General features: G+C 57.2%; 42 protein-coding genes and 1 pseudogene (1 of these 43 cut by a window edge). 24 read left to right on the top strand and 19 right to left on the bottom strand.

The annotated features are described in order from the left end of the window. From ID864_RS21505 to ID864_RS21535, 7 genes are all read right to left on the bottom strand, one after another. On the bottom strand, window positions 1-512 hold the beginning of the coding sequence (locus tag ID864_RS21505; protein ID WP_191150338.1) for an ABC transporter substrate-binding protein. 1,066 nt of this gene lie to the left of the window's left edge; the window shows 512 of its 1,578 coding nt (coding positions 1-512); it begins with the start codon at window positions 510-512; its stop codon lies off the left edge, out of view. A 145-nt stretch (window positions 513-657) separates the two neighbouring features. Continuing rightward, window positions 658-1,323 carry an ABC transporter ATP-binding protein gene (locus ID864_RS21510; RefSeq protein WP_048917019.1) on the bottom strand — a complete coding sequence of 222 codons (666 nt, stop codon included), beginning with the start codon at window positions 1,321-1,323 and terminating at the stop codon, window positions 658-660. Next, the gene (locus tag ID864_RS21515) at window positions 1,316-2,164 is read right to left on the bottom strand and encodes an ABC transporter ATP-binding protein (RefSeq protein WP_187499549.1); all 849 of its coding nucleotides are present in this window, start codon (window positions 2,162-2,164) and stop codon (window positions 1,316-1,318) included. Before ID864_RS21515 ends, ID864_RS21510 begins: the two co-directional genes overlap by 8 nt. After that, window positions 2,154-3,014 carry an ABC transporter permease gene (locus tag ID864_RS21520; RefSeq protein ID WP_191150339.1) on the bottom strand — a complete coding sequence of 287 codons (861 nt, stop codon included), beginning with the start codon at window positions 3,012-3,014 and terminating at the stop codon, window positions 2,154-2,156. Before ID864_RS21520 ends, ID864_RS21515 begins: the two co-directional genes overlap by 11 nt. Then, entirely contained in the window at window positions 3,011-4,066 is a 1,056-nt protein-coding gene (locus ID864_RS21525) for an ABC transporter permease (protein WP_048917016.1), read from the bottom strand. Before ID864_RS21525 ends, ID864_RS21520 begins: the two co-directional genes overlap by 4 nt. Continuing rightward, window positions 4,066-5,634 (bottom strand): ABC transporter substrate-binding protein, encoded by a 1,569-nt coding sequence (locus ID864_RS21530; protein ID WP_048917015.1) that lies wholly within the window; start codon window positions 5,632-5,634, stop codon window positions 4,066-4,068. The genes ID864_RS21525 and ID864_RS21530 overlap by 1 nt, the downstream gene beginning before the upstream one ends. 129 nt (window positions 5,635-5,763) lie before the next feature. Continuing rightward, entirely contained in the window at window positions 5,764-6,420 is a 657-nt protein-coding gene (locus ID864_RS21535) for a CPBP family intramembrane glutamic endopeptidase (protein WP_099753607.1), read from the bottom strand. 231 nt (window positions 6,421-6,651) lie between these two features. Here ID864_RS21535 and ID864_RS21540 point away from each other — a divergent pair, with 231 nt between their 5' ends. Both ID864_RS21540 and ID864_RS21545 read left to right on the top strand, forming a co-directional pair. Beyond that, on the top strand, window positions 6,652-9,237 hold the full coding sequence (locus tag ID864_RS21540) for a bifunctional diguanylate cyclase/phosphodiesterase (protein ID WP_224750584.1): 2,586 nt from the start codon (window positions 6,652-6,654) through the stop codon (window positions 9,235-9,237). A 290-nt stretch (window positions 9,238-9,527) separates the two neighbouring features. Further along, on the top strand, window positions 9,528-9,827 hold the full coding sequence (locus tag ID864_RS21545; RefSeq protein WP_048917012.1) for an I78 family peptidase inhibitor: 300 nt from the start codon (window positions 9,528-9,530) through the stop codon (window positions 9,825-9,827). 56 nt (window positions 9,828-9,883) lie between these two features. Here the strand turns inward: ID864_RS21545 and ID864_RS21550 are convergent, their stop codons facing one another. The 3 genes from ID864_RS21550 to ID864_RS21560 form a co-directional block, all read right to left on the bottom strand. Beyond that, entirely contained in the window at window positions 9,884-10,417 is a 534-nt protein-coding gene (locus ID864_RS21550) for a thioredoxin domain-containing protein (RefSeq protein WP_099753606.1), read from the bottom strand. 92 nt (window positions 10,418-10,509) lie between these two features. Continuing rightward, window positions 10,510-10,755 (bottom strand): biofilm development regulator YmgB/AriR family protein, encoded by a 246-nt coding sequence (locus ID864_RS21555; RefSeq protein WP_048917011.1) that lies wholly within the window; start codon window positions 10,753-10,755, stop codon window positions 10,510-10,512. Window positions 10,756-10,961: 206 nt separating this feature from the next. Then, window positions 10,962-11,633, bottom strand: coding sequence for a MarC family NAAT transporter (locus ID864_RS21560; protein ID WP_048917010.1), 672 nt, complete (start codon window positions 11,631-11,633; stop codon window positions 10,962-10,964). A 432-nt stretch (window positions 11,634-12,065) separates the two neighbouring features. Between ID864_RS21560 and cspE the strand changes: the two genes are divergently transcribed. Then, on the top strand, window positions 12,066-12,272 hold the full coding sequence (gene cspE, locus ID864_RS21565) for a transcription antiterminator/RNA stability regulator CspE (protein ID WP_048917009.1): 207 nt from the start codon (window positions 12,066-12,068) through the stop codon (window positions 12,270-12,272). 210 nt (window positions 12,273-12,482) lie between these two features. Next, window positions 12,483-13,700 (top strand): multidrug efflux MFS transporter, encoded by a 1,218-nt coding sequence (locus ID864_RS21570; protein ID WP_048917008.1) that lies wholly within the window; start codon window positions 12,483-12,485, stop codon window positions 13,698-13,700. On the opposite strand, the gene ID864_RS21575 is transcribed toward ID864_RS21570, so the two are convergent. Beyond that, entirely contained in the window at window positions 13,697-16,780 is a 3,084-nt protein-coding gene (locus tag ID864_RS21575) for a beta-galactosidase (protein WP_191150340.1), read from the bottom strand. The genes ID864_RS21570 and ID864_RS21575 overlap by 4 nt on opposite strands. A gap of 284 nt (window positions 16,781-17,064) precedes the next feature. Between ID864_RS21575 and ID864_RS21580 the strand changes: the two genes are divergently transcribed. The 5 genes from ID864_RS21580 to ID864_RS21600 all read left to right on the top strand — a co-directional run bounded on the left by ID864_RS21580 (window position 17,065) and on the right by ID864_RS21600 (window position 20,991). After that, window positions 17,065-17,220 carry a hypothetical protein gene (locus ID864_RS21580; RefSeq protein ID WP_191150341.1) on the top strand — a complete coding sequence of 52 codons (156 nt, stop codon included), beginning with the start codon at window positions 17,065-17,067 and terminating at the stop codon, window positions 17,218-17,220. A 206-nt stretch (window positions 17,221-17,426) separates the two neighbouring features. Further along, window positions 17,427-17,690 (top strand): anti-adapter protein IraP, encoded by a 264-nt coding sequence (iraP, locus tag ID864_RS21585; protein ID WP_099753604.1) that lies wholly within the window; start codon window positions 17,427-17,429, stop codon window positions 17,688-17,690. Between the two features lie 170 nt (window positions 17,691-17,860). Further along, the gene (locus ID864_RS21590; RefSeq protein ID WP_133624328.1) at window positions 17,861-18,166 is read left to right on the top strand and encodes a PsiF family protein; all 306 of its coding nucleotides are present in this window, start codon (window positions 17,861-17,863) and stop codon (window positions 18,164-18,166) included. 219 nt (window positions 18,167-18,385) lie between these two features. Then, window positions 18,386-19,297 carry a lipid A hydroxylase LpxO gene (lpxO, locus tag ID864_RS21595; RefSeq protein WP_048917005.1) on the top strand — a complete coding sequence of 304 codons (912 nt, stop codon included), beginning with the start codon at window positions 18,386-18,388 and terminating at the stop codon, window positions 19,295-19,297. Window positions 19,298-19,458: 161 nt separating this feature from the next. After that, window positions 19,459-20,991, top strand: coding sequence for an FAD-dependent oxidoreductase (locus tag ID864_RS21600; protein WP_191150342.1), 1,533 nt, complete (start codon window positions 19,459-19,461; stop codon window positions 20,989-20,991). 39 nt (window positions 20,992-21,030) lie between these two features. Here the strand turns inward: ID864_RS21600 and proC are convergent, their stop codons facing one another. Continuing rightward, complete coding sequence (gene proC, locus ID864_RS21605) at window positions 21,031-21,840, bottom strand: pyrroline-5-carboxylate reductase (RefSeq protein WP_048917003.1); 810 nt, start codon at window positions 21,838-21,840, stop codon at window positions 21,031-21,033. A 140-nt stretch (window positions 21,841-21,980) separates the two neighbouring features. Between proC and ID864_RS21610 the strand changes: the two genes are divergently transcribed. Continuing rightward, a complete protein-coding gene (locus tag ID864_RS21610; RefSeq protein WP_048917002.1) occupies window positions 21,981-22,430 on the top strand; it encodes a YaiI/YqxD family protein in 450 nt (149 codons plus the stop codon). A gap of 42 nt (window positions 22,431-22,472) precedes the next feature. Here ID864_RS21610 and ID864_RS21615 read toward each other — a convergent pair whose 3' ends face one another. Then, on the bottom strand, window positions 22,473-23,162 hold the full coding sequence (locus ID864_RS21615; protein ID WP_191150343.1) for a DUF2076 domain-containing protein: 690 nt from the start codon (window positions 23,160-23,162) through the stop codon (window positions 22,473-22,475). A 302-nt stretch (window positions 23,163-23,464) separates the two neighbouring features. Here ID864_RS21615 and aroL point away from each other — a divergent pair, with 302 nt between their 5' ends. The 7 genes from aroL to ppnP all read left to right on the top strand — a co-directional run bounded on the left by aroL (window position 23,465) and on the right by ppnP (window position 29,202). Further along, window positions 23,465-23,989 carry a shikimate kinase AroL gene (aroL, locus tag ID864_RS21620; protein ID WP_048917000.1) on the top strand — a complete coding sequence of 175 codons (525 nt, stop codon included), beginning with the start codon at window positions 23,465-23,467 and terminating at the stop codon, window positions 23,987-23,989. Between the two features lie 133 nt (window positions 23,990-24,122). Continuing rightward, the gene (locus ID864_RS21625; protein ID WP_048916999.1) at window positions 24,123-24,314 is read left to right on the top strand and encodes a YaiA family protein; all 192 of its coding nucleotides are present in this window, start codon (window positions 24,123-24,125) and stop codon (window positions 24,312-24,314) included. 322 nt (window positions 24,315-24,636) lie between these two features. After that, window positions 24,637-25,422, top strand: a complete 786-nt coding sequence (locus ID864_RS21630; RefSeq protein ID WP_191150344.1) for an IclR family transcriptional regulator — start codon at window positions 24,637-24,639, stop codon at window positions 25,420-25,422. A gap of 204 nt (window positions 25,423-25,626) precedes the next feature. After that, a complete protein-coding gene (locus ID864_RS21635; RefSeq protein ID WP_191150345.1) occupies window positions 25,627-27,186 on the top strand; it encodes an OPT/YSL family transporter in 1,560 nt (519 codons plus the stop codon). 13 nt (window positions 27,187-27,199) lie between these two features. Beyond that, window positions 27,200-28,129 carry a DUF1177 domain-containing protein gene (locus tag ID864_RS21640; RefSeq protein WP_191150346.1) on the top strand — a complete coding sequence of 310 codons (930 nt, stop codon included), beginning with the start codon at window positions 27,200-27,202 and terminating at the stop codon, window positions 28,127-28,129. A 4-nt stretch (window positions 28,130-28,133) separates the two neighbouring features. Then, window positions 28,134-28,811 (top strand): AroM family protein, encoded by a 678-nt coding sequence (locus ID864_RS21645; protein WP_191150347.1) that lies wholly within the window; start codon window positions 28,134-28,136, stop codon window positions 28,809-28,811. Window positions 28,812-28,911: 100 nt separating this feature from the next. Then, entirely contained in the window at window positions 28,912-29,202 is a 291-nt protein-coding gene (gene ppnP / locus ID864_RS21650) for a pyrimidine/purine nucleoside phosphorylase (protein ID WP_048916994.1), read from the top strand. A gap of 69 nt (window positions 29,203-29,271) precedes the next feature. Here ppnP and rdgC read toward each other — a convergent pair whose 3' ends face one another. Then, the gene (gene rdgC / locus ID864_RS21655; protein ID WP_048916993.1) at window positions 29,272-30,183 is read right to left on the bottom strand and encodes a recombination-associated protein RdgC; all 912 of its coding nucleotides are present in this window, start codon (window positions 30,181-30,183) and stop codon (window positions 29,272-29,274) included. A gap of 146 nt (window positions 30,184-30,329) precedes the next feature. Here rdgC and mak point away from each other — a divergent pair, with 146 nt between their 5' ends. Next, window positions 30,330-31,235 carry a fructokinase gene (mak, locus tag ID864_RS21660; RefSeq protein ID WP_048916992.1) on the top strand — a complete coding sequence of 302 codons (906 nt, stop codon included), beginning with the start codon at window positions 30,330-30,332 and terminating at the stop codon, window positions 31,233-31,235. Window positions 31,236-31,318: 83 nt separating this feature from the next. Here mak and eat read toward each other — a convergent pair whose 3' ends face one another. Then, a complete protein-coding gene (gene eat, locus ID864_RS21665; RefSeq protein WP_062818376.1) occupies window positions 31,319-32,683 on the bottom strand; it encodes an ethanolamine permease in 1,365 nt (454 codons plus the stop codon). Between the two features lie 233 nt (window positions 32,684-32,916). Here eat and ID864_RS21670 point away from each other — a divergent pair, with 233 nt between their 5' ends. Together ID864_RS21670 and qhpR are read left to right on the top strand one after the other, a co-directional pair. Next, window positions 32,917-33,921, top strand: coding sequence for a phosphotransferase enzyme family protein (locus tag ID864_RS21670; protein ID WP_191150348.1), 1,005 nt, complete (start codon window positions 32,917-32,919; stop codon window positions 33,919-33,921). Between the two features lie 163 nt (window positions 33,922-34,084). After that, on the top strand, window positions 34,085-35,152 hold the full coding sequence (gene qhpR / locus ID864_RS21675; protein WP_048916989.1) for an AraC-like transcriptional regulator QhpR: 1,068 nt from the start codon (window positions 34,085-34,087) through the stop codon (window positions 35,150-35,152). Here the strand turns inward: qhpR and ID864_RS21680 are convergent. Further along, window positions 35,149-35,472: a cell envelope integrity TolA C-terminal domain-containing protein gene (locus ID864_RS21680; protein WP_099753597.1), complete on the bottom strand. Its 324-nt coding sequence runs from the start codon at window positions 35,470-35,472 to the stop codon at window positions 35,149-35,151. The two genes, qhpR and ID864_RS21680, sit on opposite strands and share 4 nt — an antisense overlap. A 326-nt stretch (window positions 35,473-35,798) precedes the next feature. On the opposite strand from ID864_RS21680, the gene ID864_RS21685 reads away from it, so the two are divergent. The 3 genes from ID864_RS21685 to ID864_RS21695 are packed head-to-tail and all read left to right on the top strand — an operon-like array spanning window position 35,799 to window position 37,487. Beyond that, complete coding sequence (locus tag ID864_RS21685; RefSeq protein WP_099753596.1) at window positions 35,799-36,473, top strand: CsgG/HfaB family protein; 675 nt, start codon at window positions 35,799-35,801, stop codon at window positions 36,471-36,473. 16 nt (window positions 36,474-36,489) lie between these two features. Continuing rightward, the gene (locus ID864_RS21690) at window positions 36,490-36,840 is read left to right on the top strand and encodes a DUF4810 domain-containing protein (RefSeq protein ID WP_099753595.1); all 351 of its coding nucleotides are present in this window, start codon (window positions 36,490-36,492) and stop codon (window positions 36,838-36,840) included. Beyond that, complete coding sequence (locus ID864_RS21695; protein WP_048916985.1) at window positions 36,840-37,487, top strand: DUF799 domain-containing protein; 648 nt, start codon at window positions 36,840-36,842, stop codon at window positions 37,485-37,487. Before ID864_RS21690 ends, ID864_RS21695 begins: the two co-directional genes overlap by 1 nt. 119 nt (window positions 37,488-37,606) lie before the next feature. Here the strand turns inward: ID864_RS21695 and ID864_RS21700 are convergent, their stop codons facing one another. Then, on the bottom strand, window positions 37,607-38,581 hold the full coding sequence (locus ID864_RS21700; protein WP_191150349.1) for a nitrilase family protein: 975 nt from the start codon (window positions 38,579-38,581) through the stop codon (window positions 37,607-37,609). 100 nt (window positions 38,582-38,681) lie between these two features. Between ID864_RS21700 and ID864_RS21705 the strand changes: the two genes are divergently transcribed. Then, window positions 38,682-39,560 (top strand): LysR family transcriptional regulator, encoded by an 879-nt coding sequence (locus ID864_RS21705; protein WP_191150350.1) that lies wholly within the window; start codon window positions 38,682-38,684, stop codon window positions 39,558-39,560. A gap of 61 nt (window positions 39,561-39,621) precedes the next feature. Here the strand turns inward: ID864_RS21705 and ID864_RS23795 are convergent. Then, a pseudogene (locus ID864_RS23795) lies at window positions 39,622-39,997 on the bottom strand (tyrosine-type recombinase/integrase); the annotation flags it as partial. Between the two features lie 426 nt (window positions 39,998-40,423). Continuing rightward, a partial coding sequence (locus tag ID864_RS21710) for a GGDEF domain-containing protein (RefSeq protein WP_191150351.1) occupies window positions 40,424-41,090 on the bottom strand: 667 nt, incomplete at its 5' end.

Here is a 41,090-nt window from a genome sequence, read left to right on the forward strand (position 1 = left end):
ACGGGTGAGGTCAGCAGGCGCAGAGCCAGATCGCGCCCAATTGCCGACTGCCAGCGGATCTCCAGCTGATGGTCGCCGCGCCGGGTAAACTGCGCATCCACATTGTCTGGCGTCCAGCCAAACTCCCCGAGGATAAACACCGGGGTTTTATTCAGCTTCACCGCGCGCGTCAGCGAGTAAATGACATCGTCGGCAGTGACGGGATTGCCGCTGGCAAACTTCGCGTCCGCTTGCAGGGTAATCAGCAGGCTGTGCTCGCTGCTCCCCGGCTGCCAGCTGCTGGCCAGCTGCGGCCTGAGCTGACGAGGGTCGCTGATATCCGGCGTGACCAGCGTTTGGTAGACGTTACGCAGGCTGCTGGTGCTGACGGTTTCAAAACTCTCCGCCGGATCAAAGCTGATAATCCCGTCAAGCGAGATAGCAACGATCAGCGTATCGGCTGGCGTGGCGGCCTGGGAACCGGGGCTGAGCAACAGGGCGGTAGTGAATAACAGCGGCAGTAATTGGCGCATAAAAAAAGTCCTGAATCGGTTGAGATATCAGGACTATAGAGGTTCACTGCGCGCTTCAGAAATGCCGGATCTGACTATGGTTAGTTGTTTACCACAATATCCTTCAGTAGGGGCCGGGCATGCCCGGCCAGTACGTGAGTCGGGGTCAGCCGACAATACGGCCCTGATCCATATGCACTGCGCGATCGCACATGTGGTCGATAACATCCGGATCGTGGCTGACCAGCACCATCGTCAGGTTATCCTGCTGCTTGAGCTGATTAAGCAGATTGAGGATCTCCGCCTGCACCGACATATCCAGCGCCGATGTCGGCTCATCCAGCAGCAGGATCTTCGGCTGCAGCAGCAGAGCGCGTACAATCGCCACGCGCTGGCGCTGGCCGCCGGAGAGCTGATGCGGATAACGATCGGCCATCGCCGGATCCAGCCCGACGTGGCGGAACCCCTGATCGATACGATCGTCAATATTATCGCTTTTCAGCAGCTTCAACGGCTCTGCCAGCGTGCGGCGCAGGCGGTGCCGGGGATGCAGCGAGGCATAGGGATCCTGAAACACCATCTGCACGTCGCGGCGCAGCTGTCCGCTGAAGGCTTTGCCAGGCTGGGCGTGATGCCCGGCCAGCTGCATCTCACCGCGCCAGTGCGGATTCAGCCCGGCCAGCACCCACAGCAGCGACGACTTGCCGCAGCCGGAAGGGCCAACCAGACCAAAACACTCACCCGGCGTGACCGAGAGCGAAACATCATGCACCACGGTGCGCAGTTCGTAGCCCTGCTTATGGGCCACGCTCAGCTGGGATAATTCAATCATGGGAACGCCCCTGCGCCAGCGCGGCGCGATCCAGTACCGGCAGCGGTTTGCCGTGCGTTGACTTATTCGGGCGGCAGGACCACAGCGTGCGGGTGTAGGGATGCGTCGCGTGCGGCAGCTGTGCAGCGGGCAGCGTATCGAGGATCTCACCCTGATACATCACCATCACCCGCTCGCAGTGCTCCGAGACCTGCTGCAGATCGTGGCTGATCAGCAGCAGGCCCATATTGCGCTGCTCGACCAGATTGCGGATCAGCGCCAGCACCTGATCGCGCATCGCGTGATCGAGCGCGGAGGTCGGTTCATCAGCAATCAGAAACTGCGGCTCGGCGATCAGCGCGATCGCCAGCATCACGCGCTGGCCCATGCCGCCGGAAAGCTGATGCGGATAGCGCTTCATCTGCTCGGCAGGCTGCGGCAGCCCCACGGCGGCCAGCATTTCACACACTTTCTCTTTGATCTCAGCGCGGGAAAAACGGCCATGCAGCCTGAGCGGTTCCGCCACCTGCCAGCCAATGGTGCGCATCGGGTTGAGGGCGTATTTGGGGTCCTGCATCACCATGCCGAGGCTGCTGCCGCGCAGCTGGCTCCAGCGGCGCTCGTTTAGCGTCAGGCCATTTTCGCCGGCGATGCTGAGCGTGCGCGCCTGCAATTGCAGGGAAGGGGCCAGCAGCCCCATCAGCGCGCGGGCGGTGAGGGATTTGCCGGAGCCGGATTCGCCGACCAGCGCCACGCGTTCGCGCCCCAGCGTAAAGCTGATGTTTTTCACCAGCTCAGCGCCGCTGGCCGCGCTAATTTTCAGGCTTTCAGCCACGATTTGCGCAGAAGAATCAGTTGCCATTTCGGGTATCCAGTCGGTCACGCAGGCCGTCGCCTGTCAGATTAAAAGCCAGGCTGGCAAACAGGATGGCGCCACCGGGAACGGCGGCGACCCACCACTGGTCAAAAATCACCTTGCTGCCTTCGGCCACCATCGAACCCCATTCGGCGGTAGGCGGCTGAATGCCCATGCCGAGGAAGCCCAGTCCGGCAGCCGAAAGGATAATGCCGCCGAGGCTAAGCGCGGCGCGCACCACGGCAGTGGGCAGGCAGAGCGGCAGGATATGGCCGAACATCAGGCGCAGGCCGTTGATGCCCTGCATCCTTGCGGCGGCCAGATAATCACTGCGGCGCAGGGCCAGGGTTTCGGCACGCGCCTGGCGGGCGAACGGCGGCCAGCTGGTCAGCGCCAGCGCCAGCGCACCGTTCATCAGGCCGGGGCCCATCATCGCCACCAGCGCCAGCGCAATCACCAGATTCGGCAACGAAAGGAAAATATCGGTAATGCGCATCAGCACGCGTTCGCTCCAGCCACCAAGATAGCCAGCGCTAATGCCGATCAGCATCCCCACCGGAATAGTCAGCACCAGGATGAGCGCGACCAGCAGCAGGGTTGGGCGCGCACCGTAGAGCACGCGCGACAGCAGGTCGCGGCCAAAGCCATCGGTGCCGAGCCAGTGGCTGGCGGAAGGCGGCATCAGGCGCACCGCCATCTCCTGCGCGTTCGGGTCGAACGGTGCCAGCAGCGGAGCAAACAGCGCGGCGAAGATCAGCAGGCCAACCAAGCTCAGGCCGACCATGAGCGTAATATTGCGCCGCGTTTTCACTACGCGCGGCTGGACGCTTTCAGCATCGGGAAGAGAGTGCGTCATCGGGTTCTCGGGTCGGTCAGGTAAGTGAGTGCATCCGCCAGCGCATTGATGGCAATAAAACAGCCGCCAATCAGCAGGGTGGAGCCGAGGATAGCCGGGGTATCCGAAGCGAACAGCGCCGTGGTCATATAGCGCCCTACGCCCGGCCAGGCAAACACGGTTTCGGTCAGCACCGACCCTTCCAGCAGCGTGGCATAGGAGAGGGCCAGCACGGTGATCAGCGTGCCGCGCACGTTAGGGAAGATATGCAGCAGCAGAATGCGCGTGCGTCCGGCCCCTTTAGCGCGCGCCAGCGTCACGTACTCTTTGCTGCTCTCTTCCAGCAGCGCGGCGCGCAGCAGGCGGGTAATGGTCGCCATCGACAGCAGGCCAAGCACCACCACCGGCAGCCACAGATGCGCAATCGCATTGCGAAACATTTCCGGGTCGCCGGAGAGCCAGCTATCAATCAGTACCAGCCCGGTTTTCGGTTCGAGGGTGTAGATCCAGATATCGTCCAGCCGCCCCGGCCCGGCTGACCAGTGCAGCACGGCGTAAAACAGCAGCAGTCCGAGCAGGCCGAGCCAGAACACCGGCACCGAATAGCCGAGCAGCGAGATCATGCGGGCAATATTGTCCAGCAGGCTGCCCGGTTTCCACGCCGCCAGCAGTGCCAGCAGGATGCCAAACACGGCACCAAAAATCATCGCGCAGGTCGCCAGCTCAATGGTGGCGGGGAAGGTGCGCAGCAGATCGCTGGCAACCGGCTGATTGGTGATGCTGGAAACGCCGAGATCGCCGCGCAGCAGATGTTCCAGATAGTGCCAGAACTGGACCGGCAGCGGCTGATCCAGGCCGAGACTGGCGCGCACCTGGGCGTAGGTTGACTCGCTGGCGTGATCGCCGGCGATCTGCAGCACCGGGTCAACCGGCGAAAGATGAGACAGGGCAAAGGTAAACACCAGTAGCCCAAGCAGGGTAACCACCAGCGAGAGCAGGGCGCTGAGCACCCCGCCGCTGCGGCGCAACAACAGCCGGGCGGAAGGCCCGGCTTGTGAGACTGATGACGCCATTACTTGGTGACCTGGCTGTAATAAACCATATCCGGGTTAATACCCTGCACGTACCCTTTCAGGTTATCGCGCAGCGCCACCAGATTCTTTGCCTGCATGCCGATGACATACGGTGAGTGCTGCTGCACTTCACGCTGCATGTTCTGGTACAGCTCAACGCGTTTCGCCTTATCGGTTTCCGCGGTGGCGGCCAGCGTCTGCTTGCTCAGCTCAGGAATGTGCCAGTTAGAGCGCCAGGCCAGGGTTTTGCTGCCATCTTCCGGGTTATAGGCAAAGGCGGCAGCGTTGGTGTTTGGATCGAAGTAGTCGGCGCCCCAGGCGTTCAGCGTGGCTTCATACTGATGCGCTTTCACCCGCGTGGCGACTTCTGAACTGATGCCTGGCTGCACGTCCACTTTGATGCCGCCCTTCGCGAAGCTGGCCTGCAGTGCCTGGGCGATATCCAGGTACGGCGGCTGGTTGCTGGTCGACAGCTTGAAGCTGACGTTGCTCAGGCCGGCTTTCTTCAGAATGGCTTTGGCCTTCTCCGGGTCATAGGTAAACGGGTTGTCGTTCAGCGCGCCGAGGAAGCCTTCCGGCAGGAAGGACTGATGCACCGAGAACTGGCCTTTCAGCAGGTCGTTGGCAATGCCCTTGTAATCGAACAGATAGCGCGAAGCTTCCCACAGCGCCGGGTTTTTCAGGACCGGGTTGGCATCGATATTAAACTGGATGTAATAGAGCGAGGCCATCGGTACCGCAAGGGTTTTCACGCCCGCTTTGTCTTTCAGCGCGGCCATCTGATCGGCGCCGAGGTTACGGGCAATATCCGCGTCGCCCTGTTCCAGCAGCAGGCGGCGTGCAGCCGGCTCCGGCACGTTCTTGATCAGCACGTTTTTAAGTTTAGGCGCACCGGCCGGCGAGGTCGGGTTGGCGCTGAACAGCACCACTTCATGCGGGATGACTTTACGGATCTGATACGGACCGCTGCCCGCCGAATGCGTGGCCAGCCATTTGTTGCCGAAATCGCCTTTTTGTTCATTGGCCATCACGGTTTTTTCATCCACGATGGAGGACACCGGCGCGGCCAGCAGGCTTAGTACGTAGGTCGGGCTGACGTCGGCGCTCCAGCTCAGCTGGACGTGGTTATCATCAATTTTCTTCAGCTGAGCGTCGACGTTATCTTTGGTCCAGCCGAGCTGCGACAGAATAAATGACGGGTCGAGGTTCAGTTTGATCACGCGCGACAGCGAGAAGATCACATCTTCCGGGCGCAGTGGGTTGCCGGAGGCGAACTTAGCGCCTTCACGCAGGGTAAAGGTCATGCTGCGGTTATCTTTACCCGGCGTCCAGCTGGTGGCCAGCGTGGGTTTCAGGTCGGTCGGATTTTGCGGGTCGGACTGCACCAGTCGCTGATAGAGGTTAGTAAATGCCTGTACTGAGGTGAGTTCGAAGCCGTCAGCCGGGTCGAAGCTGCTGGCATCATCAATAGACTGCGCAATAACCAGCGTGTCTTTAGGTGTCGCGGCCGCTGCGGCAAAGGACGCCGCCAGGGCCAGAGCGATAACAGAGGGAACTGCAAATTTCATGACGTTTCCTTGCCTTACGTTTTTTCGCGAGTGTAAGTGAACAACCGATAAGAACAATAGTAGATTATTCACTATCGTTATGCGTGAAAGTTATAAGGATGATGAAACGGTTATAAAACTGAACAATGCCTAACGACCGAGCGTGGCCCAAATCCAGGGCGCGACGCCGAGCAGGTTATTCAGCATATGCAGGAAAATCGGCAGCTTCAGGCCAGAGGAGACCAGGCGGGCGGCGCACAGCAGCAGGGATAGTGCAATCAAGGCAATCACCGTTTGCAGATGGGCGTACTGGGTATGCATCGCCGCAAAGATAATGGACGTCAGCAGGGCGCAGGCCAGGCGCTGGCGCGGAGCCCACAGCAGGAAGCCCTGCAGAATAAAACCGCGAAACAGGATCTCCTCAAACACCGGGGCCAGTAAAACCACCGCCAGGGTGAACCACAGCATGCTCAGATTACCCTGGCTTAACTGGCTGGCGGTCCAGCTCTCCTGCTGCATATACAGCGACTGGCTGGCAATAAGAGCCAGCAGCAGCACGGCGAACAGCAGCACTTGGCGCGGCTGAAGTCTGCCGTGCGGGATGTCATGGTAATGGCGGTTATACCAGCGATAAACCGGCACCAGTACGGCAAACTCCAACAGGCACAGCACCGGCATCAGTAGCCCGCGGCTTTTCAGCGCCTGCAGATTGGGGAAGTGAGCGACCAGCAAAGTAATCGCATACCAGAGAATAAACACCCCGGCACACAGCAGGGTGTGAGTGACTCTGTCGGTCGATGATGTCATGAGGGACCTGCTACTGGCACGGATCCCACCATGTTAACAAGCGACTTTTAGGCTGTCGAGCCGCGTGATTATTCACCATTGCATAAAATTTTCTCAATTGTTCAGTGTTACTGCCGATATCCGTTATTGGAACTTTTTGGGAAACAGGCACTGACGTCACACTGACAGCGCCCCAGCAGTAACAAACGGACAGGGAAGCGTTCGTAAGCCGTATTATTAAGGGGCATGACTATGAATCATCCACCGGTACTGACGGGGGAATTAGCGGATGGGCAAAAAGCGGCATCGGCAACGCGGCGCACTCTGATGGCGCTGGCGCTGCTGCTGAGCAGTGCGCTGTTTTTAGCCATGCTGATGGTTGTTGGCGTGGCGTGGCAGCAAAATCAGGAATCGGTCGATCAGGAAGGAGCGCTGCTGCGTGATGCCTGGCAGCAGCAGCGCCAGTCGCTGGAAACTCACCTGCGCGACTACGCTTTCTGGCAGGAAGCCTGGCTGCATATGTACCTGACGATTGATCCTGACTGGGCGTGGAACCAGCAGAACCTTGGCCCCGGCCTGTTTCGCGAACATCAGTATGATGGCGTCTTCGTTATCGACGTGGACGATCGCACACGCTATGCCGTAGTGGATGGCCAGCTCTCCACATTTACGCAGGAACAGTGGCTGGGAACCCAGGCGCAGCCGCTGGTGGAGCAGGCGCGCTTGCAGCAGCGCCACCAGCATGTCATCAGCGAAAGTATCATGATTGGCGATACGCCGGCGCTGGTGGCCGCCGCACCGATCACCCGTGGCAAAATGCCGCATGAGGCCACGCTCTCCGCCACGCCTTCCGTCATGGTGTTTGTTTACCTGTTTACGCCCGATAAGCTAACAGCATTCGGCCATGCGGTTGGGGTCGATAATGCCCGCGTGCCGCAGGATCAGCAGGATCGCTACACCACGCCATTTATCAGCCAGGAGGCTAAAACCGGACCGGCACTGGTTCTGCGCTGGGATCCCAGCCAGCCGGGGCGCAAGCTCCTGATGTATTTGCTGCCGCTGCTCGCCTTTGTTGCGCTGATCCTCGGCGTGGTAACGCGCCGGGTGATCAATAATGCGATGGATAATGCCCTGCTATCGGATACGCGTTTCCTGCAGTTGATGTACAGCCAGCGTGAACTGGCCGCCAGCGAGGCGCGCTTCCGTGACGTGGCGGAAGCGGCCTCAGACTGGATTTGGGAAACCGATGCCGCCGGGCGTCTGACCTATCTGTCAAAGCGCTTCACCGTGGTCACCGGGTTTGGTCTGCTAACCTCCATCGGGCGGCAGCTGGATGAGATCCTCCAGCACGCAGAGCTGCCGGTCAGTACGTGGGTGAAGCAGCAGCAGGCTGGCGGCGCGCGCAGCCAGTTACGCTGCTATCTGCATTCTCAGCATCGCGGGCGACGTATCTGTAGTCTGGTCGCGAAGCCGATCATGCTGCACGGCAAGCTGCTGGGCTATCGCGGCACGGTGTCCGATATCACTCTGGAAGTGGAAGCGCAGGCGCGGGTTCACTATCTCTCGCAGCATGATGTGTTAACCGGCTTACCGAATCGGCTTTTTATGCAGGAGTTTCTGCAGGAGCAGCTGCAGGCGTTGCCGGGGCTGGACTATCCGCTGGTGATGATCAGCCTCGACCTTGACCATTTCAAACCGATCAATGATACCTGGGGACACGCGGCGGGCGACAGCGTGCTGGTGGAGGTGGCCCGCCGTCTGCGCAGCTGCATGAGTGCGGGGGATCTGGTTGCACGGCTTGGCGGCGATGAGTTTATTCTGGCAACCACCGGGCTGCTGACCCGGGCCGAAATTGAGAGCTGCTGCCAGCGCCTGCTCGACTGCCTGCACCAGCCGTTCCACGTTGATTCGCAGGAGCTGTATATCGGCACCAGCCTCGGCATCGCCATGGCGCCGGACGATGCCATGCAGCCGGATGAACTCCTGCGGCTGGCGGATATCGCGCTCTATCAGTCGAAACAGCAGGGGCGTAACCGCTGGGTATTTTATACCGGCGATATGTCGCAGCACCTGGCGCAGCGCAGTGAAATGGAGCGCAATCTGCGCCGGGGCATTGGTGGGGATGAACTGCGCCTGCACTATCAGCCGCGCTATCATCTGCAAAGCGGGCGGCTGGAAGGGGCCGAGGCGCTGGTGCGCTGGCAGCATCAGCCCGGGCAGCTCATCCTGCCGGACAGCTTTATACCTCTGGCAGAAGAGACCGGGCTGATTATGGATATCAGTGACTGGGTGCTGAATCGCGCCTGTCGGGACGCCGCCAGCTGGCCCGGCGAGCTGTGCGTCTCTGTGAACATCTCACCAAAAGAGTTGCGCAACGGCAGCCTGCCGCTGCGCGTCGCGGCGGCGCTTGAGCAGAGCGGCTTAGCGGCAGCGCGGCTGGAGCTGGAAATTACTGAAAATATCACCATGGAGCACCCGGAAAGCGCGCTGGAGATCATGCACCAGCTGAAACGGCTGGGGGTAAAAATTGCCGTGGATGATTTCGGCGCGGGCTTCGCATCGCTCGGCTATCTGAAAAAATTCCCGTTTGACGCCATGAAAATGGACCGTTCGTATCTTGATGGCTACCCGCATTCGCGCCAGGCGCAGTCGATAGTCGAGGGAATTATTGGCCTGGGGCGCGCATTTTCACTGATTGTGACGGCGGAAGGTATTGAAACGGAAGAGCAGCTGGCGCAGCTCAGGCTGATTGACTGTCAGCAGGGGCAGGGATATTTACTGGGTAAGCCGATGGCGCTGGAAGCATTGCGTGGATTGATGGATAAAACCGTCAGCTGACACGCGCCTCTGCGTCAGGGCAGAGGCGCGTGAGGTTTAGCGGACGCGTACCGCAACCAGCGTCATGATGACGGCAAAAGTGACAAAGATAGCCAGTTCCATAAGATTCTCCTCTGTGGGATTAGTCCTAAAATTATAATGTAAGGCTGGCTAAATTATGAACGATTCGTGCGCAATATCACGGTATCACCTGGCAGCTTTATGCCACCACGCACTGCTCATTTGCGTCGCAATCTGTTAATCTTTAAGCAGAAATGCCGGTTATCTAAGCAAAAAGAGGAGCAGAAACAGTGAAATTTTATGGAAAAGTTGCCGTGATAGCAGCGCTGGTTGCGCTGTCGGGATGCCAGTCCGCTGGGCATAAAAGCGCAGATGCAGGTGCGCCTGTAGACCCGGAGATGGATCGCTGTGGTGCATCGCAGTATCAGCAGTATGTCGGTAAACCGCTGTCGGCCATTGAGTCGCTGCGTTTTGAAAATGCGGTGCGCGCCATTCCGTATAATTCAGCGGTGACGATGGACTTTAACCTGAACCGTATCAATTTTATGGGCGATAAAAACGGGACTATCAGCCGCGTTTACTGCGGTTAATTCTTCGCTCCGGGCTGGCCGCCGCGCGCGTCAGCCCTGTTAGCCTGCACCCCGACTCAGTAGTGCCACTTCCTTACCCACCATAAGCGCAGCCAGATGCCCGCCGAGCTGGTCCAGCCGCTGGTGGTGCTTACTACCTGGCCTTTCGCCACGAGGATCAGGGTAGGCGTACTGCTGACCTGCCAGTGCGTTGCCAGCACGCCGCTGCTGTCGTTCACCACCGGCAGCGTCAGATGATGCCCATTGAGATAGCGCACGATGCTGATGTCATTGCCGGAGCGGCTGGCGACGGTCAGCACATTGGTGCGTTTGCCGTTTAGCCACATCATCATCGGGACGGTGTCATGACAGGCGCTGCAGCCGGTGCTCCAGAACCACACCAGCAGAGGTTTCTTCTCGCTTAGCTCGCCAGGCGTCAGGTCGCGGCCGTCAACGGTGTGCAGCAGCTGCTGAGCAAAATCCGCTGGTAGCTCGGGCGCCCGTAAAACATCAATCAGGCGGATGAGCAGGATCAACATCAGTACCGGCAGCAGTATAAACAGGCTGAACTTCTTAAATTTATTGATCAATTTGCTGTGCCAGTTACTCATTGCCGTCTCCGCCTGCATCCGGCGCTTATCTTAACGGGGCGAGAGTGAATGGCAATCGTCTGGCATGTAAACATACGTATAGGGCAAAAAAACTACTCATGGCCTTCCAGTATTTTTGCCAGCAGGTTGCGGTAACCCTGCAAAACGGACTCGTCGGCTTCCCTCTCCAGGCGCGCAATCACATTCGCTATGATGGCTTTATTACTGGGCGATTTTCCGGACTGCATCAGTTCCATCATGATCACTTCCAGCAACTCACTCTCTTTTGGCGCATGAAACGATGGGCTGTTGAAGTAGTCAGTGATGGCGCGCCCGGCGCCGTGTAGCTGATGACTCATGGTAAACCTCCGCAAAAGCGCCATCGGTGGCCGCACGGCCACTGACAGGATCAGGTATTTAAGCGATAGACGTTGATCCGGGCCGCCAGAACAGCGGCCCGCCACTTGCCTGAAAAATAAACAGGTGGAGATTTTTAATACTGTAGATGGCGCAGGCGGGAATGCCAGTAACAAACAGAAATATTTTTACTCATGCTGCGACAAACTCAGGCAGGGTGGTAAGTGCCAATCACTTCGAGAATACCGTTGATCATAAACTGCACCCCCATGCACACCAGCAGGAAGCCCATCAGGCGTGAGATAGCTTCGATGCCGCCTTTACCGACCAGGCGCATGATTGCGCCGGAACTGCGCAGGCATCCCCACAGGATCAGGCTAACGGCGATGAAGGTCAGCACCGGGGCCACCGTGATAATCCATGGCGCAAAGGTGGTGCCGCTGTGGATAGTTGAGGCGGTGCTGATGATCATCGCAATGGTGCCGGGGCCTGCCGTGCTCGGCATTGCCAGCGGCACGAAGGCGATATTAACCACCTTACGTTCGCTCATCTCATCCAGCTTGTGGTCCGCTTCCACCGACGTTCCGGCCTGCTGCTGGGGGAATAGCATGCGGAAACCGATAAAGGCGACAATCAGCCCCCCGGCGATGCGTAAGCCGGGAATGGAGATACCAAAGGTATCCATCACCACGTTACCGGCGTAGTACGCCACGGTCATAATGATAAATACGTAGAGCGAAGCCTGCGCCGACTGGCGGTTGCGCTCCTGGTAGTTCATATCGCCCGCCAGGCCAAGGAACAGCGCCACGGTGGTTAGCGGGTTAGCCAGCGGCAAAATGACCACTAGCCCAAGGCCTATGGCCTTCATCAGTTCAAACATCAGGTGGGATCCTTTGCACACAAAAGAGGCGAAGCCATCATGCCTTAACCTCATGGGGAAGCGAAGAATAACCAGGTCACCAGCGTAAGATTTACCTTAAGATGGGGAATTGACTCACTTAGCGCTAAGACTATTCGTGAGCCTGCAGCGCAGGTTAACAATACGTTAAAATATTTTTTGTTTTAAATTAGAGAGTTAGCATTTTCATGGCTTTTTTATCATGCCGACGCTTGTACTGGGGGCGCGGTTATGAGTAAATGCACCTGTCGGTTTTGATACAGACCCACGTATGCGAGCAATTTTAGTAAAGCAGTCTTCAGTTCAAGCGTTATTTCAAGCTTCTTCCTGACTTCCTTCTGAGTGCCTCATAGTAATCCCTGTTGACGAACCCTGTGCCCACTGTGGCTTACTACAATTTTGAAGGAAAGACCCATGTCCCAGACTGGTTTAGTAAAATGGTTTAACGCTGAGAAAGGTTTCGGCTTCATTTCCCCAACTGACGGCAGCAAAGATGTGTTCGTACACTTCTCTGCAATCCAGGATTCAGGTTTCAAAACCCTGGAAGAAGGCCAGAAAGTTAACTTTACTATCGAAAACGGCCAGAAAGGCCCAGCAGCTGCTAACGTAACTGTTGCCTAAGTCCTCTTTCCGCTCCGGCGGTAACAGAACTTAGTTCGAAGTAAAGAAAACCCGCCCCCGTGGCGGGTTTTTTGCGTTTTGACCCCGCCAATAGAGTCGTTTGCTAACACTATTCTGCTGCTGCCCGCTGGATAAGTGACTGACGCCTGCCGTGAGTGTTGTTACACTTGTGTTTCGCTTCTCGCCACTACAGGTCGTTCACACAGCACGATGGAATCCTGGAAGATTAACCTCATCTCTGTCTGGTTCGGGTGTTTATTTACCGGGCTGGCGATCAGCCAGATTATCCCTTTTCTTCCGCTCTACGTTGAGCAACTTGGCGTCACCGATCCCAGCGCGCTGACGCTGTGGTCCGGCCTGATTTTCAGTATTACCTTCCTCGTTTCTGCCATCGTCTCACCGATGTGGGGCAGCCTTGCCGACCGTAAAGGCCGCAAGCTGATGCTGCTGCGCGCCTCGCTGGGAATGGGTATCGTCATTTTGCTGCAGGCGTTTGTCACCAGTGTCTGGCAGCTGCTGGCGCTGCGAGCGCTGATGGGGTTGACCTCCGGTTACATTCCGAATGCGATGGCGCTGGTGGCGGGGCAGGTGCCGCGTGAGCGCAGCGGCTGGGCGCTCAGCATGGTGACCACGGCACAAATCTGCGGGGTGATAATGGGGCCGCTGATGGGCGGGCTGCTGGCGGACTGGGTGGGTTTGCGCGCAGTGTTCCTGATCACCTCCGCACTGCTGCTGGTGAGTTTCCTGATTACGCTGTTCCTGATTAAAGAGAACGGCCAGCCGCGGGTGAAAAAAGAGAATAAGCTGAGCGGCAGCATGGTATTTCATACCCTCAGCCGTCCCGGGCTGATGATTAGCCTGTTTTTCACCACGCTGGTGATCCAGCTGTGTAACGGTTCAGTTAGCCCAATTCTGACGCTGTTCGTGCGCGAGCTGGAGCCTAACGTGCAGAACATTGCCTTTATCAGCGGGGTTGTTGCGGCTATTCCTGGGGTTTCTGCACTGCTCTCCGCGCCAACGCTCGGCAAGCTGGGGGACCGCATTGGCGCGGAACGCATCCTGTTTGCCGCCCTGATCTTCTCGGTGCTGCTGTTTGTCGCCATGTCCTGGGCGAACAGCGCGGTTGAGCTGGGGATCCTGCGCTTCCTGCTGGGCTTTGCCGATGGTGCCATGATGCCAGCGGTACAGACGCTGCTGCTGCGTTACTCCAGCGACCAGGTGACGGGGCGCATCTTTGGTTATAACCAGTCGTTTATGTATCTTGGCAACGTCGTGGGGCCGCTGATGGGGTCGGGGATCTCGGCGATTGGCGGTTTTCGCTGGGTGTTTGCGGCGACGGCGCTGGTGGTGCTGATAAACAGCGTGCAGCTGATTTGGGTCTATCGCAAATCCGCCCGGCGCAAAATCACGCCGGGCAGTTCGCCTTAGGCCGCGAGTTTAAAACTGACCTGATAGCGATACTGGCGTGCAGACAGCAGGAAGTCCGGGCTGACGCTCGGGCTCCAGGAGTCATCACCGCCGACCCCCATATGGAAACCATCGACAATCAGCCAGCTGCCCGGCTCGTCGCGCAGCAGGTGGCGGTGCGAGGTGTCGCGCAGCTGCTCCATGCTGTGACGGCCGATCGAGAAGTGAAACTCCCCGCTGAGATGCCAGTCGCCGTAGTCCAGCTGCTGCGTACCGCCGCGCAGGCCGTTTTCGCCCGGGAAAACATACGCAGTACTGAGCTGCTCTAACGGCAGCGTCCAGCGTGAGAACTCGGCGGCGAGCCTGCGGTCGGGGTAGTTCTCATGCGGGCCGAGGCCGAGCCAGCTGACGCTCTCCGACACCGTGGCCAGCTGGCAGCGTAAGCCAATGCGCGCTGGCTGCGGCTGCCCGGCGGCGATATCCACTTCTACCTCCACCTGCATCTCTCCCTGAAGGTTAATGCGGTAGCACTTGCGGCTGAGGAAACAGAGTTCCCCGCCAGCCTGCCAGGCGTGCAGCGTGCGGATCTGCACGCCATCGCTCAGGGCATCGACCTGCATCTGCAGGAGCTGGCTCTCCAGCTGATAGTGCCCGGCGCGTTTCCAGCGCTCTACCCATGCATGAGGATCGATGCGCGTCACTTCGCTGATGCCGATATCGTTATCCAGCGGCGCACGCGCGAACAGATCCTGCAGCGGGAAGAGCAGCATAGGCTGGCCGCCGCGCAGCCACTGTAGTAGCTCTCCGCTCTCCTGGCTGAACTGCCAGCGCTGCTCGCCGTGCGTGACTTCCGTCAGCAGCGCATGCTGTTCAACGCGCGGCACTTCACCCGTCACCGGGAGCGGCGGGAGTGTCAGCGCGGCGGGCAGACGCCAGCCGTCCCACGCGACCCGCTGTCCGGCCGGAGACCAGGCAGTGGCGGCCGGCTGGATAACCTCCACCCGCAGCCACAGTTCACCAGCCAGCGGCGGAAGCTCTGCCAGCGTCAGCGTGGTGCTGCCCTCTACGGCCAGGTCGAGGGCCACTTCTCCTTCAGCCACCGCGGTGCCCTGATGCTCAATACGCCAGCGCAGCAGCTCGTTGTCGCTGTGACGGAACAGATATTCGCTGCGAATACCCACGCTCAGCGGGGCCGTGCTCTCCAGCGTGAACTGGAAAAACTGCTGGGCGCGCTGCGCTTCATACAGCGCCGGATGCGGCGTGCGGTCGGCGAAAACCAGCCCGTTCATGCAGAACTGGCGGTCGTTAGGCGTATCGCCAAAATCGCCGCCGTAAGCCTGCCACTGCTGACCGTCGGCATCGGTACGCGTCAGGCTCTGGTCTACCCAGTCCCAGACGAAGCCTCCTTGCAGCCGGGGATACTGACGAAACGCCTGCCAGTAGCGGTCGAAACCACCCAAGCTGTTGCCCATCGCGTGGGCGTATTCGCACAGGATCAGCGGACGCGTCTCTTCCGGCAGGCCGATCCATTTCTTGATCGACCATTTGGGAACGGCATCAAACGGCTGATCCTGATCGACGCGCGCGTACATCGGACAGAGGATATCGGTCGCCGCCGTGTCGGCCCCGCCGCCTTCATACTGCACCGGGCGGCTAGGGTCGTGACTTTTGATCCAGCGGTAGAGCGCGTCGTGCGTGCTGCCGTGGCCCGATTCATTGCCCAGTGACCAGATGATGATGCAGGGGTGATTGCGGTCGCGCTGTACCATGCGCGTGACGCGTTCGCTGAAGGCGTTAAACCAGCTGGGATCGTCAGACAGTCGGTTCATCGGCTGCATGCCGTGCGTTTCGATATTGGCCTCATCAACCACGTAAAGGCCGTAGCGATCGCACAGGCGATACCACAGCGGATGGTTGGGGTAGTGAGAGCAGCGCACCGCGTTGAAGTTGTGCTGCTTCATCAGCAGGATATCCCTGACCATGGTGGCCTCATCCATCACCTGGCCATGCTGCGGATGATGTTCGTGACGGTTGGTGCCGCGGATCAGCAGCGGCTTGCCGTTGAGCTTCAGTAGCCCACCGCTGACTTCCACCTTGCGGAAGCCCACATCGTAAGCTTCGGCTTCCAGCAGCGTACCGCTGGCATCCAGCAGGGCCACCACTGCGCGGTAAAGGTGCGGAGTTTCAGCGCTCCACAGCAGCGGCTGTTCCACCTGCAGTGACAGCCGGGTGCGATCGAGGTAGCGCCCGCGTTCATCAATCACCGCGCTGCCAAACGCCTGCTGCTGCTGCGCAATCAGCTGCTCGCCGCGCCACAGCGTCACCTGGGCCTGACAGGCGCTGGCGTCATTCAACGAAGCGACCGCCAGCACCTGCAGCTGCGCGGATCGGTAGCCGGCGCACAGCTGCGTGTCGATGTGCACGCAGCTGAGCTGTACGGCGGGCTTATGCAGCAGGCTAACGTCGCGGAAAATCCCGCTCATGCGCCACATATCCTGATCTTCAAGGTAGCTTCCGTCACACCAGCGCAGTACCAGCACCGCAAGGCGGTTTTCCCCGGCGTGTAGCGCCCGGCTGAGGTCAAACTCTGCGGGCAGGCGGCTGTCCTGCGAATAACCGATAAACTCACCGTTGCACCACAGGTAGAAAGCAGAATTGACGCCGTCAAAGATGATGCGCGTCTGGCCACCGCTAAGCCACTCAGCAGAGCATTCAAAGGTGGTGGAGTAGCAGCCGGTCGGGTTATCGCGGGGCACAAAAGGCGGATTGACCGCAATCGGATACTGCACATTGGTGTAGATCGGGGCGTCATAGCCAGAGAGCTGCCAGTTGGAGGGAACCTGCTGGCGGTCGGCCGACGGCAGATCGCCGAGCGTCCACTCATCCGGTACCGCCTCAGGGCAGGCAAAATAGCTAAAACACCACTCGCCATTGAGCGACTGCAGCGACGGGCTAACCTCCTCATCACGCGCCGACTCCACGCTGCGCCAGCTGGCAAAAGGCGGATGGGCGGGCAGGCGGTGAAGCTGAGTCACTGCCGGGTTTTCCCAATGGCGCTGCGAAAGCAGCTGTTGCAGAGAGAGCGGGGCGCGTTCTGTCATGAGATTAACCTCTAAAATGTTATGCGCTCACATTGAGGCCGCATAACGATTTTGTAAAGATAAAAGGCGGGGCGATGCGAGAGCGATCGCAAGATTTATCACTGAAGAAAATCCGTTAATGTTGCCACTGATGCAGGGTTGCGGCAGGAAAACCACAGCAAAACGTTAAGTGTAGAAACGCCCTGTTAATAGCGCGTGTAAGCAGAGAATTCTGCATTGTGGCGGGCCTGAGCCGCGCTTACTATCAGCGCAAAAGGTCCTTAACGTCGTATTGAGGTTTGATAATGGTGAGTATTATTAGAGCAGTGAGTATTGTGGCGCTGGTGGCGGCACTGAGTGGATGTCTGTTCCCGCCTCCGGGCGGCGGCGGTGGTGGCGGCTGGGGCGGACCTGGCGGCGGCGGCGGACCTCATGGTGGTTTCAGCGGCCCGCGCGGCTAACTTTATCGGGGGCCTGTTTTGGCCCCCGTTTTTTTAGGGCCAGCAGCCGAAAAATAACGCGTCACAATGAGCGAAACGTTTCGCCTTTATTTAACAATTTTCCTCCCTTTGATCTGCGCTTAAGTCGCGAAAAAATAACGCGAATACAGGTTTTCTTTTTTCAAATCTGGTGATACCGTCTTGCTTTAACTTGCTGAGACAGTCGCATGAAAAACCTCATTGCAGAATTGCTGGTCAGACTGGCGCAAAAAGAGCAGGAATCGAAAGAACTGGTCGCTCAGGTCGAAGCGCTTGAGATTGTCGTCACTGCACTGTTACGCAAAATGGACGGCGGTCAGCTTCAGCAGATCAATGACAGCATCTCCGAAGCGATGCAGACCGCGTCCGTCACGGTCGAACCTGAGCTTTCTGAAGATATGTCACTGCTGGAAAATTACATTCAGCGCCTGCTTAACCACCCCCGCCAGTAATCTTCTTTATGCACGCGGTGCTCACAGGTCTGTGGCAGCGGGCAACGGGCGAGAAATAAAGCCTTCGTCTTATTCATTTCCCTTAAAATTTACGCAAAAATCCCTCGCCGAAAACAAAACTCATGCCACACTTTATTGTGTCGATATAACAATAATGGGATGGGATACGCATGAAAGTTCAATTAATGCTGGCGGCGGCTCTGCTATCACTAACGGCGGCAGGCTATGCCAGCGCGGCCGAAAAAACCGCACAACAGCAAAAAATGACGGTGTGTAATCAGCAGGCGGGTGAAAAATCCCTGAAAGGGGATGAGCGTAAAACCTTTATGAGCGGCTGCCTTAAGAAGGACAGCAAAATGGATGGCATGACGCCGCAACAGATGAAGATGAAAACCTGTAATGCCCAGGCCGGCGAAAAAATGTTGAAGGGTGACGAGCGTAAAACCTTTATGAGCAGCTGCCTGAAAAAAAGTTAACTCATGCGGGCGATCGAACGGTCGCCCGATTTTCCCCCGCGCTTTAACTAAACTAATCCTAAACCGCAGCGGGTTAAGCACGCTTATTGCTGCTTTCGGCACGCTGAGTTAAGAAAAATCCCATTTTTGCACTAAAATATCGGGATCTTTTTTTCGACACCATCATGAGCCAGTCACACTGTCTTGGATCGTGTCGCGTGCAACCTAAGGATTCGTTGTATGGTGGCTTTAATCATTATCGGCATCTTTATTATTAGCGTGATTTACGCCCACTCGCGCGGAGTGGTTAAACAAAAGCTGTCGCGCCAACTATTTGACCACTCTACTTTTATGGCACCGGTAAATATGTTTATGACCGGCCTGTCCTCACTGCCTGCGAAACAGCCCTATTTCGATAACGCTGCGTTCCCCGAATTACAGAAAATCACCGATAACTGGCAGGTTATTCGCGAAGAAGCGGTGCGCCTTCAGGACCATATTAAAGCTGCGCAGTCGCATAATGATGCCGGTTTTAACACCTTTTTTAAGCGCGGCTGGAAGCGTTTCTATCTCAAATGGTATGGCGATGCTCACCCCTCGGCACGCGAGCTGTGCCCGGTGACCAGTGAGCTGCTGAGCCAGATCCCGTCGGTCAAAGCGGCCATGTTTGCCGAGCTGCCTGCCGGAAGCCATCTGGGTAAACATCGCGATCCCTATGCCGGATCGGTGCGTTACCACCTGGGGCTACAGACACCGAATGACGATCGCTGCTTTATTGACGTGGACGGTCAGGTGCACAGCTGGCGCGATGGTGAAGCAGTGATCTTCGATGAAACCTATGTCCACTGGGCACAAAATGCCAGCGAGCAGACGCGTATCATCCTGTTCTGCGATATTGAACGGCCGATGAAGTGGCGCTGGGCGCAGGCGGTGAACCACTGGGTTGGCACGGCGCTGATGTCGGCGGCGGCCTCTCCCAATGATGATAACGACCGCGTGGGTGGTATTAACCGCATCTTCAAGTACGTTAACGCGGTGCGTGATGCCGGGCAGAACCTGAAAAAGCGCAACCGCGCGCTCTATTATGGGATCAAGCGCACGCTGATCGTGCTGATTTTTGCGCTGATTATCATTCCGAGCGTTCTGATGTAGGCGCATCGACATATTTGGTTAAACATTTAAAAAAGGCGGCTAACCAGTGAGTTAGCCGCTTTTTTTTATACCTTATCGTTCGAACTGTTGCCAACGAGCCCCCGCCTGCCAGGCATAAGATATTGATACATTTTGTGTGGATATAGCAAAAGGAGAGCTGGGTGAGTTATCAAAACGTTCTGGTATTAAAAGATCTGGCAGAGAATAAACCGCTGAAAGCGCCGGTTGGCGACACCGACATTTTGCTGATTCGCCAGGGCGATGAGGTCAAAGCGTATCAGAGCGAGTGCCCCCACTCCGGCGCCCCGCTCGAGGAGGGTGCGATCTATCAGGGAACGCTGACCTGCCCGTGGCACAAAGCCACTTTCTCCCTGCTTGACGGTGCGCTGTGTGAACCGCTGGCGCTCAGCGATCTGAAACGCTATCCGGTGCGGGTGGAGAACGGCATGATCCAGGTGGATCCGCAACCGATGCCGCCGCTCGCCACTTTCAGCGCGGGTGACAGCAAGCCGGTCTTTGTGATTCTGGGGACGGGCGCGGCGGGCAGTGCCGCCGCCTGGACGCTGCGCCGTGAAGGGTTTGATGGGCGCCTGGTACTGGTGGACCGCGAATCAGAGGCGCCTTATGACCGCACCGCGCTGACCAAATTTGTGCCGTCCGGAAAAATGAAAATCAGCGAAGTTCCTGCGATGCTCGATGACGACTTTTTCCAGTATGCAGAAAGGTTGCAGGGTAATGTCGAACAGCTCGACAGCCGCCAGCAGCTGCTGCGCTTTGCAGATGGCAGCACGCTGCAGTATGACAAACTGCTACTGGCCAGCGGTGGTGTTCCTCAGCGCCCTGATATTCCCGGTAACGCGCTGGCAGGGGTTCACGTTCTGCGCAGCATTGAACAGTGCGCCGCGGTGATGAAGGCCGTGGAGCAGCAGCGTAAGCTGGTGATTATTGGCAACAGCTTTATCGGCATGGAGCTGGCGTCGGCACTGCGCGCCCAGGATATCGCGGTGCAGATCGTCGCCCCGCAGCCGCTGCCGTTCAAAGCCCAGTTTGGCGAGCAGCTGGCACGCTTTTTCCGCGATCTGCATCAGCAGAACGGCGTGGAGTTTATCACTGACGAAGTGGCTGAGCTGACCGCCGAGAACGGACACGTCAGCGGCGTGCGGCTGAAAAGCGGCCAGCAGATTGCCAGCAGCGTGGTGGTGCTGGCGACCGGCGTTACGCCGGGCTGCGGTTTTATCCACGATATCGCTCTGCAGGGCGATGGCAGTCTGGCAACCGATGAAGCGCTTCAGGCCGCTAAAAATGTCTGGGCGGCAGGTGATATCGCCAGCTATCCGGCGGAGGAGGGCCTACAGCGCATTGAGCACTGGCGCGTGGCGCAGCAGCAGGGAAGGATTGCTGCCAAAAATATGCTGGGTGCCGGCGAGGCGTTCGACCGCGTCCCGTTCTTCTGGACGGCCCAGTTCGGCACGCGCTACGAATATCTTGGTCACGCGGAAAAATGGGATGAAGAGCGGCTGATCGGCTCGTTAAGCGATAAAACGTTCGTCATGCTTTACGGGCAGAAAGGCAAGCTGGCGGCGGTGGCCTCCTGCGGGTGCTATACCTTCACCGCTGAACTGGTGCAGCGAATGCAGCAGCCGATGACGCTGGACGCGGCGGAGCAGCTCAGCCGGGCGCATCTCTCAGCCTGAACAGCGCAGCCAGCGGGTAACCCCGCTGGCTGCGTTTTTTTACTGCTTGCTCATCTGCTCGGATTTCGCCATGCACTGCTGCATCGCTTCCATCACCGCCGAGCGGAAGCCTTTCTGCTCCAGCACTCTTACTGCTTCAATGGTGGTGCCGCCCGGTGAGCACACCATATCTTTCAGTTCGCCCGGATGCTTGCCGGTCTCCAGCACCATTTCCGCTGCGCCTTTCACCGCCTGTGCGGCAAATTGGTAAGCCTGAGCGCGCGGCATCCCGCCCAGCACGGCCGCATCGGCCATCGCCTCAATAAACATAAATACATAGGCCGGGGCAGAACCGCTGACGCCGACCACCGCGTGGATCAGGTACTCCGGCACCAGCGCCGCTTTACCGAAGCCGCTAAAAATCTCCACTACCGCATCGGCCTCTTCTTTGGTCACCAGTACATTGGGGGTGACCGAGGTCATGCCCTCGTTGACCAGCGCGGGGGTGTTCGGCATAACGCGCACGATTTTACGGTCGTGGCCAAGCACCGAGGCCAGCGAGTCCAGCGTCACGCCCGCGGCAATCGAAACCACCAGCGTCTCTTTATTCAGGCTGCCCGCAATATCTTTCATCACCGACAGGATCGCATTAGGTTTTACCGCGCCGAACAGAATATCGGCCTGCCCGGCCACTTCGGCTGCGCTCTCTGCCGGGGTGATGCCATACTGTTTCTGCATCGCCAGATTGGTTTCGGGCTTGTGGTCAAATACCCAGATATTCTCCGCTCTGACCTGCCCGGCGGCGACCAGGCCGGCTATAATCGCCTTCGACATATTACCGCAGCCAATGAAGCCAATTTTCTTGTCCATGAGATTCTCCCTGCTAATTCTGTTTACGAAGTTGGCGTGATGCCATCCCCACACCTTAACTGGATCAGATTAAGTTTGCCATTCGGCAAAAGAATGGGAAGATCGCGCTATTCCCGACTCAATATTATAAGGAAATGGCGATGCCAATCTGGGTGGATGCCGATGCGTGCCCGAAAGTGATCAAAGAAGTGCTGTACCGTGCAGCCGAGCGTGAGCAGATGATGGTGACGCTGGTGGCGAATCAGGGGCTGAGCGTGCCGCCATCGCGCTTTGTGCGCACGCTGCGCGTTCCGGCGGGCTTTGACGTGGCCGACAACGAAATTGTGCGCCGTGCGGAAGCGGGCGATCTGGTGATCACCGCCGATATTCCGCTGGCGGCCGAAGTGATGGAGAAGGGCGCGATTGCGCTGAATCCGCGCGGTGAACGCTACAGCGAAGCCACTATTCGCGAGCGGCTAACCATGCGTGACTTTATGGATACCATGCGCGCCAGCGGGGTGCAGACCGGTGGGCCGCCGGCGCTCAACCAGCGCGATCGTCAGCAGTTTGCCAATGAACTGGATAAATGGTTACAACAGCAGCGTAAGTAGTGGCGAGACCCTCTCCCGCCGGGCGGGAGAGGGTGTTAGCGGTCAGACAAAGTTGTCGTCATCAAAATCATCGCCAAACGCATCATTGCTGAAGTCGTTATCGCTGGCGTAATCCTGCTGCAGGCCGTTATCCTGGCTGAGGAAGGACTGATTATCCCCGCCGTTAAAGGTATCGAGATTATTATCAAACTGCGGGTCCGGCATCGCCGGTTCGTTAATGATATTTACAATCTCTTCCGGCTGCGAGTGGTGGAACATGCTGGTCAGCATATCCGCCATCACTACGCCGCCGGCAACGCCGACCGCCGTTTGCAGGGCGCCGCCAAGAAAACCACGCCCGGCAGCAGGGGCTGCGGGCGCCTGGGCATAGGCGGGCTGCTGCTGTGGCTGGGCGGGCGCATTTCCCCACGCTGATTGCGCAGGCTGCTGGACTGGCTGCGGCTGCGAACGGCTGCCGCCAAACAGCCCGGAGAGGAAACCGCCGCTGTTCTGCTGGGGCTGCTGAGCCTGTGCCAGCTTCGCTTCCAGCTCACTCACCCGGCTGTTAAGCTGCTTCATTGCCGCTTCCTGGATCAGGATAGCCTGCGCCATGTAGTAGGGCGCGCCGGGTTGCGCTTGCACCTGCTGCTGGATCAGTTTTTCCGCCGCGGCGTCGCGCGGGCCGGAGTGTGACTCTGCCTGTTTTAAGCGGGTAAACAGGCTTTCGATCAGTTGTTGTTCTTCGCTCTGCATGGGGTTCCTCCGAAAACGGGCGATAGGTTAATTCTGACTATCCGCCGGTGAAAGTAAATGCTGTCGGAGTAAGGAAATGTTGCACCCCCTTACGCGGCTTATTTATTGTGTAAAGTAAATGATACAACTGTAATTTTCTTTTCAAAACATCGTGTTATTGAGGTTTTCCTCCCCGCTTGCTGTACAGAAAACGTTACTGCTGGTCCCGGTGAATAATGTCCGGTATCATGCGTCAAAGTTTTTCAATGTTTGCCCCTCGGTGCGCGATGACCCGCGTCGGAATCGTTAAGGAAGTGCCTGTTATGTCATTACCCATTTATCTGATCGGCGCACGTGGCTGCGGTAAAACCACCGTGGGTCAGGCTCTTGCTCTGGCATTAGGGTACGCTTTCTGCGACACCGACCATTACCTCCAGCTCTCCAGCGGCCAGAGCGTATCGGACATTGTCAGCGCCGAAGGGTGGGAAGGATTTCGCCGTCGTGAAACCCTCGCTGTGAAAGCCGTTACGCAGCCGGGGACGGTGATTGCCACCGGCGGGGGGATGGTGCTGGCCGAAGAGAATCGCCAGTTCATGCGCGAGCAGGGGCAGGTGGTCTATCTTAATGCGGACGCAGCGGTGCTGGCGGCGCGGCTGGAAGCCTACCCGGAAGCCGAACAGCGCCCGACGCTGACCGGGCGCCCGATTGCCGAAGAGATGGTCGAAGTGCTGGCGGCGCGTGATGCGCTTTATCAGCAGGCGGCGCACCATATTATCGATGCGATGCAGTCGCCAGAAGCGGTTGTCAGCCAGATCGTCAGCGCACTCTCCCTCGCTCGCGCCAGTTAACTTCGCCTTTTTCTCCCCCTCCTGCGCGATAAAGCGCTGTGCTTGTCTATACTTTGACAGTGGCCGGTTTGCTGGCCACGCCGTGAAAGGGATCTCTTTCGCGTGCTTTTCTGACAGCCAAGAGGGGATGAGTATGCCAGGAAGACCGCCATATCCACGCGAAGCACATATTGTAGAGGTTGAAAAGGGCGCACCCGGCAAATCCGTTGTCTGGTATGAGCTGCGTTCTGACCATCCGAAACCTGACTCGCTGATCAGCGAGCATGAGAGTCATCAGGAGGCGCTGGATGCTAAAGAGCGCTATGAGGATGCTGAAAAAGAGTAATCCTCACTCCGCCCTGGCAGGGACGCCAGCGGCTGGCACACTATCACCTGGCGTTATTAATTATTTCTTTACCCGCACTTCCGCTAATTTTTCTCAATATGCATCGCAGCATATTTCGCTGGTCACGCCCGGGATCCCGCCATATATTTTTATTTTTTAATCTGCATCAGGGATAATAAATTCTCATCGCCCCGCGGCACCTGATTATCCTTTTTCCTCCCCTTAAAGCCGAATGAAATTAATCCTTGACCGCCAGGCGTACGCGCCGTAGGTTAAATTTATCAGAAACAGGAACAACAGTTCCTAATAGTGGAACTACCCGATGAGCACGCTTGAAAATGCTTCCGCCGTACTCAAACTGTTTAACCGCAGCGGCCTGACTCAGGGCCAGCCAGGGTTGACCTTTACTGATGTGGTTGAGGCATTAGGTCTGCCAAAAAGTACCGTTTCGCGCCTGTTGTCGACGATGGAAAACGAAGGGCTGCTGGAGCGCGATGCGGAAACCCGCTGTTTCCATGTCGGGCGCATGCTGCTGTCGCTGGCCAGCCATTATCTCTCCACGCCGCTGGTCGATGGTGCCTCATCCATGATGGCGCGGCTGGCCGCAGAGTCCAGCTGTACCGGCTATATCTCGGTGCTGGAAGGGCGCGAGATTATGGTGATGCGTATGTTCCAGGGGCGGATGTTTATTCAGGTAGTAACCCCGCCGGGCAGCCGGTTACCGGCTGCGGAAACCTCGGTCGGCCGCGCCATTCTGGCACGCTACAGCGATGACTTCGTGCGCAAGCTCTATGCCGGAGCCTGGCAGGTGAGTTCCCCTAATTCGCCGCAAACGCTGGAGCAGCTGCTGGCCGAACTGGCGCGCATTCGTGAACAGGGTTATGCGCTGGCACGCAATGAGACCCTGCAGGGCATCAGCTCGCTTGCCACCACGATTACTAACAAACATCGGGGAGAAACCGTGGCGCTGTGCCTGTCGTTCCCTTCACAAAATCAGGAGCCGCCATACTCCTCCGCCACGCTGGATGCGCTGCAGATGGTCACGCGTCAGCTGGCAGGGAAATATGGCGATCTCGCCAATACGATGGCTATTTCCGCCACCGTGTAATACTCACCTGATATCCCCTTATGGATATCAAGTACGCCTCACCAGGGCATTAGCAGTACCGTCAATAATACAACATTCTAATAAGGTCTCTCAGAGACCAGTGATAATAAGCAAAATGTCCCCCCGCAGTATCGGGGGACTATTTTGCCACGGGCAAAAAACATCATTCCATCACCATCGGACAGGGTCTTTACCGGGGAAAATATGCGGCAGGATAATCCTTTAAAGGATGCTGGCACCATTGTGGTGCTGCTTCTACTTTCAGTGCTCGGCGCCATTATTGGCGTGCAGCTGTTAACCACGCTGGGCGTGACGCCTAACACCTCTATTATCGGCGCCCTGCTGGCGATGCTGCTGGCACGTATTCCACTCAAAGCCTTCCAGCGCTATCGATCGATTCATACCCAAAACCTTGCGCAGACGGCGATCTCTTCTGCCACCTTTGGCGCCGCGAATAGCCTGCTGATGCCGATTGCCGTGCCGTGGGTTATGGGGCAGCCACAGCTTATCCTGCCGATGTTTGTCGGCGTCAGTGCGGCGATGCTGCTGGATGCTTACCTGCTGTATCGCCTGTTTGATACTCGCGTTTTCCCGGCCAGCAATGCATGGCCACCGGGCGTGGCGGCGGCGGAAGCGATTAAAGCGGGCGATAAAGGCGGCAGCCACGCCTGGCTGCTGCTGGTCGGCGTGCTCGGCGGCATCGTCGGCTCAGTGCTGAAAATCCCGATGGCGGCCTTTGGTACCGCGTTTATCGGCAATATCTGGGCGCTGAGCATGTTTGGCATCGGCTTACTGTTACGCGCCTACGCCCAGCCGATTGCCGGAATTGATATCAACGCTAACTATATTCCGCACGGCGTGATGGTCGGCGCCGGGCTGGTGGCGCTGATTCAGGTGGTACAGGTGATCCGCAGCAAAAAGAGCGACACCACGGTTTACTCCAGCCCGGATGCAGAGGTGCGCAAAGCGCTGGGACTGGGAACGGTGGGCTACCTGGCGATTGCCGCCCTGCTGGCGCTGAGCGCCGGGCTGTGGGCGCAGATGTCACTGCCGATGCTGCTCGCCTTCATCATCTATGCCGCCTTTGCGGCCTTTGTTCACGAGCTGCTGGTGGGCATTGCGGCGATGCACTCCGGCTGGTTCCCGGCTTTTGCCGTGGCCCTGATCACCCTGATCATCGGTATCCTGATCGGCTTCCCGCCGCTGGCGCTCTGCGTGCTTATCGGCTTCACCGCCGCCACCGGACCGGCATTTGCTGATATGGGTTATGACCTGAAAGCCGGCTTTGTGCTGCGCGGGCATGGTCGCGATCTGCAGCAGGAGCTGTGGGGCCGGCGCATACAGCTGTTTGCCGCGCTGATCGCCTTTGTCGTCTCGATCCCCGTGGTGTGGTTCGCCCATGCCAGCTTCTTTAGTCAGGATCTGATCCCGCCTGTGGCGCGGGTGTATGCCAAAACCATTCAGGCCGGAGCGGAACCGGGTATCGCGCATAACTTACTGATCTGGGCGATTCCTGGCGCAGTGATCCAGCTGATCGGCGGGCCGAAGCGTCAGCTCGGCGTTCTGCTGGCGACCGGCCTGCTGATCTTCAACGCAATGGCCGGCTGGGCTGTGGTCACGGGTATCGTGCTGCGCCTGATCATTACCCGTATCTGGGGCGATCGCGGGCGTACGCCGATGGAAGTGATGGCCGCCGGATTTATTGCCGGTGATGCGCTTTACAGCTTTTTTAACTCCCTTTTCAGCAGCGGCACCAAACGATAATTAAGGTAACGACATGAGTTTGCAGCAGACTTTGCAGGTTTTTGAGCTACTGGATAGCGCCAGCGTCAGCGGGCAGGATGTCGCGGATCTGTTCAGCGGCTACCCGGGCGTTTGCGCCAGCGTTAAGCGCGTCAGCGGCCCGAAAGGCCAGACCGATTTCGTGCGCATCACCCTGGCCGGCAGCGCAGGGAAGAGCCTGGGGGGGACTGCTCCCACGCTGGGGATTATCGGCCGTCTGGGCGGCATTGGCGCACGGCCAACGCGTATCGGCATGGTGTCGGACGCCGATGGTGCGGTCGCTGCCGTCAGCAGTGCGCTGAAGCTGGCCGAGATGCAGCGTAAAGGCGATTTTCTGGCGGGTGACGTCATCATCACCACCCATATCTGCCCGAATGCGCCAACCCGCCCGCACGAGCCGGTCGACTTTATGGACTCGCCGATCGACGACGTCACCATGAACGATAATGAAGTGGTGCCCGGCACAGATGCTATTCTTTCCATAGATACCACCAAGGGCAACCGCATCCTCAACCACAAAGGGTATGCGCTGTCGCCGACGGTTAAGCAGGGTTATATCCTGCGCGTATCGGAAGACTTACTGCGCATTATGGAGATGACCAGCGGCCGTCCGGCAGTGACTTTCCCGATCACCACGCAGGATATTACGCCATACGGCAACGGTGTGTATCACCTCAACAGCATCCTCCAGCCAGCCACGGCAACCGATGTGCCGGTGGTGGGGGTGGCAATCTGTAGCGAGTCGGTGGTTCCCGGTTGTGGTACCGGCGCTAGCCATGAAGTCGATATCGCGCTGGCCGTGAAGTTCGCGGTGGAAGTGGCAAAAGAGTTCGGACGGGGCAGCTGCGCGTTTTACGACGCCGAAGAGTATGCGCGCCTGCTGGCGCTGTACGGCAGCCTGAGCCATCTTAGCTCGCGGAATTAAGCTTATGAATCCCTCTCTGGTGACGTTGACGATTGGGCAGTCCCCGCGCACGGATATTATGCCGCTGCTGCTGGAGTACCTGCCCGAAGAACAGATTGCCCACTCCGGGCTGCTGGATGGCCTCACGCCCGGGCAAATTGCTGAGCAGTACGCGCCGTCAGACGGCGAGAAGGTGCTGGTCTCCAGGCTGACCGACGGCAGCCAGGTGACGCTGGCGGCGAGTAAAGTGGAGCGCGGTTTGCAAAAACGCATCCTGCAGCTGGAAGATGAGGGGTTTAGCATTATCCTGCTGTTATGCACCGGTGAGTTCGGCAAACTGTACGCCAGTGAGGCGATACTGCTGGAGCCGGACCGTATTATCCCGCCGCTGATCGAGGCGATTGTCGATGGTCATCAGGTGGGGATTGTGGTGCCGGTGGCCGAACAGATTCAGGAGCAGGCCAACAAGTGGAAAAACCTGACGCAGCCACCCTGTTTCGCCGTTGCCAGCCCGTATCTGGCCAGCGATGAGACGCTGATTGATGCTGCGCTGTCGCTGCAGGAGCAAGGGGCAGATGTGGTGGTGCTGGACTGTATCGGTTATCACCAGCGTCACCGTGATTTCCTGCAAAAACTGTTGGGTATTCCGGTACTACTTTCGAACGTGCTGGTCGCCAAACTGGCGGCAGAATTACTGGTCTGAGTCACGATTGCAGCGGCTGATGCGCAATAGTGCGTGACAGCCGCTCAATTATGCCACTACACTGCCAGCTTACCTTTGTCTCTGATTTTAAGGAATTTATATGCTCAATGTTAGTGAGTATTTTGACGGTAAAGTGAAGTCAATTGGCTTCGAGAGCGCCACGACCGGCCGCGCCAGCGTTGGCGTGATGGCGGAAGGTGAATACACCTTTGGTACCGCTCAGGCGGAAGAGATGACGGTGGTCAGCGGCTCGCTGAAAGTGCTGCTGCCGGGTGAAGCCGAGTGGAAAAGATATGCGCCGGGTGAGGTATTTAACGTGCCGGGCCACAGTGAATTCCATCTGCAGGTGGCTGAGCCGTCTGCCTATCTGTGCCGTTATCTGAAAGATTGATAATGTAGCGGGTCGGGCATGCCCGGCCCCTGCGCGTACTGGCGACGCATGCGTCGCCAGCAAGGTCAATTAACGTTCGGCTTCCCCGCCCAGCGCTTCCACCGTATTGCTGATTAGCGCGGCCAGTTCGCCGGTCATCAGAATAAAGTCAGCATCAAAACGCCCGGTCACGTCTTCGCGGTCAATGTCGTCATTCTGCTCGCGCAGAATATCGGCGAACTTCAGGCGTTTGATAGAACCGTCGTCGGACAGCACCATCTGGATGCGCTCCTGCCAGTCCAGTGCCAGCTTGGTGACCAGCTTGCCGGCTTCGATATGGTTGGCGATCTCATCGCACACCAGGTCCTGCTTCTTACAGCGGATCACGCCGCCATCTTCCAGAATCGCTTTCAGCTCGGCTTCATCCATCAGCGCGAAACCGGCAGGCAGCTCGCCAGAGCGCACCCACTCGGTCATGGTCAGCTCAATTGGGCTTTCCAGCGTCAGCGGCACCACCGGCAGTGACCCCAGGCTCTTACGCAGCAGCGCCAGCGTATCCTCGGCTTTTTTCGCGCTGGCACAGTCAACCATAATCAGGTTGTTCACGGTGTCGATCCAGACATACGTCTGGCTGAAGCGGCTGAAGGCACGCGGCAGCAGGCTGTGCAGCACTTCATCCTTCAGTGAGTCTTTCTCGGTTTTTTTCAGCTTGCGCGACTGCTCGGCTTCCAGCTTGCTGATTTTCGCTTCCAGCGCCTGTTTGATCACCGGCGAAGGCAGCATTTTCTCTTCTTTGCGCGCGCAAATCAGGATCTGGCCGTTAGTGACGTGGGTCAGATCTTCGCTGCGCGGACCTATCGGCGAGACCCAGCCAGTTTTCGACATATCCTGGCTGCCGCACGGGGTGAAAGAGAAAGCATCGAGCTGTTTTTCCATCTCGTCTGCTACCAGCGGAATGTCGCGATTAAGACGATAGACCATCAAATTTTTAAACCACAGCATGCTGCATTCCCTCTCTGTGCGCGCAAGAAGGCGCGCGAGTTCAAAGTCAGGGCGCATGATAGCGAATCGGCGGCGGGGTTTCATTGCCTTTCCGCCTGCCGCCTTCTAAGGTAGTGATCTCACCGTCAAATAATGAGGAATAACAAGTGCGTATTGGTATTGATTTAGGTGGCACCAAAACAGAAGTGATTGCCTTATCTGACCACGGCGAAGAACTGTTCCGCTACCGCGTCCCCACGCCGCGTGACGACTATGACAAGACCGTGGAGAACATCATCGGGCTGGTAAAGCGGGCAGAGCAGGAGACCGGGCAGCAGGGCAGCGTTGGGCTGGGCATTCCCGGCACGCTGTCGCCGTTTACGCGGCGGGTAAAAAACGCCAACTCCACCTGGCTGAACGGTCAGCCGCTGGATAAAGACCTGCAGCAGCGGCTGGGGCGCGAAGTGCGCATTGCCAATGATGCCAACTGCCTGGCGGTGTCGGAAGCGGTCGACGGTGCCGCTGCCGGTAAGCAGACGGTGTTTGCGGTAATAATCGGCACCGGCTGCGGCGCAGGCGTGGCGTTGAACGGCCAGGCGCACAGCGGCGGAAACGGCAACGCCGGCGAGTGGGGGCACAACCCGCTGCCGTGGATGGATGAAGACGAGCTGCGCTACCGCGAAGAGGTGCCGTGCTACTGCGGTAAGCAAGGCTGCATCGAAACCTTTATCTCCGGCACCGGCTTTGCCACGGATTACCAGCGGCTGAGCGGCATCGATCTCAAAGGCGCGGAGATTATCAAGCGGCTGGAGCAGCAGGACCCGGTGGCCGAGCTGGCGATGAGCCGCTACGAGATGCGGCTGGCGAAGTCGCTGGCGCACGTGGTGAACATCCTCGACCCGGATATGATCGTGCTGGGCGGCGGGATGAGCAACGTTGAGCGCCTGTATCAGACGGTGCCGCAGCTGGTGAAAAACTGGGTGTTCGGCGGCGAGTTTGCTACCCCGATCCGCCGCGCCGTCCACGGTGATTCCAGCGGCGTGCGCGGGGCGGCGTGGCTGTGGCCGTTGTGATCTGACGGGGCCCCCTACAGCAATGTAGGGGCGGACCCTCTTTTCCGGTCCGCCCGTAAGGCCGGTTAACATCGCCGAAACCGTTATTCGCCCTGCAGCATCACGTCGTGCGGGGCATTATCGCGGTGGCTTTTGGTCATCAGGAACCACAGATAGCCGATCGCCATCAGGCCGACAAAAACAGCGCCAATCAGCGCGTTAAACCACAGCATCGCGATCAGGCACACCACCGCCAGCACCAGCGCAATCATCGGCACCACCGGGTAACCCGGCGCGCGGAAGGTGCGCTCCAGCTCTGGCGCCGTGCGGCGCAGGCGGAACAGGCTCAGCATGCTCATGATGTACATCACGATGGCACCAAACACCGCCATGGTGATCATCGCCGCCGTCAGCGACATGCCCTGCAGGTTAATCCAGCCGTCGCTAAAGATGGCGACAATGCCGATCGCTCCACCGGCAATGATTGCGCGGTGCGGAGTTTGAAAGCGTGACAGCTTCGCCAGCCCGCTTGGCAGATATCCGGCGCGCGACAGCGCAAAGAACTGGCGCGAGTAGCCAAGAATGATGCCGTGGAAGCTGGCAATCAGGCCGAACAGGCCAATCCACACCAGCATATGCATCCAGTTGGAATGGTTGCCGACGATCATTTTCATCGCCTGCGGCAGCGGGTCATTGATGTTTGACAGCGTGCGCCAGTCGCCCGCACCGCCCGCCATCAGCATCACGCCGATCGCCAGCACCACCAGCGTCAGGATCCCGGCCACATAGGCACGTGGGATGGTGCGCTTCGGATCTTTCGCCTCTTCGGCGGCCATGGCAGCCCCCTCAATCGCGAGGAAGAACCAGATAGCAAACGGGATCGCCGCGAAGATCCCCGACAGCGCAGGCATGCCGAAGTGCTCGCCGCCCGCCCAGCCGTTGGCGGCGAAGTTGGCAATGCTGAAGCCCGGCGCCACTACACCCATAAATACCAGCAGCTCAAGCACCGCCAGCACGGTCACCACCAGTTCAAACATCGCTGCCAGCTTTACGCCAAGAATATTCAGCGTCATAAAGACGATATAGGCGCCGACCGCCGCATATTTCGGGTTCAGCTCCGGGTACTGCACGTTGAGATAGGCACCGATCGCCATGGCGATAGCCGGGGGCGCGAAGACAAACTCAATCAGCGTTGCCATCCCGGCAATCAGGCCACCGGTTTCGCCAAAGGCGCGGCGGCTGTAGGCGAAGGGACCGCCGGCATGGGGAATAGCGGTGGTGAGTTCGGTAAAGCTGAAAATAAAGCAGGTGTACATCAGGGCGATCATCAGCGTGGTCAACAGGAAGCCCAGCGTACCCGCTACGCCCCAGCCGTAGCTCCAGCCAAAATATTCCCCGGAAATCACCAGACCTACCGCAATCCCCCACAAATGGATGGTGCCCAGCGTGGGTTTGAGTGTGCTCGTCATACCGTTATCCCCGTCATTATTGTGTTAGTGGGTCGATAATGCAGCTCCCCGAGGGGGGAAACTTGACGCGGGCGTGATGATTTCTGCGCGCTGCGGTCAACTACGCTGCAAAAAAAGCGCCAGATGTACGCTACGGTCAAAACTGGGTCGTCTGCGGTCAAGCCGAAAAGGGCGGGCGATCGGATGCTGGTTATCACAGAGACATCGTTCAACCTCGATTGCGGAGCCAGATAATGACTGCCAAACAAAATGACACCCTGAACAATGACGCGCTGCAGCGCCTGGCCGAACGCACGCTGGCCCGCTATCCCGCCGCTCTGCAGGGCAAGCTGAGCCTGCTGTGCCGCTCGGAAAACGCCACTTTCCTGCTGGAAGCGGGCGGTAAACGCTATGCGCTGCGCCTGCACCGTCCCGACTATCACCAATACGCCGATATCGTCAGCGAGCTGCAGTGGTTGGACGCGCTGCGCGAAACCGGCATCGAGGTGCCGCAGGCGGTGGCGGATAGCGCAGGGGAAACGGTGCAAACGCTGGTGCTGGAAGAGGGAACGGTGCGCCACGCGGTACTGTTCCACTGGATTGAGGGCGAGATGCCGGGCACCGATGTCGACCCGCGCGCCTTTCGCCAGCTCGGCAATATCACCGCGCGCCTGCATCAGCACAGCCGCCGCTGGCAACAGCCGGCCGGGTTCCAGCGCATTATCTGGGATCATCACACCATGGTCAGCGCGCAAAGCCACTGGGGCGACTGGCGCGATGCCCCCAATCTGCGCATCGGCGACCGGGCGATCGTTGAGCAGGCGATCGCCAGAGTGGGATCCGAGCTGGCGGAGTTTGGCAAAGCGCCGCACAACTACGGCCTGATCCACGCCGATCTGCGCCTGACCAACCTGCTGCTGCACAAGGGCGAAACCCGGGTGATCGACTTTGACGATTGCGGCTTCGGCTGGTATCTGCACGACCTGGCGGCTGCAATCAGCTTTGTTGAGCACCATCCGCGCGCCGCAGAGTGGATCGACAACTGGATCACCGGCTACGAGCAGGTGGCGCATATCAGCGATGCGGAGATGGATCGGGTGCCGACGCTGCTGATCCAGCGCCGCATTCAGCTGCTGGCCTGGGCGGGATCGCACGCGGAAACGGAGATGGCGCACAGCCTCGGCCCGCAGTGGGCGGATCATTCAGTGCGCCTGTGTCGCCGTTATCTGGAAACGTCGCAGCTGCCGGTCGGCGCATAAACCCGCCACGTTGCACCGTGGACGGGCACTTTGTGCTGCCACGGTGCTCTTTTCGCACGGATAGCCATACGCAAGCACGCGAATTGTCTGATGTTGCGGTTGGTACGCAATTTGCTCTGTATACGGGGAGAGGGGAGTACCCCAGGCAGCAGGAGACAATCACATGTTACATACTCAACTGGCACGCCCTGAAATCAGCCACGTCTTGCACAGCGGCAATGTCGCCAACCGCGGCGTGCTCGCCGCCGCCGCCAGCGGCCTGAGCGACTTTATCAGCCATAGCGGCGGCGATGTCGATCGTATCTTTGGCGTCAGCGGTATCGACCCGGAGCTGCTGGCGCAGCCCACCCTCAGCCTTGGCTTAATCAACTACTGCCGGGTGATGGAAGAGGCGGCGCGCAGTTCAGGCTGTGATAACTTCGGTTTACACTACGGCAGGCAGTTTAAACCACAGTCATTAGGTCTGATTGGCTACATTGGCCTGTGCAGCGCCACGCTGGAGCAGGCGCTGCAAAACGTCGCGCATGCTTTTCCCTGGCACCAGCACGATACGCTGACCCGGCTGGTGGACAAGGGGGACTGCTGGCGGCTGGATTATCAGGTGCGTCACGGCGCCATTCTCTGCCGCCGTCAGGATGCCGAGCTGACGCTGGGGATGTTTATGAACCTGATCCGCCACGTGGCCGGTAAACACTGGGCGCCGCGTGAGGTTCACTTTGAACATCCGCGCCCGGCGCAGTGGCACGAACACTGCAAAGCCTTTGACGCCCCGGTCTATTTTGACCAGCCGTTTAACTCCTTGCTGATCCCGAAACGCGATCTCGCCCGCGCGATGCCCGACAGCGATCCGCTGCTGCTTGGCGTAATGCAGGATGCGATCCGCCGCCTGAACAGCGCCACGCCGCAGCAGAATATTGTCGACCAGGCGCGTGCGCAGGTGCATCGGGTGATGCTGCAGGGCGAGCCGGTGCTGGAAGAGGTCGCGGATAAGATGGGGCTGTCGAGCTGGTCACTGCAGCGCCGCCTGCGCGAAGAGGGCCTGAGCTTTACCGCGCTGGTGGATGCCGTGCGCTGTGAGATGGCGAAACACTATCTGCAGCAGCGCCAGCTGCCGATTTCCGAGATGGCGCTGCTGCTGGGCTACTCCGAAGTCAGCGCCTTTTCGCGCGCCTTTCGCCGCTGGTTCGGCATCAGCCCGCGCCAGTGGCGACAGGGCGAGCTGGCGGGCTAAGGGCGAAAATCAATCGCCACGCCGTCAGCCAGTTCAGGCGGCGGCGCGGGCAGATCGGGCGCGCTGGCCACCAGGCTCCACGTTTTCAGGCAGAGCAACTCATCACCTTCGGTGCGCAGCACCTGGTAGCGCTGGTTCGCACCGTACTTTAGCGTCACGTGGCAAACCTTACCCTGATAGCGGTGGGCATCGGTGAAATGGCGCTGTATGCCTTGCTGCATCGCGGCGAGATAGCGATCGTTTTTGGGAGCAGTAGCGTGACATCCGCTTAATATAACGCCGACGATTAGCAGGCCCAGAGTCAAATAAGGTTTATACATTGCGCTTTGCCCCAGAATTAAAGCGATAAATAATGTCGCATTGTACCGGACCCGCGCAGACTGCAAACAAAAATCATTCTGGCAAAGTGATTTACAGAATTTTCTCTTAAATTTGCCTTAAGGGGTTGTGGCGGTTTAGTTCGGCTGTATATATTACCGTTAATCAATTAAATTAATTGACTATTTCGGTTTATTTGCAAGAGCTGCCTGTGTTATTCTGGCGCCGCATTCTCACCTTTATCTGTAATTCTCGCGTTTATTATTTCCAGATGATATTAATTTGTCTGGTGCGGGACTTTCGCTGCAATTTTCATTCAGGGATTAAAATGAAACCCACCAGCCTTGCTGTTGTTAGCTTATTCGGCACCGTACTGTTAACCGGCTGTGCCAACGAAACCTCACGCTCTATTGAAGCCCCTCAGGTGGCTGCCGCCGCTCAACCGCAATATCAGGGGGTGAAAAGTCCGATTGCCGTGGGCAAATTCGATAATCGCTCCGCCTATATGAATGGGGTGTTCTCTGACGGCGTGGACCGCCTGGGAAACCAGTCTAAAACCATCCTGATTACCCACCTGCAGCAGACCGGACGCTTCAATGTCATGGACCGCACCAACCTTGAAGAACTCAAGGCGGAAGCGGGCTATCAAGGCAGCAAGCAGTCTATCAAAGGCGCGAACTATATTATCACCGGTGACATTACCGAATTTGGCCGCAAAGAGGTGGGTGACCAGCAGCTGTGGGGCATCCTGGGCCGCGGCAAATCTCAGGTCGCTTATGCCAAAGTGAATCTTAACGTCGTCGATGTGACCACCTCGGAAGTGGTCTATGCCGTTCAGGGCGCCGGCGAATACAGCCTGTCTAACCGTGAAATTATCGGCTTCGGCGGCACCGCCAGCTATGACTCCACGCTGAATGGTAAGGTGATGGATTTAGCGATTCGCGAAGCGGTCAATCATCTGGTCAATGGAATTGAGTCCGGCGCATGGCGCCCGGCGAAATAATAATAAGGGAATAATCATGAGCGTTTTAAAAACCCTCGGCGTGGCCTGTGCTGCGCTGATCGTTGTCGGCTGCGCGCAAAAGAAACAGAGCGTCTATTACTGGGGCGATTATCAATCCTCTTTATACAGCTATTATCAGCGCGATAAATCACCCGAGCAGCAAATTGAATCGTTGAATGCGATTGTTGAGCAGGCAAAGGCGAAAAATAAACCGGTTCCCCCTGGTCTGCACGCCCAGCTTGGCCTGCTATATGTCGATACCAGCCGTCCTGATCTGGCTTTCCAGCAGTTTAACGCCGAAAAAAACCAGTTCCCGGAGTCTGCGGCCTATATGGATTTCCTGATGCGTAATAAGGTGAAAAAATAATGAAGCTCTGGTCTCTGATGATTGTCGCCGGCGCTGTGCTGTTAAGCGGCTGTGCCAAACCTAAGCCTTATGACTACAGCGCTTTTCGCGCCAGTAAGCCGGCTTCCATTGTGGTTCTGCCCGCGACGAATAGCAGCCCGGATGTGAATGCGGCCCATAGCGTGGTGTCGGTCGTCACTGCGCCGCTGGCCGAGTCCGGTTACTACGTGTTCCCGGTGGCGGTGGTGGATAAAACCTTCGAGCAGAACGGCCTGAGCAGCGCCGCCGACGCGCAGAGTGTCAGCCCCGCCAAACTGCGTGAAATCTTTAACGCGGACGCGGCGCTGTACATTGATGTCAGCAGCTACGGCACCAAATTTATGCTGGTGGATAGCGTGACCGAGGTCAAAGCGGCTGCACGCCTGGTTGACCTGCGCAGCGGTAAGCAGATCTGGTCTGGTACTGGCTATGCCACCGATGCTCAGGACAATAACAACGCTGGTCCACTCGGCATGCTCATCAGTGCGGCCATCAAGCAGATAGCCAGCAGCGTGAGCGACAAAAGCCATGACGTTGCGGTTCTGGCCGCTGCCGGGATGCTGACCGCTGATGGCGTTAACGGCAGTATTTTGCCTGGCCCGCGCGCGTTGCCGGTGTCCGCGCTGTAACGGTCAGGGCCGCGGGGAACCCCCTGCGGCCCTGATAAGCTAGTCTGGCATGCAAATCTGCGCCTTCCACGGCCTTACCTTCAATAACGACCCTGTGTTCTTTTCACTCACCTATCAGATTACGGTATCTCATCTGAAAATCGTGCGCTGATCGCATCCCGTTCATAACCCTGCGGTTGTGTCAGAATCTGGTATAAATCAGGACGGCGGCCGTGGATCCAGCGACGTCCGGTACTCATGGCAAGCAGGCTTAAATCCAGTTCAGCGCTCACCATAAAATCTTCAGCAGCCCAGGTTTCATTAATGATCCTCCCGTAAGGATCGAGGATCATGGCATTGCCCGTGCGGACTTCGTCATCATCTGCGCCTACGCCGTTACTAAAGAGAAGAAATAACCCGTTGTCGTGCGCACGGGCAGGTAACCATCGCATCAGCCATTCCCGACCGCTTGCCCCCTTGAATGTAGCAGTAATTTCTTCCTTGCGCGTTTCCCGTTCCGCCCACAGCGACAGCGGAATGGGTTTCATCGCATAAGGGCTGCGGGAATCGGTGCCGCCTGTTTGATGTGGCGCGAGAAGGATATCGGCACCCAGTAATGCCGTAGCGCGCACATTTTCCACCAGATTATTGTCCCAGCAAATCAAGATCCCTACTTTTACTCCCCAGGGAGTATCAAAAACGGTAAACCTGTCACCGCTGCTGATGGCCGGATGCTCAAAGGCATGAAGTTTGCGATGCGTCTGCATTGAGCCGTCCGGCATACAGGCAACGTACGCATTATAAAGGCGGCCATCATCGGCGCGTTCAATCAGACCGGCGCCAATAAGCATTTGATGTTTTATCGACAGAGCGCGAATTAACATCAGGGAAGGGCTGGTGGCGATCGGTTCTGCAAGTGCGGAAACCTCCGCTGCGGTGAGCTTAGGGACATGCCAATAGCCGGTGATACACATTTCCGGAAACGTCAGGATCTTCACCTGCTGGATGGCCGCCTGTTCAATAAACTTCTCCATTATCAGCAGATTATATTTTTTGTTATTTGCCTGATGCTGAAACTGTACGGTTGCAGCCTTTAAGGACGTCAGCGCGTGCATGATGCTTCTCCAGTTGTTATCGAAACTGAATTACATAACGATTGGCAATAACTGTATAATCAAATGATTTCCATTTTCGATAACCTTTTGGAATGAAAAATTGAATATCCGGTTGCTAAAGGCCTTTTTGATTCTGGCCGAAAAAGGAAATTATGCCGACGCGGCCCGGGCACTGTTTATCTCGCAACCCGCATTGACCAAGCAGATCAATCTTCTTGAGTCGACGGTGAAGGTGCCACTTTTTTCACGCGGGCGTCACGGTGCAACACTGACCGCCGGGGGAAGATGCTTATTGCCAGAGGCTGAAAAAGTAGTCAGGCAAGCCCAGGTGTTTATGGATCACGCAGGGCGGGTATCGGCCGGTATTGAGGGGCATATCGCCGTTGGATTTGGTCTCTCAAGCTTTTATCTGGCACCACGTTGTATTGCTGAATTTCGCAGAGACTATCCGGGAATCGAGATATCTTTGACGGATCTTCCCTCCTTCCTCCAGTACGAGCTGCTGCAAAATGATGAGCTTCAGGTAGGATTTGTCAGGGTTCCCCCCCCGATAGCGCTTGATTACCTGCCATTATTTACCGATCGGCTGGTTCTGATGGCGCCCGCAACGCCGTCGTTATCATTGTCTGCTGCTGACTGGCTAAAAAAATCTCCTTTGTTACGTCTTCATGCTGATCGCGGGCAGGGATTAAATGCGCAGATTGACCGTTTTCTGCATGATAACGGTCTTTTTATATCCTCCACCCAGCTGGCTGATGATATACATACTATTGTCGCGTTGGTGATCGCGGGTACCGGTGTTGCCATATTGCCCTACAGCGTTCTGCATATCGCGCCACCGGAACGGGTTATTATTCCGTTAACAGGCAAGTCAATAAGCTGGAAAGTTGGCATTGCCTGGAATGCCGACAAGGAGAATGTCATTCGCGATAATTTTATTGCCAGTATTAGAAAGCGTATTGCGGTCGAAAACGCGTAATCAGCCTTGCGGGGGCATTCCCGCGAATCTAACCGCAATTGCATGAAGGTGAGATCCAGCCAGCGGCCGCACGGCTTACTGTCGCCTTAAGCCAGCCGCGCAGGGTCTCATCGGTAACCGACAATAGCGGCTCTCGCCGCTTCGGACGTTCGGTGGCTAACCAGGTCAGAACCTGATGTACGTAGTCGCGATCGGTGAGCGGGACCAGGTGAACGGCATCTTTCGACGGGCGGCTACGTTGGCTTCTGACCTTCTCCGAAAGAATACGTACAAAGGGGCGGGGACCATTTAGTACAATTGACTCCTGCTGCAGGCTTCCCGATGCGCGTACCGGTGTTACACAGGGTGCAGAAAAGAAAACGGTTTTTGAAGTCAGGCATATAGTGGAGCAGGGCGCTTACTTCCGGCGCCAGCAGATAGCAGGACGTCACGCCGCTTAAGATTTTTCCTGTCATTCTCTGCGGAGGATTTTTATTCTCAGTGTCATTTTATCCATTAAAACCCTGAGTAAGGAGTACTTCTAATCTAGAGCTGCTGGGGATTTGATCTCTGCCTGAGGGGAGTACCGTTACAATATCCTAAAAGTAAAGTTTAACTAATTTGTTGTATAACGTTCTGTCTATTCGGCTAGGTTGAGGTTTTTAAAAACAAAGTATAAACAGATTAGCATAAACTCCAATTTAACAACTATTATTAAAAGTAAATACAGGGTTTGTTAAAAAGTAATTACCTTATGATGCGACGATAACTTTATTTTCATAACGTTTAGACTCTTTGGGTAAATAAAAATGCATAGTACATGTCTGGTTTTTTTTGTATTTTAAGTGGAATATTGTTAATTAACACTGCGCCTGACTGATCTTTTATTCATTATGATCGTTGGAATAAGTAATTCTGTTTTTACCATTCCTTTTGGATCTATATAGTGCTGCGTCTGCAGAAGCGAGGCACGATGAAGATGTCTGATTCTCTGTTTTCAATGCTACGCCAATGCTGACTGTAGTCGGGATGCCATCAGCGCTGCTTAAAGATAGGGATTTCTTTATCCTTTCTACCAGAATGTTTACAGCCGCCCCCTCTTTTAACACAATGGCAAATTCCTCTCCACCTGAACGGGCCACTAATATATTTTCACATGCAAATTTCTTTAGTATAAGTCCCGATTTTTTAAGCACTTTGTCCCCCATTTCATGACCATAATTATCGTTAATCATCTTAAAGTCATCAATATCTATAATGCATATTGCACCTGACTTATCCTCCAGGTCTCTAAGTTTGAGGTTTAGATATCTTCTATTGGGAAGTCCGGTAAGTTCATCTGTTAAAGAGAGCTCTACTACAGATTTATACCTGCCATTAACATAATTGATAAAATTATTGAAAGAGTAGATGATAAACATCATTGCAGGTACATACAATACGGCAGAGACAAGAGAAGTAATATCATTATCAATAATTTTCAAGCCACCGATCATAGTGACGATAGTAGAGTTTAAGAGTAAAAAAAGTCCGATGCGAAATGTAATTAAA

The organism is Erwinia aphidicola (assembly GCF_014773485.1).
In the GTDB taxonomy this organism is placed as follows: Bacteria; Pseudomonadota; Gammaproteobacteria; order Enterobacterales; family Enterobacteriaceae; genus Erwinia; species Erwinia aphidicola.

What these genes read in the sequence shown, in the direction of transcription:
- ID864_RS21680 (WP_099753597.1), bottom strand. Translation starts at nt 35,472, where the DNA reads ATGTATAAACCTTATTTGACTCTGGGCCTGCTAATCGTCGGCGTTATA.
- proC (WP_048917003.1), bottom strand. Translation starts at nt 21,840, where the DNA reads ATGGACAAGAAAATTGGCTTCATTGGCTGCGGTAATATGTCGAAGGCG.
- ID864_RS21700 (WP_191150349.1), bottom strand. Translation starts at nt 38,581, where the DNA reads ATGCACGCGCTGACGTCCTTAAAGGCTGCAACCGTACAGTTTCAGCAT.
- ID864_RS21670 (WP_191150348.1), top strand. Translation starts at nt 32,917, where the DNA reads ATGACTGCCAAACAAAATGACACCCTGAACAATGACGCGCTGCAGCGC.
- cspE (WP_048917009.1), top strand. Translation starts at nt 12,066, where the DNA reads ATGTCCCAGACTGGTTTAGTAAAATGGTTTAACGCTGAGAAAGGTTTC.
- ID864_RS21685 (WP_099753596.1), top strand. Translation starts at nt 35,799, where the DNA reads ATGAAACCCACCAGCCTTGCTGTTGTTAGCTTATTCGGCACCGTACTG.
- lpxO (WP_048917005.1), top strand. Translation starts at nt 18,386, where the DNA reads ATGGTGGCTTTAATCATTATCGGCATCTTTATTATTAGCGTGATTTAC.
- ID864_RS21550 (WP_099753606.1), bottom strand. Translation starts at nt 10,417, where the DNA reads ATGAGTAACTGGCACAGCAAATTGATCAATAAATTTAAGAAGTTCAGC.
- ID864_RS21515 (WP_187499549.1), bottom strand. Translation starts at nt 2,164, where the DNA reads ATGGCAACTGATTCTTCTGCGCAAATCGTGGCTGAAAGCCTGAAAATT.
- ID864_RS21695 (WP_048916985.1), top strand. Translation starts at nt 36,840, where the DNA reads ATGAAGCTCTGGTCTCTGATGATTGTCGCCGGCGCTGTGCTGTTAAGC.
- ID864_RS21540 (WP_224750584.1), top strand. Translation starts at nt 6,652, where the DNA reads ATGAATCATCCACCGGTACTGACGGGGGAATTAGCGGATGGGCAAAAA.
- ID864_RS21635 (WP_191150345.1), top strand. Translation starts at nt 25,627, where the DNA reads ATGCGGCAGGATAATCCTTTAAAGGATGCTGGCACCATTGTGGTGCTG.
- ID864_RS21520 (WP_191150339.1), bottom strand. Translation starts at nt 3,014, where the DNA reads ATGACGCACTCTCTTCCCGATGCTGAAAGCGTCCAGCCGCGCGTAGTG.
- aroL (WP_048917000.1), top strand. Translation starts at nt 23,465, where the DNA reads ATGTCATTACCCATTTATCTGATCGGCGCACGTGGCTGCGGTAAAACC.
- ID864_RS21530 (WP_048917015.1), bottom strand. Translation starts at nt 5,634, where the DNA reads ATGAAATTTGCAGTTCCCTCTGTTATCGCTCTGGCCCTGGCGGCGTCC.
- ID864_RS21630 (WP_191150344.1), top strand. Translation starts at nt 24,637, where the DNA reads ATGAGCACGCTTGAAAATGCTTCCGCCGTACTCAAACTGTTTAACCGC.
- ID864_RS21625 (WP_048916999.1), top strand. Translation starts at nt 24,123, where the DNA reads ATGCCAGGAAGACCGCCATATCCACGCGAAGCACATATTGTAGAGGTT.
- ID864_RS21645 (WP_191150347.1), top strand. Translation starts at nt 28,134, where the DNA reads ATGAATCCCTCTCTGGTGACGTTGACGATTGGGCAGTCCCCGCGCACG.
- ID864_RS21510 (WP_048917019.1), bottom strand. Translation starts at nt 1,323, where the DNA reads ATGATTGAATTATCCCAGCTGAGCGTGGCCCATAAGCAGGGCTACGAA.
- ID864_RS21580 (WP_191150341.1), top strand. Translation starts at nt 17,065, where the DNA reads ATGGTGAGTATTATTAGAGCAGTGAGTATTGTGGCGCTGGTGGCGGCA.
- ID864_RS21640 (WP_191150346.1), top strand. Translation starts at nt 27,200, where the DNA reads ATGAGTTTGCAGCAGACTTTGCAGGTTTTTGAGCTACTGGATAGCGCC.
- ID864_RS21570 (WP_048917008.1), top strand. Translation starts at nt 12,483, where the DNA reads ATGGAATCCTGGAAGATTAACCTCATCTCTGTCTGGTTCGGGTGTTTA.
- ppnP (WP_048916994.1), top strand. Translation starts at nt 28,912, where the DNA reads ATGCTCAATGTTAGTGAGTATTTTGACGGTAAAGTGAAGTCAATTGGC.
- ID864_RS21560 (WP_048917010.1), bottom strand. Translation starts at nt 11,633, where the DNA reads ATGTTTGAACTGATGAAGGCCATAGGCCTTGGGCTAGTGGTCATTTTG.
- ID864_RS21575 (WP_191150340.1), bottom strand. Translation starts at nt 16,780, where the DNA reads ATGACAGAACGCGCCCCGCTCTCTCTGCAACAGCTGCTTTCGCAGCGC.
- ID864_RS21610 (WP_048917002.1), top strand. Translation starts at nt 21,981, where the DNA reads ATGCCAATCTGGGTGGATGCCGATGCGTGCCCGAAAGTGATCAAAGAA.
- ID864_RS21615 (WP_191150343.1), bottom strand. Translation starts at nt 23,162, where the DNA reads ATGCAGAGCGAAGAACAACAACTGATCGAAAGCCTGTTTACCCGCTTA.
- ID864_RS21590 (WP_133624328.1), top strand. Translation starts at nt 17,861, where the DNA reads ATGAAAGTTCAATTAATGCTGGCGGCGGCTCTGCTATCACTAACGGCG.
- iraP (WP_099753604.1), top strand. Translation starts at nt 17,427, where the DNA reads ATGAAAAACCTCATTGCAGAATTGCTGGTCAGACTGGCGCAAAAAGAG.
- qhpR (WP_048916989.1), top strand. Translation starts at nt 34,085, where the DNA reads ATGTTACATACTCAACTGGCACGCCCTGAAATCAGCCACGTCTTGCAC.
- eat (WP_062818376.1), bottom strand. Translation starts at nt 32,683, where the DNA reads ATGACGAGCACACTCAAACCCACGCTGGGCACCATCCATTTGTGGGGG.
- ID864_RS21555 (WP_048917011.1), bottom strand. Translation starts at nt 10,755, where the DNA reads ATGAGTCATCAGCTACACGGCGCCGGGCGCGCCATCACTGACTACTTC.
- ID864_RS21535 (WP_099753607.1), bottom strand. Translation starts at nt 6,420, where the DNA reads ATGACATCATCGACCGACAGAGTCACTCACACCCTGCTGTGTGCCGGG.
- rdgC (WP_048916993.1), bottom strand. Translation starts at nt 30,183, where the DNA reads ATGCTGTGGTTTAAAAATTTGATGGTCTATCGTCTTAATCGCGACATT.
- ID864_RS21525 (WP_048917016.1), bottom strand. Translation starts at nt 4,066, where the DNA reads ATGGCGTCATCAGTCTCACAAGCCGGGCCTTCCGCCCGGCTGTTGTTG.
- ID864_RS21690 (WP_099753595.1), top strand. Translation starts at nt 36,490, where the DNA reads ATGAGCGTTTTAAAAACCCTCGGCGTGGCCTGTGCTGCGCTGATCGTT.